At 39.5% G+C, this 57,671-nt stretch carries 38 protein-coding genes; 22 read left to right on the plus strand and 16 right to left on the minus strand.

Annotated elements, in window-relative coordinates:
• The first annotated feature begins 182 nt into the window (after positions 1 to 182).
• The 3 genes from AC2SLN_RS06800 to rlmKL all read left to right on the plus strand — a co-directional run bounded on the left by AC2SLN_RS06800 (position 183) and on the right by rlmKL (position 6,292).
• Positions 183 to 1,742 carry a dihydrolipoyl dehydrogenase gene (locus tag AC2SLN_RS06800; protein ID WP_486549254.1) on the plus strand — a complete coding sequence of 520 codons (1,560 nt, stop codon included), beginning with the start codon at positions 183 to 185 and terminating at the stop codon, positions 1,740 to 1,742.
• A 469-nt stretch (positions 1,743 to 2,211) separates the two neighbouring features.
• Positions 2,212 to 3,387, plus strand: a complete 1,176-nt coding sequence (locus tag AC2SLN_RS06805) for a mechanosensitive ion channel family protein (protein ID WP_486549253.1) — start codon at positions 2,212 to 2,214, stop codon at positions 3,385 to 3,387.
• 442 nt (positions 3,388 to 3,829) lie between these two features.
• Positions 3,830 to 6,292, plus strand: a complete 2,463-nt coding sequence (gene rlmKL, locus AC2SLN_RS06810) for a bifunctional 23S rRNA (guanine(2069)-N(7))-methyltransferase RlmK/23S rRNA (guanine(2445)-N(2))-methyltransferase RlmL (protein ID WP_486549252.1) — start codon at positions 3,830 to 3,832, stop codon at positions 6,290 to 6,292.
• A 190-nt stretch (positions 6,293 to 6,482) separates the two neighbouring features.
• Here rlmKL and ptuB read toward each other — a convergent pair whose 3' ends face one another.
• The 5 genes from ptuB to AC2SLN_RS06835 all read right to left on the minus strand — a co-directional run bounded on the left by ptuB (position 6,483) and on the right by AC2SLN_RS06835 (position 13,027).
• Positions 6,483 to 7,166 carry a retron Ec78 anti-phage system effector HNH endonuclease PtuB gene (gene ptuB / locus AC2SLN_RS06815; RefSeq protein ID WP_486549251.1) on the minus strand — a complete coding sequence of 228 codons (684 nt, stop codon included), beginning with the start codon at positions 7,164 to 7,166 and terminating at the stop codon, positions 6,483 to 6,485.
• A 5-nt stretch (positions 7,167 to 7,171) separates the two neighbouring features.
• On the minus strand, positions 7,172 to 8,812 hold the full coding sequence (gene ptuA, locus AC2SLN_RS06820) for a retron Ec78 anti-phage system effector ATPase PtuA (RefSeq protein ID WP_486549250.1): 1,641 nt from the start codon (positions 8,810 to 8,812) through the stop codon (positions 7,172 to 7,174).
• The gene (locus AC2SLN_RS06825; RefSeq protein WP_486549249.1) at positions 8,805 to 9,737 is read right to left on the minus strand and encodes a retron St85 family RNA-directed DNA polymerase; all 933 of its coding nucleotides are present in this window, start codon (positions 9,735 to 9,737) and stop codon (positions 8,805 to 8,807) included. The genes ptuA and AC2SLN_RS06825 overlap by 8 nt, the downstream gene beginning before the upstream one ends.
• A 456-nt stretch (positions 9,738 to 10,193) precedes the next feature.
• Positions 10,194 to 11,144: a peptide chain release factor N(5)-glutamine methyltransferase gene (gene prmC / locus AC2SLN_RS06830; protein WP_486549248.1), complete on the minus strand. Its 951-nt coding sequence runs from the start codon at positions 11,142 to 11,144 to the stop codon at positions 10,194 to 10,196.
• A 53-nt stretch (positions 11,145 to 11,197) separates the two neighbouring features.
• Positions 11,198 to 13,027, minus strand: coding sequence for an AmpG family muropeptide MFS transporter (locus tag AC2SLN_RS06835; protein ID WP_486549247.1), 1,830 nt, complete (start codon positions 13,025 to 13,027; stop codon positions 11,198 to 11,200).
• A 266-nt stretch (positions 13,028 to 13,293) separates the two neighbouring features.
• Here AC2SLN_RS06835 and AC2SLN_RS06840 point away from each other — a divergent pair, with 266 nt between their 5' ends.
• Positions 13,294 to 14,184 (plus strand): LysR substrate-binding domain-containing protein, encoded by an 891-nt coding sequence (locus AC2SLN_RS06840; protein ID WP_486529908.1) that lies wholly within the window; start codon positions 13,294 to 13,296, stop codon positions 14,182 to 14,184.
• Between the two features lie 379 nt (positions 14,185 to 14,563).
• A complete protein-coding gene (locus AC2SLN_RS06845) occupies positions 14,564 to 15,565 on the plus strand; it encodes an LLM class flavin-dependent oxidoreductase (RefSeq protein ID WP_486549246.1) in 1,002 nt (333 codons plus the stop codon).
• A gap of 61 nt (positions 15,566 to 15,626) precedes the next feature.
• Here AC2SLN_RS06845 and AC2SLN_RS06850 read toward each other — a convergent pair whose 3' ends face one another.
• Together AC2SLN_RS06850 and mnmG are read right to left on the minus strand one after the other, a co-directional pair.
• Positions 15,627 to 16,586 (minus strand): AEC family transporter, encoded by a 960-nt coding sequence (locus AC2SLN_RS06850; protein WP_486549245.1) that lies wholly within the window; start codon positions 16,584 to 16,586, stop codon positions 15,627 to 15,629.
• Positions 16,587 to 16,659: 73 nt separating this feature from the next.
• Positions 16,660 to 18,555, minus strand: a complete 1,896-nt coding sequence (gene mnmG / locus AC2SLN_RS06855) for a tRNA uridine-5-carboxymethylaminomethyl(34) synthesis enzyme MnmG (protein ID WP_486549244.1) — start codon at positions 18,553 to 18,555, stop codon at positions 16,660 to 16,662.
• Positions 18,556 to 19,263: 708 nt separating this feature from the next.
• Here mnmG and AC2SLN_RS06860 point away from each other — a divergent pair.
• The 3 genes from AC2SLN_RS06860 (at position 19,264) to AC2SLN_RS06870 (ending at position 24,325) form a co-directional block, all read left to right on the plus strand.
• Positions 19,264 to 20,478 (plus strand): IS256 family transposase, encoded by a 1,215-nt coding sequence (locus AC2SLN_RS06860; protein ID WP_486549243.1) that lies wholly within the window; start codon positions 19,264 to 19,266, stop codon positions 20,476 to 20,478.
• Positions 20,479 to 21,171: 693 nt separating this feature from the next.
• The gene (locus AC2SLN_RS06865) at positions 21,172 to 22,626 is read left to right on the plus strand and encodes a M16 family metallopeptidase (RefSeq protein WP_486550675.1); all 1,455 of its coding nucleotides are present in this window, start codon (positions 21,172 to 21,174) and stop codon (positions 22,624 to 22,626) included.
• A gap of 163 nt (positions 22,627 to 22,789) precedes the next feature.
• A complete protein-coding gene (locus AC2SLN_RS06870) occupies positions 22,790 to 24,325 on the plus strand; it encodes a M16 family metallopeptidase (protein ID WP_486550674.1) in 1,536 nt (511 codons plus the stop codon).
• Positions 24,326 to 24,437: 112 nt separating this feature from the next.
• Here AC2SLN_RS06870 and cobA read toward each other — a convergent pair whose 3' ends face one another.
• The 5 genes from cobA to AC2SLN_RS06895 form a co-directional block, all read right to left on the minus strand.
• Positions 24,438 to 25,544 carry a uroporphyrinogen-III C-methyltransferase gene (gene cobA / locus AC2SLN_RS06875; RefSeq protein ID WP_486550672.1) on the minus strand — a complete coding sequence of 369 codons (1,107 nt, stop codon included), beginning with the start codon at positions 25,542 to 25,544 and terminating at the stop codon, positions 24,438 to 24,440.
• Positions 25,545 to 25,767: 223 nt separating this feature from the next.
• Positions 25,768 to 29,319, minus strand: coding sequence for a molybdopterin-dependent oxidoreductase (locus AC2SLN_RS06880; protein WP_486550670.1), 3,552 nt, complete (start codon positions 29,317 to 29,319; stop codon positions 25,768 to 25,770).
• Between the two features lie 263 nt (positions 29,320 to 29,582).
• Positions 29,583 to 31,103 carry an NAD(P)/FAD-dependent oxidoreductase gene (locus AC2SLN_RS06885; protein ID WP_486550668.1) on the minus strand — a complete coding sequence of 507 codons (1,521 nt, stop codon included), beginning with the start codon at positions 31,101 to 31,103 and terminating at the stop codon, positions 29,583 to 29,585.
• 93 nt (positions 31,104 to 31,196) lie between these two features.
• The gene (locus AC2SLN_RS06890; RefSeq protein WP_486550679.1) at positions 31,197 to 33,596 is read right to left on the minus strand and encodes a bifunctional protein-serine/threonine kinase/phosphatase; all 2,400 of its coding nucleotides are present in this window, start codon (positions 33,594 to 33,596) and stop codon (positions 31,197 to 31,199) included.
• A 386-nt stretch (positions 33,597 to 33,982) separates the two neighbouring features.
• Complete coding sequence (locus tag AC2SLN_RS06895; RefSeq protein ID WP_486550666.1) at positions 33,983 to 35,488, minus strand: NarK family nitrate/nitrite MFS transporter; 1,506 nt, start codon at positions 35,486 to 35,488, stop codon at positions 33,983 to 33,985.
• A gap of 952 nt (positions 35,489 to 36,440) precedes the next feature.
• On the opposite strand from AC2SLN_RS06895, the gene nirB reads away from it, so the two are divergent.
• The 3 genes from nirB to AC2SLN_RS06910 all read left to right on the plus strand — a co-directional run bounded on the left by nirB (position 36,441) and on the right by AC2SLN_RS06910 (position 41,612).
• A complete protein-coding gene (nirB, locus tag AC2SLN_RS06900) occupies positions 36,441 to 39,083 on the plus strand; it encodes a nitrite reductase large subunit NirB (protein ID WP_486550664.1) in 2,643 nt (880 codons plus the stop codon).
• Positions 39,084 to 39,251: 168 nt separating this feature from the next.
• Complete coding sequence (gene nirD / locus AC2SLN_RS06905; RefSeq protein WP_486550662.1) at positions 39,252 to 39,629, plus strand: nitrite reductase small subunit NirD; 378 nt, start codon at positions 39,252 to 39,254, stop codon at positions 39,627 to 39,629.
• Positions 39,630 to 39,974: 345 nt separating this feature from the next.
• Entirely contained in the window at positions 39,975 to 41,612 is a 1,638-nt protein-coding gene (locus AC2SLN_RS06910; RefSeq protein ID WP_486550660.1) for an alkaline phosphatase D family protein, read from the plus strand.
• Positions 41,613 to 41,817: 205 nt separating this feature from the next.
• On the opposite strand, the gene AC2SLN_RS06915 is transcribed toward AC2SLN_RS06910, so the two are convergent.
• The gene (locus tag AC2SLN_RS06915; RefSeq protein ID WP_486550658.1) at positions 41,818 to 42,438 is read right to left on the minus strand and encodes a hypothetical protein; all 621 of its coding nucleotides are present in this window, start codon (positions 42,436 to 42,438) and stop codon (positions 41,818 to 41,820) included.
• A 607-nt stretch (positions 42,439 to 43,045) separates the two neighbouring features.
• Positions 43,046 to 43,705 (minus strand): ribose-5-phosphate isomerase RpiA, encoded by a 660-nt coding sequence (rpiA, locus tag AC2SLN_RS06920; protein ID WP_486550656.1) that lies wholly within the window; start codon positions 43,703 to 43,705, stop codon positions 43,046 to 43,048.
• 299 nt (positions 43,706 to 44,004) lie between these two features.
• Here rpiA and ilvA point away from each other — a divergent pair, with 299 nt between their 5' ends.
• The 7 genes from ilvA to AC2SLN_RS06955 all read left to right on the plus strand — a co-directional run bounded on the left by ilvA (position 44,005) and on the right by AC2SLN_RS06955 (position 50,694).
• A complete protein-coding gene (gene ilvA / locus AC2SLN_RS06925; protein WP_486550654.1) occupies positions 44,005 to 45,558 on the plus strand; it encodes a threonine ammonia-lyase, biosynthetic in 1,554 nt (517 codons plus the stop codon).
• Positions 45,559 to 45,840: 282 nt separating this feature from the next.
• Positions 45,841 to 46,260: an RNA-binding S4 domain-containing protein gene (locus AC2SLN_RS06930; RefSeq protein WP_486529757.1), complete on the plus strand. Its 420-nt coding sequence runs from the start codon at positions 45,841 to 45,843 to the stop codon at positions 46,258 to 46,260.
• Positions 46,261 to 46,494: 234 nt separating this feature from the next.
• The gene (locus AC2SLN_RS06935) at positions 46,495 to 47,007 is read left to right on the plus strand and encodes a low molecular weight protein-tyrosine-phosphatase (protein WP_486550652.1); all 513 of its coding nucleotides are present in this window, start codon (positions 46,495 to 46,497) and stop codon (positions 47,005 to 47,007) included.
• A 137-nt stretch (positions 47,008 to 47,144) separates the two neighbouring features.
• Positions 47,145 to 48,296, plus strand: a complete 1,152-nt coding sequence (gene murB, locus AC2SLN_RS06940; protein ID WP_486550650.1) for a UDP-N-acetylmuramate dehydrogenase — start codon at positions 47,145 to 47,147, stop codon at positions 48,294 to 48,296.
• A gap of 207 nt (positions 48,297 to 48,503) precedes the next feature.
• Positions 48,504 to 49,271 carry a YdcF family protein gene (locus AC2SLN_RS06945; protein ID WP_486529754.1) on the plus strand — a complete coding sequence of 256 codons (768 nt, stop codon included), beginning with the start codon at positions 48,504 to 48,506 and terminating at the stop codon, positions 49,269 to 49,271.
• Positions 49,272 to 49,434: 163 nt separating this feature from the next.
• Positions 49,435 to 49,692, plus strand: a complete 258-nt coding sequence (gene ccoS, locus AC2SLN_RS06950; RefSeq protein ID WP_486529753.1) for a cbb3-type cytochrome oxidase assembly protein CcoS — start codon at positions 49,435 to 49,437, stop codon at positions 49,690 to 49,692.
• Positions 49,693 to 49,833: 141 nt separating this feature from the next.
• On the plus strand, positions 49,834 to 50,694 hold the full coding sequence (locus tag AC2SLN_RS06955; protein WP_486550648.1) for a sulfite exporter TauE/SafE family protein: 861 nt from the start codon (positions 49,834 to 49,836) through the stop codon (positions 50,692 to 50,694).
• A gap of 6 nt (positions 50,695 to 50,700) precedes the next feature.
• Here AC2SLN_RS06955 and AC2SLN_RS06960 read toward each other — a convergent pair whose 3' ends face one another.
• Together AC2SLN_RS06960 and AC2SLN_RS06965 are read right to left on the minus strand one after the other, a co-directional pair.
• Positions 50,701 to 51,852, minus strand: a complete 1,152-nt coding sequence (locus AC2SLN_RS06960; protein WP_486550646.1) for a DEAD/DEAH box helicase — start codon at positions 51,850 to 51,852, stop codon at positions 50,701 to 50,703.
• A 484-nt stretch (positions 51,853 to 52,336) separates the two neighbouring features.
• On the minus strand, positions 52,337 to 52,552 hold the full coding sequence (locus AC2SLN_RS06965) for a cold-shock protein (RefSeq protein ID WP_486529750.1): 216 nt from the start codon (positions 52,550 to 52,552) through the stop codon (positions 52,337 to 52,339).
• Positions 52,553 to 53,063: 511 nt separating this feature from the next.
• Here AC2SLN_RS06965 and aroQ point away from each other — a divergent pair.
• From aroQ to AC2SLN_RS06985, 4 genes are all read left to right on the plus strand, one after another.
• Positions 53,064 to 53,552, plus strand: a complete 489-nt coding sequence (gene aroQ / locus AC2SLN_RS06970; RefSeq protein WP_486550644.1) for a type II 3-dehydroquinate dehydratase — start codon at positions 53,064 to 53,066, stop codon at positions 53,550 to 53,552.
• A 64-nt stretch (positions 53,553 to 53,616) separates the two neighbouring features.
• Positions 53,617 to 54,915, plus strand: a complete 1,299-nt coding sequence (locus tag AC2SLN_RS06975; RefSeq protein ID WP_486550642.1) for an ABC1 kinase family protein — start codon at positions 53,617 to 53,619, stop codon at positions 54,913 to 54,915.
• Positions 54,916 to 55,443: 528 nt separating this feature from the next.
• Complete coding sequence (locus AC2SLN_RS06980; protein WP_486550640.1) at positions 55,444 to 56,691, plus strand: NnrS family protein; 1,248 nt, start codon at positions 55,444 to 55,446, stop codon at positions 56,689 to 56,691.
• Positions 56,692 to 57,059: 368 nt separating this feature from the next.
• Entirely contained in the window at positions 57,060 to 57,524 is a 465-nt protein-coding gene (locus tag AC2SLN_RS06985) for an Rrf2 family transcriptional regulator (protein WP_486550638.1), read from the plus strand.
• Positions 57,525 to 57,671: the final 147 nt, after the last annotated feature.

Below are 57,671 nucleotides of genomic sequence, written 5' to 3' on the forward strand. Positions count from 1 at the left end.
AGGTTCTGAAGCTAAATAATTTAGACCTAAGCTGTTAGAGTTAAGTAATTGCAATTGGTATAGATTATTCATCTAGCTAAACTAGGCTTTCAAATGCGCTCATCAAACATAATAAGAGTCCGATCTGCTTTTAACCATTCCATACTTAAACTAAAAATAGTCAATTGAGGGATTATCTTGTTATGACCGAAACAGCAAGTGATGCAGGTAAAGCCATTCGCCATGTTGATGCCGTTATTATTGGCGCAGGCACAGCAGGACATAATGCATACCGTCAAATCAGTAAAGTAACCGACAACCTTGTCATTATTAACGAAGGTATTTGGTCAACTACCTGTACCACCATGGGCTGTATGCCAAGTAAATTATTGATTGCAGCCGCCGAGCGTGCCTATCATGCTAACCATTCGGATGAATTTGGTGTGGAAGGTAAAGCGACGATCAACGGCAAGCAAGTCATGCAACGGGTGCAACGTGAGCGCGACCATTTTGCCAGCTTCCCGCTTAAAAATGCTGAAAGCTGGGATGAGAAAAATAAGATTTATGGTCGAGCCCTATTTACTGAATCAGGATTAATAGAAGCCCATACTTCAACGGGAAACGTGGAGTATATTAGGGCTGACCATATCATAGTCGCTACTGGCTCAACACCTTATATCCCTGAAGGCTGGAAAGAAAGCTTAGGCGATACCCTACTAACCTCAGACATTATTTTTGAAATCCCTGATTTACCTAAATCAATGGCTGTCATAGGTACTGGCGCTATTGGTTTAGAGCTGGCACAGGCAATGAGTAGACTCGGTGTTCAGGTGGCTATCTTTAACCGTGCTAAGCGTGTGGGTAGCTTACCTGATAAAAAAGTTAACGAGAAAGCCATTGCATGCTTGTCCAGACACCTTGATTTGCGTTTAAATACAACGATAGAAAAAGTAGATCGAGAAGACAGCGAAAATGGTGCTATAGCTATTATTCACTATACTGATGAAGATGGTAGGCGTCATACATGGCGGGGTCAAAAAGTCTTAGTTGCTACGGGCAGACGCAACACAATTCACACACTTGGTCTTGAGCATTTAGGCGTCAGTCTGGATGATAAGAATCGCCCGATTAATATGGATCCCATTACCGGTAACATTAAAGACAGCATTGATGGTACTGATATCTATATTGTGGGCGATGCCAATGCATTGATGCCAGTATTGCATGTAACCAGTAATGAGGGCTATTTCGCAGGTAGAGAAGTGGCTATGCTCATTACCAATAAAGCCAAAACCGTCAGTATGAGTGAAGCCATTGCGAGTGATCCTGACTGTCCTTCTGATGCTACTATTTTAAATGACGTGACTCCGGATAAAGCCAACAAGCCTACTACCCCAATGTCAGTTATTTTCAGCTCACCGCAAATTGCAAATGTCGGTAAGTCACTATCTGAGTTAGAGGCTGAAGGGTTAGCGCATGTCATTGGAGAGGTTAGCTTTGACAATCAAGGTCGCAGCCGCATTATGGGGGTAAACTGTGGATTACTGCGTATTTACGCCAGCCCCGATAGCGGTCTGGTTTTAGGAGCTTGTATGGTAGGTCCTGACGCCGAATATATTGCTCATATATTAGCAATGGCGATTACTAACGATATAACTATCGATGGCTTATTGGCAAGTCCTTTCTACCACCCAACAATTATGGAAGGATTTCGTACTGCGCTGCGTGATACGAGAAGTAAGATTCAATCCAGTAGCTTATAAATCAGTAGCTGGGCTAAATCTTTCGTTTAAATATTATCTGTTTTATCTCTATTTAAACCACACCCATATTTAAGTAAGACCTCTATTTATCTATTAAAACACCCTGTTATTTGATTAACAGGGTGTTTTTTATGATTATAGTCGCTAAATTTATCAACCACTACGCCGTTAACCTCACTTGCTGTACAACTCTACTTGCATTCAACTGCCTAGTAGCGAGTTTAAAGTTCTTTGATTATTATAATGCAATGCATCCGTTTCTAATTAGCCTATTACTATAACCACATAATGACTAGTACAATCCGTTTTAGTGGATTTAGAAAATAAGCAATGTAGAATACTCAGTATTAGCATAATTTAATGTATATTATGGATTATATAAATCTGCACACTTTCTGTTAAATGCATACTTCTGTTAAATGCATAGGCTGAATGGGTAAATAGGTTGAATTAGCAAATAGGACAGGCAATGGCAAGTAACACTAGCTCAAAACTTAGCGCATTTTTTCAAGAAATTATGCACGATTTATATTCGAGCTTATATCTAGCTATTGGGGGCGATTTAGAAGAAGGAACACATGACTGGGCATCACGTGGGGCAGAGCTTGCCAGCACTGCGATTAAAATTCTCATTCTGCTGGTAGTATTAGGCTGCTTTTACTGGCTGATTATTTATGTCATTAAGCACAATAAAGAGCGTTTTAAGCTTAGTGACAAACGAATGAATATTGTCCGCTCAACGATTCGTTACATTTGGTTTGTCAGTTGCCTTATAGCAGTCATGAGTCAGATAAATATACAACCCTCCACTGTCAAAGCAACTGCTAAGGCCAGTATTTGGGCAGGCATTTATTTTGTGTTATGGACCTCGTCTGAACAAGTTATTAGCCGGGTGCTGAAGCATTACGGACTTAATGCATCAATTGAACAACTACTCAAAAACGTATTTTCAGTGCTCATCGTGGTATTCGGTCTTGCCAGCGTTATGGCTCAGTTTGGTTTTGATATCGTCTCACTGGTAGCTGGTTTAGGTATTGTTGGCTTGGCAGTCGGTTTTGCCGCCCAACAAACCATTGCTAACTTTATTTCTGGAATAACCATCTTGCTTGAGCAGTCCATCCAGGTAGGAGATTGGATTAGCCTCGATGATAAAGAAGGCCGTGTTATTCTTATCTCACTACGTACCACCCATATTTTAACACGCGATAATATAACCGTCATTATCCCAAATTCAACAGTTGCCTCATCCGAAGTCACAAACTTAACTTCCAAAAACTTCATTCGTTTCGATATCAAAGCGCGTATAGCATTGGAGGCAGACATAGATGCCGCACGTCAAGTTATCCTCAAAGTTATTGAGGGTATGGATAGCATATTAGAGCGTCCTGAACCCTCTGCAACTATTAGTGAGATTAGTGACTTCGGGGCTATCTTTATTGTGCGCTTTTGGGTCAAACCTGCTGCTGTCGCACGTATCCCTCGTATTAAAGAAGCACTTCATGAGCAAATTAAAAACAGTCTACAAGCAGCGGAAATTGCCATTCCATACCCGCATATGCGGATTTTAATGCCTAAGGATGTTGACTATCCTATTGCAACAAAACCATTTGAGGTTACTACTCATGCGGGTAATGATGCCGATTAGTTATTAACCGCTCCTGATTCAGCTAAATTATGCCATTTTAGGTGGGTTAATTTTCTATCCTCTTAGGTTAGTATGTTAAAATCATTACCTAAAAATAGCGTGCAAACCTATCAGATTATATAAAAACACTTAGGTATAAAACCCTGAATCTTGAGCTTTTGAACCCTTATAGTCAGCGAACTACTAAACGGTTACAGTGTTAACCTCGTTACGCCTACTCTAGTAGTACTTACACTCGGTTGCCTTGTAACCATTTTAGACTTCTTTGACTATAGACTTATCATTCTTATATTAAGAATCCTTAAAGTTGCACTTCAAAACTGTACTTCTAACTCTGTTAGCTACAATTGTTTTAAAATAAATCCCACAATGGCTGAAATAACAACATACCCTGTCATAGAAAAATTCAATGTCATAATAATACACAATGTAAAGGCCTAATATGTCCACCCCTATATCTGAAAATAACACCAGTGATACTCAGCTAAGCAATCATCAAGACGATATCCGATCACTTAATACTCTGGCACCAAACAAACGCTACGACATTATCATTACCTGTGCCGATGGTTTAGAAGCACCGCTGCAAACTGAGCTGGATAGCATGGATATTACCAGCGAGATGAAGAGCACAGGTCGTCTTGCAGTGTCCGCTACTTTAGAGCAGATCTATCAGATTTGCCTATGGTCTCGTGTGGCTTCTCGGGTATTATTGCCAATAAAGAAACGCAATATCAATAGTGAATATGACGTCGCTGAGCAATTAAACGGTTTAGCAAAATCAGTAGATTGGACCACTTGGTTTGGGCTGAATAATACGTTTGCCATTCGCATAAGTGTTGATAAACGAGTCCAAGTTAGCCAGCAGTTTGCTATGTTACGCATTAAAGATGCCATTGCAGATACCTTTACTGAAAAATTAGACGCTCGCCCTGATGTCGATAGCAATAATCCAGACTTTCCAATTTATGCTACCGTCAATGAGAAACATGCTGAAATATACCTCGATTTATCAGGTACCAGCTTACATCGCCGTGGCTATCGTGTGGCAATGACGGATGCACCGCTTAAAGAAAACTTGGCAGCTGGGCTGTTATATAGCGTAGGCTGGCATAAAAAGAAAAACAGTTATAGCGCCTTAATCGACCCTATGTGTGGCTCAGGCACGTTTATTATTGAAGCATTATTAATGCACTGTGATTATGCAGTTGGCGTTGATAAAGCAGAATCACAATTTGGCTTCTACCATTGGCATGAGCATGACAGTGATCTATGGCAGCAGTGCGTTACTGATGCACAACAGCGTTTCCATGATGGTTTAGAGGAAGCGTCCAATGGTAATAAGCTACCTACCATATTGGGCTTTGATGCGGATGCGGGGGCTATCACTGCAACTCGCAATAATTTAGTTGCTGCTGGACTTATTGATCTTATTGCGCATATCACCCTTGAACAGCGTCCCCTTTCGCAGTTGAAAATTGCATTAGCCAAACCCTTAATAGATCGTAAGCTCAAACGTCCATTGGTCATTACCAACCCCCCTTATGGCGAGCGTTTAGGTGACGTTGACTTCATCAAACCGCTATATCAAGGTCTAGGCTTGACCTTACAAGATATTTTCTCTAAGCAAAAATATCAGCCTATGCTAGGCCTATTAGCGTCCCATGTTGAGCAAGCCGATGTATTACCTATTGCTGACCCTCAAACTCTGCGTTGCCATAACGGTGCGATTACGGTTTATTTTCGTTATGGTCAGATAATACGTAAGGAAGGCGAGAATTTAATCACCCGCTTTGAAAAAATGGAAATCAAAGTAGACGAAGCACAAGACTTTGTTAACCGTTTACAAAAAAATGCTAATCACCTTAAAAAGCTTGCTGCCAAAGAAGACGTCACTAACCTACGTGTCTATGATGCCGACTTACCAGACTATAAAGTTGCCATTGACGTCTATGGCGATTACGTTCATGTTCAAGAGTGGGCACCCCCTAAGACTATTCCTCCCGAGACCGCACGTAAACGTTTTAATTTAGCGTTAATGGGCATACGTGAAGTGTTCGGTATTAATCGAGAAAACGTATTTATTAAAACCCGCTCACGTCAAGTAGGTAATACCCAGTATGGTAACCCTGATTCTGCGAAGACTGAAGCCAATGCAAAATCTAGCAAAGAGACGGAACACAAACCCAATAAAGACAACCGCAATCGCTATAAAGGCAATAAATATCAGCTAGCACGTGAAGAAGCCAAAAAGCAAGAAGCCCAGCGACTCGCTCAAAAGAAACGTAAAATGCATGTGGTGGTTGAAGATGGGGCTTACTTTTATGTCAACTTTACCGATTATTTAGACACAGGGCTGTTTATTGACCACCGCAATATGCGAAGTATGATTCGTGATGCCAGTCGCGGTGCAGACGTGCTTAATCTCTTCGCCTATACCTGCACTGCCAGCGTACATGCCGCTCTTGGCGGTGCAAAGTCTGTTACCAGTGTCGATTTATCACAGAACTATCTAGATTGGGGCAAACAAAACTTTGCGCTTAATGGATTGGATGTGACCAGTAGTAAATATCAGTTTATAGCGTCAGATATTTTTGATTGGATTAAAGATAATTCAGATCAGTTTGATGTTATTTTTATTGACCCACCAACTTTTTCAAACTCGAAAAAGTTTCAGGGCACCTTTGATGTGCAACGTGACCACACGGCATTGATTAACCGTGCGATGAATCGTTTAGCTAATGGTGGCGTCATCTATTTCTCAAACAACTTCACCAAGTTTGAAATGGATGAAGCGTTATATGATCGTTATGATGTGACCGAAATTACCAATCAAACGATTGGATTTGACTTTAACCCTAAAAAGCCTATTCATCATAGCTTTGAGATTCGTCATAAGTTGTAAGTGTTTTAGTGTTTAGGGGAGCGCAGAGTCTGGGTACTTTTAAACCACCAACCCGCTATCTGCTTGTATCTTTGCCCACCACGGCAGTGCGTCTAAGCTAGCATGCGTTCCTGCCTTACGAGACCGCTTGCTAGCAAGCCGCTCTATGCCGTGGCTTAGCAAAGGATACCGCTTCTATCGGGGCTAGTTCCTAAAACTGTTCATTATATTTCCATAAATGTTTTAGTGCTGAAGAATACTCTACACTGGTAATTCTTTGTAATGCTTCATCTAACTCTTCTTGCAGTAGTTCGGCTAAACTACCGTCATCTTCCAGTGACCTTATTTCCACTGACATTTTCAAATATTCATCTGCTAAACTCTTTTCTGCCGAAATAGCCGCCTTACGTGAATTCACTAATTTACTATCATCATTAAGATTAAAAATAGCGATAGTATTAACAGCAAGCTCTTTTTTTTGCATATCTAATTTGGCTCTAGGTCTAACCTTACCAGAACTTAAGAACAAGATTAGTTCACTAAAATCTATTACATCAGGTTTACATACTTTATTTAAATCTATAGCTTTAGCTACTGAACTGCTGTCTTTATAATTCCCACAACTGTTTAAATTATTACATGAACCAAAAATATTGTCCCAGTCAAAGGTTAAACTTGGGTCTTTATTTCTTTGAATAAAATGTTCAATATGACGATTTGAATCTTTGTTATTAAGACTACATTCACAATACGCACAGAACCCATTCTGCATGTCATTGAGCTTTTCCCAAATCTCGCTACCCAAACCTTTTTCTCTTATTACAGACCAGTTATCTTTACCATGTTTAAGTTTAGCTAAGCAAGAAGGAGCATCACCACGAGATAGTTTCTTCATTGAAGTCAATTTCCTTTTAGCTCTTTAATCTTCAATTTGAATTCTTGAGTTCTAATATCGCCTTCAATTTTCTTTACCTCTGGGTGGTCATTACCAAAATGACTAACTATCTTTTTAAACAACTCTCGACCTTCTTCCGATTCCCACCTATTCTCTGCAACCAAAGCCGAATATTTAGAAAGTAAATCTGCTTCGTCTACCTTTGGTATCGCAAATGTTCCCATTATTTGCTCTAGTACATCAGCGCTACAAACACCTCTAGTCTGAAATTCTGGTGTATTTATTATAGCATTCCCTTCGTTATCAAATCGAAGTACACGAATGCAATCTTTATCAACAGTCGATAGAACTTGAGGGCTGTGAGTAGTTACTATGAACTGTAAATTAGGGAAAGTATCTTGAAGATTGATTAGTATTTCTTGTTGCCACTTGGGATGTAAGTGTAATTCAATTTCATCAATAACAACTATTCCATGACCATTTAGAGGATTATCAGATTCAGGATTTAGTTTAACTAATCGCCTTGCTAAGTCCCCAGATAAGGCCACCAACATCTTCTGACCTTGTGATAACTGAGCTATATTAACTCTATTCCCAAAGTTCTGAACCATTATTCTAGCTTTTCCTGAGCTACGATCTACTTCAAGGTTATTTACTTCTGGAACAAGCTTTTCAATTGCTTGATTTACAAGTTCTAGATGTTTTTTGTATTTAGTGGAAGTGTTAGTCTTTATTAAATCTGCTAATTCTTGTTTTTTAGATTGGAGCTTAATATTAAAAGGATCGTTTTCTGGAATCATTTTACCCGAATATACATCGTCAATAGTAGCCTGCAAAGTCTCTATCTGAACCTTTAACTCTTCAACTTCTTTAGTATTTCCACCTTGCGCTCGATTAACTAGTTCAATATAAAGTTTAGAAAAGTTTTCAAGTTTTCCACTCCCATCTAAAGCTGTTTTAAGATCGGAGTATCTATTGCTTATATTATCTCCCGAAGCTTCTTCTGTAATTGTCGAAGACAATGAAAAATCTGAACGTTCGACTGAATAAAACACTAAAAGTGGGATATTTATTGAGGAGTTATGAGAAACACTTTTATACATTTCGGCAACTTGTCTGATACCTACTACATTTGTAGGTGACCTACCGTTATAACCAGAGACAGTACTACCAATACTCACATCAAATGTATTTTTCTCATCAAACTTAAATTTCGTCGCTACTTCACTGTACTCTTTAGAACAAACATGAATATCACTTTCTGTAATAGGTCTACCAACTACGTCTGTTTTTTCTAAATTATTATTCAACCATGATAAGGTCTTAGCTATACCTTCTACAATACTAGTTTTGCCAGAGCCGTTAATTCCTATTAATACAGTAACTTTCTCATTAAATGAAATCTCTAGTTTTCTAAATCTTCTAAAATCAACCATATGCATGGATAATAAAATAAGTTTTTTATAAGTAAGTGCAGATTCTACTTTTTCCAAATATTTATAAGCTAAAACTTCATCCTTTTGTTCTACATTTTTACCTTCGAGATAATTTAGATATAATTGATACGAGGATTGAAAGTTACCTTTGTCTGAGTTTTGAATTAAGTGTTTGATAGCCCTACTTTCATATCTACGCGACTTAGTCATTTGATTCCTCAATAATTTGAGTTATGAGCTCATTAGAATATTTTCTTTTCAAAGATTCAATAAATGTAGGTTCTATATGCTTAGCATAAGCAATAAGACCTCTAAGATGTTGTCTTTCTTCATTATCAAGTTTATTAAGTTGAACATAATGAACTAAATGCTTTATATATCTTTTGCGCTCTCTTCCTAAAGAAAGCGTTCCATCATTGGTAATAGTTATACCTGTAACATGTCTATTATGAGCCTTAGATGAAAATTTGGTTTTCTTTCTGTTAATTCTTATAGCATTACCAAACAGCTGATTAAGTTTTTCTTTTACAAGTTCTGGAATAGAAAAAAGTAAGTCCTTATGCTTGGTAGAAAATGTTAAGTCATCAGCATACCGCGTATATGTAATTTCTTCTTCAACACAAAACTCACTAATAGCACAATCAAATTGGTACATAAAAAAATTGGATACTAACGGGGAGCTTGGTGCACCTATACTAAGAACTAATGTTCCACCCGTTTTTTTACTAGGATTCCAGAAAAGTAATTGTTCTAAAGTATACTTATCTTGACTAGAAGGTAAAGTCAGTAACGACTCCCAAACCGTCCAGAATAATGTATTAGAAATAGAGTTGAAAAAATTCTCAAGATCTAGCTTAAGTAAATATGGGTTATTTTTATGAGCATTTGCATTTTGTTTAATACTCATTCCTTTTCGGTACGCTATCGCTGAATCGTGAATAGGTAGACTCTGAAGCTCCAGATACTTTCGTTGATACTTTTTTAGCTCTTTAGAAGGTTGAGCAATAACTCTATGTCCAGAGGTACGCTTTGGAATAGTATAGACTTTATATCTTTTAGGCGCACTCAACAAAAAACGAAAGACTTCGTCTTCACTCTTTTTTAACTCGAATGCAAGCTGTTTTATCAAAGTCATTTATAGCCCCATAAGAAAAGCCCAAGAGCAGCACTCTTGGGCTCAGCCCTTTACTTAAGGAAGCGATAGATTCGCAACCTGATTGACGAACGGCGTGAGGAAATCAGGTTGCGAACCTATCGCAACCATAAAGCCGTTCAATAAATTAGAGTCTGGCTAAACACCCGACTAGACGAATTCGTCTTAAGCTAAAGGGTATTTTTATTATATATCAGGTTAATGACTTTATACAATTTTATGTTGTTACTCTTTATGGCGCTAGTAGATAGCACCTTACTCTGGCTTGTGACTTGATGTAGAGTGCTTCCCCCGTACCTTATTTATCGTGATATTAGATACGGATGGTTAATCTTATTGACTAGAGCGATAACGGAGGGGCGGTTTAGCCCCGACAGTAGCGGATGGCAGGATTAGCTGCAAATAACAATGTTTTAATCTCAAAGGTAACGCTTTTCTCTATAATTCGTTGGTGGCACCCGTCCACACACCAAGCGTTACCCTCTCATTACCCCCATAATCTGGGACGGTCTCAATTTGAGTATAGCCATTTAAAGTAAAAATATCAGTGACATCCTTACCTTGATCATGCCCATGCTCAATTGCCAATAAGCCACCACTTACCAAATAATTTTTGGCTTGATCACATATTAATTTTATATCCGCTAGTCCGTTATCCTCAGCTACCAATGCAGACAAGGGTTCAGCTTTAAGCTGACTCAAATGTTCATCTCCCCCTTCTATATAAGGGGGGTTGGAAACAATCACTTCAAATTTCTGAGCTTTGTCCTCTAAACCTTTTGCAAATACTGAAAACCAATCACTTTGAAAAAACTCTATATTTTTGACTTCATTTAATAGTGCATTTCGTTTGGCGACTTTTAAAGCTTCTTGAGAATAGTCAATCGCAGTTACCTGCCATTGATTTTGATATTGATTAGTCAGCTCTAAAGCTAAACTAATGGCAATACACCCCGACCCTGTACCTAAGTCTAATAATTTAAAATAAGGATTTGATAGGGTTTCAGCTTGTGGATCAGAACTGCTTAGGCTATTTTTAGTATTGTTTGTTTGATAGTGTTTGGCTATCCAACCTAACACTTGTTCAACCAAAACCTCAGTATCTGGTCTTGGAATTAACGTATGTTCATTGACCTCGAATTCGAGTGACCAAAATTCTTGTTTCCCCGTTAAATAAGCCAATGGCGTGCCAGCCTGCATCTTGGCAATACCTGCGTCAAACTGTGCTAGTTCATCTACGCTTAGGACGTAATCCCTATCTGTAATTAAAAATGAGGCTGGTTTCTGTAGAACATGTAATAGCCAATCAGTTACCCAATGTGCTGGGATATCAGCATAACTATTTAGAAAGCTATTAAATTTGATGCTTTTAATCGTTCTAGCTATCACACTACTCTCGTTTGTTAATAAGTTAAATTTAAGCTAAGTCATCAAGAATTTATTTATAGTTTTGGCGGTTCTACAGGATCATCATTTTCGCCGATAACCACATGCTTATCTACCAAATATATTAGAATCAATACTGGCAACCCGATACAGAATGTAATAGTAAAGAAATTAGCAAAACCAAGGTTTTCTGAAATCCCTCCTGAATACCCCCCCAACACCTTAGGAAACAATGTCATTAAAGATGAGAAAATTGCATATTGAACCGCAGTAAATTTAATAGAGGTTAATGCGGATAAGAAGGCAACAAAGACAGCGGTAGCAAACCCAGCGGCTAAGTTATCTATGATGACAGCAAAATACATATAATTTAAATCACCCGGATGATAAGTGAGCAAAATAAATAATAAGTTTGTGGCACTTGCTGCTATAGCACCAAGCATCATGACATGCATCATTTTCATCTTTTGAGCAATAAGTCCACCTAAAAAACCACCCATGATGGTCATTATCAACCCAAGAAATTTAACAGCGTCTGCGATTTGCACCTTTGTGAAACCCATCTCAGCATAGAATACATTGGATATTACACCAGCAACAATATCAGACACCCGATAAAATCCAATTAATAGCAAGAGTAATATAGCTTGTTTGCCATATCGCCTAAAAAAGTCGGCAATAGGATCTACCCATAATTTTTTTGCTACTGATTTCTTAGCCAGCCCAACCGTAACAAGCCCATAACCTACAATCAGAGCTACCGCTAAGCTGCCCAATAAGCGAACAGCTTCATGCATGAACTTTAAAAACACGCCTTCAGCTTCACCTAATACATGCCCTATAGCAATGAACGACCCAATAAAAGCGAGAACAGAAATAACAAACAATAATACAATTCTCAAATTGTCATTATTCGATTGTACAACTAATGATACTTTATTGATTATTTTAGGCTGATTAAAAATATAATAAAGTAGCAACAAGGGCGCACATGCAATAACAGCAAAAAAGTACATATTTATATTTGGTACTATAGAAGCTGGTACTAAAACTAACTCAGTATCTAAAAACTTTTTAAAGAAGGTACTTATTAATACAAGTAGCCCATAAATCGACCCAGGTATCAGCAAAAAACCTGCATAAATACTAAATATTCTAAGGTTTTTTCTTTGCTTGTCACGCTGTAATGTTTCAGCAGAAGGCTCATATCCTGCAAAGGTGGTTAATAGCGCGATAGACATAATGGCAGCCATTATATAATAAGTGTAACGCCATGCCTCATAGCTATAGTGCTCTTGTGTTGATCCAAAATATGTTGCTAAATATAACGGGCCAGCACCAGCGACAATCATGCCAATGCGATAACCAGATACATAAATCGATGATAGAGTGGGTTGTAATTCAAACGTAGATAGCTCGATTCGATAGGCATCAATAACAATATCTTGAGTGGCCGATGAAAAACCTAATAACACTGCCCCAGCTGCCATAACCCAAAGAATATTTTGATCAATGGGGTTAACGTTCGCCATTATAATAATAGCCAGAATTATTAGGAGTTGTGAGACAATCATCCATGCCCTTCGTCTACCTAACCATTTAGTTAATACTGGTAAAGGCATCGAGTCTATTAAAGGTGCCCAAATAAACTTAAACGAATATCCAAGTCCAGCCCATCCAAACATGGTTATGATACTTTTTTCAATTCCCGCTTCACTTAACCATAGTGATAAGCTTGAAAATATGAGCAATATTGGTATACCAGCTGCAAATCCTAGAAACAGCATAATCATCACTCTTAAATCAAGAAATGATTTAAACGCTTCTGACCATGATTTTTTGGTTGGATTATTTCTTGAAGGGCTGGCTTGTGAGGCAGAGGACATGTTTAACCTATCATTAAATCATAAAGAAGTGGGTAAAAGCGTAATATTACTTTAGTATAGGGTTTTTGACTAGAGATTAAAGCAACTGAAGAAGCCTTATTAGATTTTATTCGTTAGTTATCTCAATCAAATCATTGTATAATCGTAAGTTATCTGTTAAATATTAAAGAGCTTATGAGATCATTCAAACCTTGAGTGATTTAAATCAAAGCGATACGGAAAGTTTTATGGCCATTGATGAAATCCTCAACCAAAGACATCTACAAATTCAGTTAAAACAGCTAGAGACTGTTTGGCATACGGTTATTAATGGTTATAACCTTAGCCAAGCGGCCTCTGTGTTACATACCAGCCAATCAAGCCTATCTAAACACATATCTGCACTTGAGAATCAACTCAAAGCAGATGTATTCGTACGTCAAGGCAAAAGATTGACTGGGCTAACTCAAATTGGTAAAGATTTATTACCGCATATCGAAGCCATTTTTACCGAGATGCGTACTATTGAAAACTTAAGCCTTGATTATAATGACCCTCAAGTAGGCACGTTAACCTTAGCAACCACGCATACACAAGCCCGCTATGTTTTACCAGATATTATTAAAGAATTTAAGCAGCAATATCCAAAAGTTCAGCTAGTATTACAGCAGGCCGATCCAGAAACCATTACCAATATGGTTATTCGAGGTCAAGCAGATATTGGTATTGCGACAGAATCATTATTGCAAAATGCGTACCTTAGATGCCATCGTTATTACGATTGGTCTCATGTCATTATCATTCCTAAAGACCATGAGTTGGCCAAGGCAGAAACAGTTGATTTACCAACTCTAGCCAGTTATCCGTTGATTACCTATCACGGCGGTTTTACTGGACGTAGCACGATTGATAAAGCATTTAAAGAGGCTGGTCTTGAGCCAGATATAGTATTAGCAGCATTAGACGCCGATGTGATTAGCACCTATGTGGGAGCCGGCCTTGGCGTGGGTATTATTGCAGAAATGGCATTTGAGCCCAGTCATTATCAAAATCTTACCGCTATTCCAATAGATCATTTCGGCCGTTTTACCAGCTGGATAGCTGTGCGAGATGATGCACAAATTCGCCATTTTGGACACGCCTTCATTAAATTGTGTCAAAGTCAGTTTAGTAAATAAATACGATGATTTTTGTATTTACAACCTGAAAAGGAGCCTTTATGGCTCCTTTTTTTATTTACTAAAACTGAATCTACTGAACTTATAGCAAAGCACGGATTGACTGGTTTTATGCGTCTGGTTTTATGCAAATTGGCAGTTATTTATTGTGCTCTTTAACTACCATACAGCCAGCGCAAATAAACAATAAGCAGCCGTTGTTAATTATACAACTGCGTAAATTTAGTTACTAAAGCGTTATGTAATTTTATAAACCTTAGATTTTATAAAGTACACGTTAGGTTTTATTAAAAAAATAGCATTGCCCTTGAAAGCAGATACTAAAGTAGTCATATATTTAGATATATAGTATTTAGGATTATAGTATTTAGGATTTACGATGAAAGCTATTCCTCTATCTTTTTTAGATTTAGCCCCTGTTCCTGAAGGCAGTACGACTGCATTAGGAGTTAAACATGCTGTAGACATGGCAAAAAGAGCAGAAGCCATTGGTATGAATCGATACTGGATGGCAGAGCATCATAATATGCCCGGTATCGCCAGCGCCGCTACATCTGTCCTACTTTCTCATATTGGTAGCCAAACAAATAAAATACGTATTGGATCAGGTGGCGTCATGCTACCAAACCATTCTCCCCTAGTGATTGCAGAACAGTTTGGCACGCTGCAAGCGTTGTATGGAGATAGAATTGATTTAGGACTTGGTCGAGCACCAGGTACAGATGGTGCCACCTTCAAGGCATTGCGTCGTCAAATCAATGATGCAAGTCATTTTCCGCAGGATGTGCAGGAACTTCTCTTCTTTTTAGGCAGTGACTCTGCCAATAGCCCAGTTCAAGCTTTCCCAGGAGCAAATAGTAATGTGCCCATTTGGATATTAGGCTCCTCCCTTTTTGGGGCAACATTAGCAGCCCAACTTGGACTGCCGTATGCCTTTGCGTCACACTTTGCTCCCCGAATGATGACCCAAGCCATACGAGTATATCGGGATAGCTTTAATCCCTCAGCTTATCTTGATAGGCCTTACGTGATGCTTGCGGCTAACTTATTACTAGCGGATGATGGTGCAACGGCACGCTATCACTTCACTTCAGCCCAGCAAAGCTTTGTGCGCCTACGCCGCGGTGGACGCGGGCAAGTCCCAAAACCGATTGAGTCAATGGATGGTTTTTGGAGTGATAGCGAGCAAGCTATGGTTGAAGAGGCTTTAGCCGTTTCATTTTTGGGTACGGTGGCCAGTATAAAACCCCTCCTCCACCACTTTATAGAAGAGCATAAGCCCGATGAAATGATAGTCACGACGAATATTTATGATCAACAAGCACGCCTGCGCTCATTAGAATTAGTGCCTAAACTTGGGATTTTTGATTTAAAAACATAACCACCGAGCCTTTTTGGCTGTACGAGTCTTGATATGTAAGAGTCTTAATGAATGGGCAGAATTACATCAGTCCCATTCCTCGTAAAATACCCGCACCGATGGCCATACCGAATAACGAGACAACAGTGGTAAATGCCAAAATATTTGCCGCCAATACCTCATTGCCACCCATTGCTTTGGCCATCACGTAGCTGGCGGCGGCTGTGGGTGATGCCACCATCAAAAATAGCACACCCATGTGCACCCCTGATAAGCCAAACCATAAACCTACGGATACTGCTACGATTGGAGCAATAAAAATGCGCCCAATACTCGCCTGCATAGATAACCCTGAAGGGTGCAGCATTGATTTCAAATTGATGGTTGCCCCCGCACAAATTAAGGCAAGGGGTAGCGCCACTGCCGCTAACAAGTCGCCAGTCTGATGTATGATACCCGTTAGTTTCGGCAACCCAATTGCTTTATAGATAAAAGCGGCGACCAATGCAATGATAAGTGGATTACTGACTAGCTTTTTCAACACTGTAAAAAGACGGTCTTGCCAATGAATACCGCTATCTATAGACACTCGGCTTAAGGTAATGACCGCTAAAACATTAAAGAAGATGGTTAATAATCCCATATAAACCGCAGCAACGCTGAGTCCTACTGATCCATACGCATTAGCCGCTGTGGCCAAACCTATAATTGCCATATTACTGCGAAACACACCTTGTACAAACACGCCTTTGTCTTCAGGCCTTGTTACAAAGTATTTAGCATACAGCTCCGCACCAAAATAGAGAATGAGAGTGGCTACCACACCGGCCAGTATTAAGGTTAACTGCTCAGCATAATTAACCTCGCTGTCTGCAACACTAAAAAATAGTAAACACGGTAAACAATAGTTGAACACCATTTTTGAAGCTTGATCAATAAAAATAGGACTGACTTGCCCTTGACGTTGCATGAAAAAGCCCAACCCCATTAAAAGGAGGTTGGGCAATACAATGGTTAAGGCAAAAACAATAGCATCAGTCATTAAAGTCTCGCTGATAAAGGCTCAACTAAACGCTCATAAATACAGTAAACAGTCATCAAAATGTCGTTATCCATTACTCACTCAACGCTGACTTAGCTTTGCGCTGTTTTTTGAGCGTCATACCCAGCAGCTGGATTGCAGCTGGTGTTACCCCACTGATGCGCCCAGCTTGAGCAAGCGTGGCAGGGCGAACGGTTTGCAACTTTTGCACAATCTCAGTCGATAGCCCTGAAATAACTGAATAATCAAACTCCGCAGGCAGCTGTGTATTCTCAAGGCGTTTCATCTGGTCAATATCTTCTTGCTGACGGTTAATATAGCCTGCATATTTAACGGAGATTTCAATTTGTTCGCCAACATCGTGAGCCACTGTGCCGCCTGTTACTGCCGCGATATCATCAAAGCCCACGTTAGGGCGTTTCAATAAATCGTAAGCAGTTGCTTCTTTTGACAGCTGCTCGCCCGTATTCTCACTAAAAGTCTTCCCCATCTCATTGGTTGGGGTAATCCACAGGTTTTTTAGACGTGCCGATTCAGCGGCAATTGATTCCATTTTATTTTGGTACGCTGCCCAGCGAGTATCATCAATCAATCCAAGCTTGCGGCCGACTTCGGTCAGACGTTGATCGGCATTGTCTTCACGCAATAACAGGCGATATTCTGCACGACTGGTAAACATACGATACGGCTCTTTAGTACCATGGGTTATTAGGTCATCGACCAATACCCCTAAATACGCTTGGTCACGTCTTGGCGTCCAAGAATCCATCACTGGGTTGTCTTGGGTAGAGAGCGCCGCGTTGATACCGGCAAGTAAACCTTGAGCACCCGCTTCTTCATACCCCGTTGTCCCATTAATTTGACCAGCAAAATATAGGCCATCAATGGATTTAGTTTCTAAGGTTGGCTTTAAGTTTTGCGGATTAAAGTAATCATATTCAATAGCATAACCTGGACGGGTAATATGAGCATTTTCAAAACCCACCATCGTACGGATAAACTCAATTTGAACATCAAATGGCAGACTGGTAGATATACCATTTGGATAAAGCTCATGAGTGGTTAAACCCTCAGGTTCAACAAAGATTTGATGGCTATCTTTATCGGCAAAGCGATGGATTTTATCCTCAATCGATGGGCAATAACGAGGCCCGACCCCCTCGATTTTACCTGAAAATAATGGCGATCGATCTAAATGCTGACGAATTATATCGTGTGTCTTACGGTTGGTATGCGTAATATAACAATTGACTTGCTTAGGGTGCATGTCCACATCGCCCATGAAGCTCATTACGGGCAATGGCGTATCACCTGGCTGCACTTTCATGGCACTAAAATCAACGGTTTTGGCATCAATTCGGGCTGGCGTTCCCGTTTTTAAACGACCAACAGGTAATTTTAATTCACGTAACCGTTCAGCAAGCTTTATAGAAGGTGGATCTCCTGCACGCCCGCCTTTGGAATTTTCAAGGCCAATATGAATGACACCGCCTAAGAATGTACCTGAAGTTAGCACGACCGACTGGGTACGAAAAATAATACCTGTGGAAGTAACCACTGCACAAGCTTTACCGTTTTCGACCAAAATATCGTCTGCGCCTTGTTGGAACAAGTCTAAGTTGGGCTGATTTTCAAGCGTATGACGAATGGCCGCTTTGTACAAAATACGATCTGCCTGAGCACGAGTGGCACGAACTGCTGCCCCTTTTCGGCTATTTAGGACACGAAATTGAATACCAGCTTTATCAGTAGCCAAAGCCATCGCACCGCCCAGCGCATCGATTTCACGCACCAGATGCGATTTACCGATACCCCCTATAGCAGGATTGCAACTCATTTGCCCTAAGGTCTCAATATTATGAGTAAGCAACAGTGTTTGCACCCCCATACGAGCAGAGGCAAGTGCCGCTTCAGTACCGGCATGACCACCGCCAATAACAATGACATCGTAAACTTTAGGATATTGCATAAATGCCCACACCTTCCAGCCCTAAGGATGGTTATTGATAGTTATAACGACTCAGTTTAGACACACCAAGCGTTGAATAATAAGAAAACTTAAACGTCGGTTAATACTTGAAATTATTTAAAAAATTTAAAACTCAATGTCAGATGTTAAAAATAAATGACCTATCTACTACAAACTAATCTACTACAAACTAACTTATAAGAATGATTTTACGTTGCGTTAAATTATATCATTAATCCCGAACCATTATTAGCTTCAAGCTCATTAAGACATTTGCTAAAATGTAAAAGTATCATCATATTCTGTGAAATCCACCTAATTTATACTTCTATTAATAAGGGTATGTTATGAGATATCTTATTGTAGTTACACCTTCATAGATACTCATCCAAGTTTTAATGTACTTTTTAGTGAGCGATGATGATCTGACTAAAGACACCTCTCTCTAAGATTAGATAGCGAAACAATTAAAAGTAGCGAAACAATTAAAAGATGATAGTAAACTATCTGCTAAAGATTGTATAAAGTTAGGTAAAAACAGTGATTATAGGGCTATCTATTTAACACGTGCGGTAACACATATAAAGGTGCAGTTGAAATGGATGGCAACGTGTTTAAGGCAGACTATGAAACAACTGATGGCTATCAAACCGAGAGTTTCCCAAAAACTGTGTAACTGCTTATAATCCACTAACCGGAGAATAAGCAATGACTACTCAATCTGACATTAAAAAACTAGCCGAGCAAATGGCTGGTAGCATGAAAAGCTTCGATGACATTAAAGACTTTCAAAGGCAGCTCATGCAATCCTTTATTGATACTGCCTTAGAGGCTGAAATGGAAGACCATCTCGGCTACCCCAAACATCAAAAAGCGGATAAACCTAATAAGCGTAATGGGCACACTAAAAAGACCGTCCGCAGTGACACAGGCGATCTTGAGATATCCACCCCAAGAGACCGTGACGGCGCTTTTGAACCTACACTCGTGCGCAAGCATCAAACCCGTATTAGTGGCCTTGATGACAAGATTATATTCCTTTACGCCAAGGGTCAAACCACCACCGAGATTGTAGAGAGCATTAAAGAGCTCTACGACGTTGATATATCAAGCTCTCTTGTCTCAAGAGTCACGGACAACATCTTAGAGGACATCACCGCTTGGCAGAACCGGCCACTGAGTAGTGTTTATCCTATCGTCTATTTGGACTGTATTGTCGTTAAAGTACGCCAAGATAAGCAGATTATCAACAAGGCAATCTATCTGGCCTTAGGCGTGGGACTTGATGGTAAAAAAGAGCTGCTTGGCATGTGGTTATCAGAGAATGAGGGCGCTAAGTTCTGGCTGGGTGTTCTCACTGAACTACAAAACCGTGGGGTACAAGATATCCTCATTGCCTGTGTCGATGGTCTAAAGAGCTTCCCTGATGCCATCAATACCGTTTATCCCAAAGCCAAGGTTCAGCTGTGTATCGTGCATATGGTGCGCTATTCGATGAAGTTCGTACCTTGGACGGACAAAAAGGCAGTAGCGGCTGATTTAAAGACCATCTACGGCGCTGATACGCTTGAGATAGCAGAGGCCAACCTTGAGCACTTTGATGAAGTATGGGGCAAAGAGTACCCGCATGTCATCAAGTCTTGGCGCAATAACTGGGAGGGCTTAACGGTGTTCTTTGAGTATCCAAAAGACATCAGAAAAGTGATTTATACTACTAATGCGATAGAATCATTGAACAGCGTGATTCGGACAGCCGTGAATAAGCGTAAGGTGTTCCCATCTGATCAGGCAGCATTCAAGGTAGTATATCTGGCAACCCAGCAGGCCTCTAAAAAGTGGTCGATGCCCATCCGTAACTGGACGTCTGCTCTGAATCGCTTTATGATTATGTTTGATGACCGTATCAGTAAGCATTTAATCTAAATGGCAGTTACACAGAATCTGGGATGGTCTCATCAAACCAGCTCAGATCCTAATCCCGTAGAATGCCTGTAGAATGTGAGCTATTTAACGATATTGCAGCACATTATCTTGAGTCTGACATTAAAGACTATGGCAAACTTAACAACATCTCATAGTATTTAACCAACTATTTACTTTTCTAAAGAAACATTAAGTAATTTGGTCTATTAAATTAATATGTCCAAAAGCCAATATCTGTCTAAAAATCAAATGTTGGCTTGTTACTATTGGCAGAATAGGGTATTACCGCATAACCAAACCGTTTTAACCGTTTTAACCGTTTTATAGTTATTTATTATATTATACCTTTAAAAACAACCTAAAATAGTTACCAGCCAACTGCGCGCTTATAGTACAGTTGTATACCAAAGTGGATTTACACAGTAACCCTTTAGAATTAATTCACTATATATTAGTATTAATGACTTGTTTAGCATACCTAGATTACGCCTAGATAACCCTTAGTTAGATACAAACCAGCATCAAGATTCGTTAAAACATTGACTGGTAACCTCTAATAAAACCTTACTTATAATTAATAGCGCCTATCTTGAGGATAGTATGTACTCCATAAAAACTTCAAATTTTAGCAAAGCAAATTCCTCCCGCCCTTCATTTTATAAATTTAAAAATTATAGGTTCCAAAAAAATCGCATGTTTAAACCTTTAAGAAACACCTTGTTTTTATCAGTTGTATTACCTTGTTTATTTGCCTGTAGCAATATATCAACCTCTTCCATTCACACGCCAAGTACGACAGCATCAACCATTAATTCTAGTCAAAAACCCTACACCCAGATTAGTTCAGACAATTCACGCCATGAATATCAGCTTGATAATGGACTCAAAGTCATTATCAAAGAAGACCATAGAGCGCCTGTTGTAATGACGCAAATATGGTACAACGTAGGATCAACCGATGAACCTGATAATAAAGGCGGTATATCACACCTGCTTGAGCATATGATGTTCAAAGGTACTAAGAAAGTATCTGGTGCAGATTTTGATCGGTTGGTTGCAAAGTTTGGCGGCGATCATAATGCGTTTACCAGCTATGATTACACAGGATATTATGAGATGTTTCCTAGCAACCGCTTAGAATTAGCGCTTGAGCTAGAAGCAGACCGAATGACTAATTTAAAGTTTGATAGTCAAGAATTTATGGATGAATTTACCAAAGAACGTGATGTCGTTATGGAGGAGCGCCGCCAGCGTACAGATGACAACCCACTGGCACGCTCTTATGAGAAGTTCCGTGTCCTGGCATTACCTGATAGTCCAAAAGGTCGGTCCGTGATTGGGCCTATGAATGAAATTGCAAATATTAATATAGATGAGTTAGAAGCATGGTACAAAAAATGGTATGTCCCGAATAACGCTACTTTGGTCATCGTTGGCGATATCACACCAGATGTTGCAATGAAAAAGGTTCAGCACTACTTTGGGGGATTACAGCGTAAACCGCTTCCAAATCGTCCTTCTGTTAGTCAAAAAAACATGCGCGGCTACCAACAAAAAACCATAACCGAGACGATCAACGTCCCTACCTTGATCATGGCTTTTAACGTACCCACATTACCGAGCACAAGAATATCAGATGAGTCAGAAGAAGCTGATATTTACAAACTTCTTATGCTTCAATTTGCCTTAGACGGTGGACATGCCGCAAGATTTGAAAAAAATCTTGTGCGTGACCAAGGGAAACTGGCCTCAGTCATGTCATATTACAATATCTACGAGCGTGGGGATGGTTTATTCTTGGTGCAAGCTACACCCCGTGAAGGTGTTAGCTTACAAGAGGCACAAAATGCTATTATGGCTGAAATTGATAAGTTTAAACAACAAACTATTGCACAAGATGAGATTGAGCGTTCACGTAATAACGCATTAAAAGGTTTTGTTTTCTCGCAAGACAGCATGGCCGGTCAAGCCCAGATCATTGGTAGCCTACAATCTCGTGGAGTTGACGATCGCCATATGAATAAGCTGCCTGAAAAGCTTGCGAAGATTAGCAGTCAAGATCTTAATGACATAGCCCGTAAATATCTTGTTAAAGATAACTTGACCGTCATGCATATTGAGCCACAAAAAAAAGCTAATATAAAGTAAAGCCAAAATAGCAATTTTGATGACTCATATTGACCTTTTATACTCAATGTCAAAAATATTGTCATATGGTCCAGACAAATAAAAGTCTTCTCATCTAGTATTTAAATGAGCAAAAATCAAACCCTCTATTGGCAATGCAAAACGATAGCAACGGATTAAAAAAATGAACTCAGTTAAACCTGTTTTAACCCAAAAAAAAGAAATTAGCCAATTAAATCGAGCTATTTTGACGGCTACTTTAGCGTTTACTTGTATCGTCTCTAGCACAGCGGCTATGGCGACCACCCCTGATATGCTCAGTGATGAACACTCAACCTCAAATGTTGATACGTCGCAGCCCATTATTTCTATCAAAAACCTTGATAGTCTTAAGAATGCAGATTCTTTAGACATGCAGATGCCAGAGTTTCAACGTTTCACAACCAGCAATGGCATTCCAGTTATATTCTTTCAGACAAATCAGTTGCCTATCGTGGATATTGAAATTCGCTTTAATGCTGGTAGTGCAAGAGATAGCAGTATCCGAGATAATAGTTTTGGATTGGCTAATATGGTGGCTAATATGCTGACCAAAGGCACTGTAAAACTAGACGAAACTCAGTATGCTGAAGCAAGTGAGCAATTGGGTATTGAGTTGGATGCCGCTGCCTACAAAGACCAGCTTATTGTTAGCTTACGCAGTATGTCAAACAGCGAGAATCTTTACCCTGCCCTCGACCTACTGAGCCAAGTAATGACAGCACCTAGGTTTGATGCAAACGTTTTGCAACGTACTAAAGCCCAACAAGTGCTAGGGCTTAAGCAAATGAATCAAAACCCCTCTTTTATCGCCAGTACCACATTTAGCGAAGTGTTATATGGTAATCACCCTTACGCTCATTCCTCTTACGGTACGGTCAGTAGCGTACCTACTTTAACCACAAAAGATTTGCAACAGTTCCATAAAAAATATATTGTTGCAAAAAATGCCACGTTGAGCATTACTGGAGATTTAAGCTTATCAGACGCAAAAAAAATAGCAGAGATTGCTAGTAAGAACCTACCTTCTGGAAGCCCCGCACCTAAGCTACCAAAGCCAAAAGCTATGGACAAATCAAAATGGGTGCATATAGATTACGATAGCGATCAGACAAGTATTGTGATGGGTCAAATTGGTTACGCCCTTAAGAGTGATGACATTGCCTTAAAACGTCAATCTGCCTTTACTATCGGTAACGATATACTCGCAGGCAGTGGGTTCAACTCACGCTTGATGGGTAAGGTACGAAAAGAGCTCGGTTACACTTATGGCATTTACGGCAACATGAGTGCTATGCAAGTCGAGGGGCCTTATTCTATTAGTTTCTCAACGCGTAATGAAAAAGCGGATGAAGCGATTGCCGCTACCCTAGACACCATTCATAAGACGCTTGAAGAAGGAGTAACCAAAGAGGAGTTTAATCTAACCCAAGAAAGTCTGATTAATAGTTTTCCTATGGGTTTTGCCAGTAATGCAGGTATAAACCGTATGCTAGGTTTTTTGAACTTTAACCATTTACCAAATAGCTATGTAAGCGAGTATGTTGATCGGATTGAAAAAACCACTATCGACTCGGTTAATCAAACGCTTAGTGAGACTATTGACCCAGATAAATTTATCATTGTGACCGTAGGCAAGCCGCAAATAGATAAGTCATCCCCCCTGCACACACTCAAATAATAAATGATAATACTAGCAAGTGTAGCCAAATTATAAGACGGTATGAGTCTGAGTTAAGATGTTAGCCAATTGCCATTAGAATCTAGTCATAGGGTAGCCTACTTGTGAACAGCTAACCTACCTGCTCAAGCAATTCAACGACGCTTTGCAATCGTTGTTTATCTTCTGTACCGTCTTTATTATTAAGGGTATTAGCAATATTATCAATCTTATTGCTATCGATCATATGATTTTTAATATTGCTATTGCGGGGATCACTAAGATTATAAGGAGATAATTGTGCATGTAATTTAACCACATCGCCCATTACCAATAATGCTGGCGTAGGCAATTTCGCAACAGCTTGCTGCGCGACAATACTTTCAAGTGTCCCAATTAAGGTTTTCTGAGTTGGCAAGCTGGCATGGCTAATAATTGCGAAAGGTGTACTTGGCGCACGTCCAGCTTCAATCAAGCCGTCTGTTAAGCTGGGCAGGCGGTGTAAGCCCATATAAAGTACAACCGTTTGCGTAGGGTCTAACATCTCTTTAAAATCCTCATTTGGGCTATGGGATCTTTTATACGCAGTGATAAATTTAACCGACTGAGCACAATCTCGATGGGTCAAAGGAATAGCAGTACTGCTAGAGGCAGCACTAGCAGCGGTAATACCCGGAATAGACTCAAAATAAATTCCATGCTGTACCACTGTCTGCAACTCCTCCCCACCCCGACCAAATATGAAAGGGTCGCCCCCTTTTAAACGTACCACACACCTACCAGCCTTGGCATGCTTAACCAATAACTGATTAATATCTTGTTGTGGCATCGCATGATTGTCTCGACGCTTACCGACAAATATTTTTCTAGCCCCTGCCGCACACATATCTAATATGTCTTCTGATACCAAGCTATCATATAGCACCACTTCTGCTTGCTGCATCACTCGATACGCTTTTAAGGTCAGTAGCTCAGGATCACCTGAACCTGCTCCAACCAAATAAACGGCCCCTTTTTCAGTCTGTTTGGGGAGCATATCACTGTACAGAGAGGGAAATAAGTCAGTTTTAACATTATTTGTAGTATAAGGTTTAGAGACCAAAAGAGCAGTAACCCCCGTATTCATAGAATACTGCTTATGCTCATTAACATCGTTATCGTTAGGGTTAACATCATTGTTCGATATCATTGCCATACTTTTTGTACGTATTGTAAAAGGTAGTGAAGAGAATGGGGTCATGCTTGGGCGCTCCTACGAATATTCAGAGTAAACGGATCTGAGTTTATGATGAATCGTACATGATTGGCTGTAACTGATCAGATCCTACGCAAAACTTATTTGTAATACCTATAGATTTTGGGACGCTAATTAGTTATTTGGCAGGGCTCGTTCAATTAGAAGTCAATTGATATGTCATAGTTGTTAAAAGTTATCAAAAAGCTATGATTTTAGAATGCCAGTGCTAAGCATACTGTTCAACAAGCGCATTGATTTGACCAACACAAGAACCACAGTTGGTTCCTGCTGCACATAACTTTCCGACACTTACAGCATCTGTACATTTATCTTTTTTAATAGCATTAACGATTATATTTTTACCAACGCCCATACAGGCGCATACGATAGGACCGGGGTCGACATAACCGCTAGCGGGGCGTCCAGCAAGTAGCCATTTAACCGACGGTACTTCACTCATATCAACAAAACAATTATTTAACCAATGGGTACTAGGCAACTGTCTATATTCAGGTGCAATATAAACCGCAAACAATAACCGAGAGATGGGGGTAGTCTGTACGTTATTTATAGCTTTAGTTGCATCGCTAACTAACTGGCTATTAATAGATGACTCTAGATTAGGAAAAGCATGGCTATTACAAGATTGGCTATTAGAAGACTGGCTACTGCTTATATCACTATCAAGATTGCCCTGCCGGCATACCACCAAACGTAACTCTCTAGCAACGCTATCAACCATAATACTGGTATCTAATAAATTTGGTTTAATCATGGCTTTACATACATCGGCTTGAGCGGAACTGGATATTATTTTATTGATAAAGCCTTGCCAAAATTCAGATTTTAACCAAGCAGTGCTCATGCTTTGTTGCGGCGTAGCAATATTAATTAGAATACTGTCTTGCTGCCGGCTAAGACTCCAGACTATATTAGGGTATTTAAAATGAGGCGTTGCATTGAATGGTTTTTTATCCTGAACTTCTTTTGAATTATTAGACATACCTTTTGCAGCAAAAAAACGCAATTGTACTAAAACAACGTCTAACCACTCAGGGTGCACTAAAATACGGCCGACTGTGTGCATTGCGATCGCTTCAACAGTCACGGCTGAGTTTTTAAGTTCAGGTTGCGATGAAATAGGGTCTATTTTATTAGGAATAACCACACCTACTCTGGAAAGATTGGCAAATGCTTCGCTCCAATGCATTGGCATAAAGGCATCGCCTTTTCGCACATTATCGCTAATGTCAACTTGAGCGATAACCTTATTAACATCAGTTAACTTTTTGTCTTTGGAATACGACTCAAAATGTACTTGCGGCACTATAGAGACAAAGTGTTCATTTGTTAACCCTAACTCCTGAGCATCCTCAGGATGCAGGGTGATCATAGGCATCGTTTTTTGTTGATTCAATTTTGGTGCTAGACCCGTTCGAGTCATGGTATGCCATTGATCACGCAGTCGACCAGTAATTAAACGCAAGTTTATTGAGCGACTATTAATAGTATTAAAATGTGGCCATTTAATATCAGTTAACCCATCATGAGCCATAGCATCGCGCGAAGGTTGACGTTTAAGCTTTGTTAATTGTTGATAATCTTCATAATCTTTGGGTAGAACCTGACGCTTATTCATTCTATTAGAGTAACGATGTATTGCTCCAGCGCCTTGTGGAGGCTCTATGCCAATAAATTTAGGCGCTGAATGCCTAAAACTCTTAGCAATAACGTTAATATGTTTACCACCCCATTGAAACGGCGACATCAGCTCATAGCTATTAGGCGTCAATTTAGCCATTGCAGCTATTGTAGTGGAAGCTAAAGTAGTCGAGGTTGGTGTAATGGAGGGTGTAATGAAAGATTTAATAGAGGAAGCTGTTTTTGCAGATGATTTGGGAGACTCAACGGGATCAGATCGATCGGACGAGTTACTCTCTACTAAGCGGCCTATCTCACTGGCTAAATCAAGATGTCTTGGATATTTGCTATTCTTATAACTGGTAAGTGCCACATGTTCATTAAAGATTTCACTTGGGTGCTCATAATCAAAACCTTTGAAACCCATTCGCTTTGCAACCTGCGATAAAATCCACCAATCAGGCTTGGCCTCGCCTACGGCAGGTAGAAAACTGCGTTGCCGAGAAATACAACGCTCAGAATTGGTAACGGTTCCCGACTTTTCTCCCCACCCTTGTGCCGGCAAAACGATATCCGCACACCGTATGGTGTCACTGTCTTTTGAACATTCTGAGACAATGACCAAATCACATTTAGCAAGGGCATGTCGAAATTTTTCAGCTTCTGGCAAGCTGACGACAGGATTGGTGGCTATAATCCAAATAGCTTTAATACGTCCGTCTAGTATGGCATCTGCGGCCTCACATGCGGTTACCCCTACATTGGAAGCTATCTTTTGCGGGGTTTGCCAGAACTGAGCAACTGCTTCACGATGCTCACTATTCGCTAAATCCAAATGCCCTGCAAGTAGGTTGGCGAGCGCCCCTACTTCACGCCCTCCCATAGCATTTGGCTGACCCGTCAGTGAAAAAGGAGATGCACCCTCAATGCCAATCCGTCCCGTGAATAGATGCGTATTAATAATGGCATTGACTTTGTCCGTACCACTGCTAGATTGATTAACACCCATACTAAAGGCTGTCACCGTTTTAGTAGTGTCAGCTACCATTTGATAAAACTGCTTAATCGTATCGGCGTCTACTTGGGTTGCTTTGACGACTGCTTCAATATCCCATGAGTCAGCCGCTCTTAATGCCGCTTCTATATTTTCGCACTTTGCGACGTAGTCATCATCTCGGCAACCACTTTCTTTAAGGTATTTAAGAAGCCCATTGTATAAATGCGTGTCAGTGCCTGGGGCGAGTGGCAGATGCAAGTCCGCAAATTCACAAGAATCGGTACGGCGTGGGTCGATGACGATGAGTTTTTTATTGGGGTTTTGCTGCTTGGCTTTTAAAAAGCGTCCAAATAAAACGGGATGACACCATGCCATATTTGAGCCGACAAGCACCAATAAATCGCAGCTTTCAAAATCAGTATAACTGCCAGGTACTAAATCTGCTCCGAAGGCACGTTTGTGTCCAGCCACAGCGGAAGACATGCAAAGACGCGAGTTTGAATCAATATTGTTACTCCCAATAAAGCCCTTAACAAACTTATTGGCCACATAATAATCTTCCGTTAATAACTGACCTGACACATACAACATCACACTGTCAGCACCATGTTCGGCAATGGTATCCGTTAATCGAACCGCAATATCTTCAAGGACAGTATCCCATTGTGACTGTTGACTAAAAACACCTTGTTTCTTTGATTTTGCTTGACGCATGGTATCCGCTTTAATGGCATCGAACGAGGATGGCATAGATAGGTGTTTATTTTGATAATAAGGGGTTGTTAAGCGGCGATCAGTGCCCAAAGTCTCTGCTAAATTGCTGCCCTTAGAGCACAATTTACCAAAATTGGCAGGATGCTCTGGATCGCCTTGTACATCAATATTACCCGTAACCGTGTTTACTGTCACTAATACACCGCAACCAACCCCACAATACGGACAAGTTGTCCGTACTTTATTTATGACGCTATCGTTTGAATTACCTGCAACTCTATCCTCACTAATCGTTAGTACAGGAATGACATCCATACGACTAAGCGTAGAATGCTTACCAGAAGCCTCGTTTAGAGAAATGGCTGTATTCAAGCTGTTTAAGCTATTTTGAGTTACATTAGTACTGTCATTGGTCATTGTGTACATATGTTTGTCATGCTTATTAGTGTGGATTGTTTTTTCGCTAATGTTGATAGTATTCTCACTCTTGCTGCAGTATGTATTTTCAATCTGTATATTATTAAAAAATAATGCCGATGCCTTTAGCACCTTCTATCTTTTTTACCTTCTATCTTCTTACCTTCTTTATTTAGACCTCTTTTAACAAGGATTAAAGAAGGTTCCCTCTTAATGTCATGTCCTAAGTTCTAAGGTGCTGTTAAAACCTAGTCCCTTACGCCATTAGTTTATTAGTTGCTCAGTGTGCTATTGCTTAGACTGTTATGATTTGAAGAATCACTACGTAATAAAGGGCTGATGGAATCCATTGAGCCATCCTCTATTATGTCCGTCTCAATGGTAACCGCAGCAGCCCCATTATCTATTTCATGTATAGAGTGAGAGCTTGCATCTAGCACTGATCCACAATAAGCGGCACCATAAATCAACGAGTCTTTAATATCAGATATGTCAATTTCATCATTTATCAGCTGACTATAAAAGTTTCCATCACTTGTTTCGCCGTACAATACCACCCCGATTAAGAAATTATTGCGTATATACAAACATTGATAATGATTGCTATTAAACTGACGATAGATAATTTTTTCGATGCCCTCCCTTTCAGTATCTTTAAACTGAATTTGTCCTGCAGAAAATACGGCTACTCCAGAGACTTTTAATTTTAAAGATAATGGCGCACTAACAAACGGTTGCCATTGCGACGGGCTCGCATGATGAATCATTACACTTTTTAAGGTTTCCACATGTTGATTAACTGAAGATACCATGCCAAAAAGCTCTTCATTAATTTCAACACACTCGCCAATGGCGTATACGTTGTCACAGCTAGTTCGCATATAGTTATCGACAACGATACCTCGATTCACTTCAATACCACTATCTTTTGCCAACTTGGTATTGGGTATAATACCGACTGCCATCACAATAAAATCGGCCTTAAGAGTGCGGCCATCTTTTAAGGTTAGCCCTGTGACCTCTCGTGTTTTGTTGATTTCGATGGCACTAGACATGGCTGATAGTTCCAGTCTTACCTGACGCTTAGTCAGCTCTTGTTGTAACATTACCGCCGCAGTTAAATCTAACTGACGATTTAAAACATAGCGATCTACATGTATCACACTCATCTTTGCGCCTTGTGACGCCAGAGCACAGGCTGCTTCTACCCCCAATACACCACCGCCAATAACAAGACCTTTCTTACCTTGTTTCGCATAGTCCCTGAGTACAGACATATCAGACACTTCACGAAATACGTGGACATTTTTAGCATCATGATTGGGTAACGGTATCACTCGAGCCTTAGATCCAGTTGCTAATATCAATTTGGCATAACTCAAGACTTGTCCATCGTTAAGTTTTAGCAGTTGCGAGTTGGTATCAATGTGATCAACACTAACACCTGACATTACCTTAATACCCAGACGTTCATATTCGCCTTTATCATATAAATAAGTATCATCAAACGCAGTCTCTCCTGCCAATACGGGCGACAACATAATACGGTTATAACCCACTTCTGGCTCTTTACTGATTAAGGTAATACGTACAGGTGTCTGTCTAGATTGGATAGATTGCCATGCAGTAGCAAGTTGTACAGCCAAACGGCTGCCTGCCATTCCCGCACCAACAATGACAACCTCCTCAAATGAGGATTGAAGTTGGTATAGAGAGGGTGATAAAGTTGATTTGCCATTTAATAAATGGGTGCGACATAATGACTGTGAATGAGCAATTATAGGATCTGACATAAAAGACCTTAGCCACTGATGCGGCGACTGAAATAGGCATTATCAATCAGTTTATAAACAACGCTGCTACCTTCAACAATATCTATGACAAAACTAGCTTGTGGGTAAATACTTGATTAATAAAAGTATAATAATGATACTTTGTATCAAGCAAATGCCATGCCATACCAATAATGGGTTTCGTTTAATCAGAGGTTGCGGATCAGATAATGACGCACTATTATCCGGATTAAAGTCTTGTAAAAACTCGCCAATTGCTTGATGACGTGCATTGGTATTACGATGAAGTGCCCTCAGTAACGCTTGCTGACTGGTCGCTGGCACCCGTTTTTTTTGTAGCAAGTCTGTAGGAACTATTAAGGCATCATGAGCACTCATTAACCTTTGAGAAGCAAAGGGACGCTCTCCAGTTAATAACTCAAAACCAATAACTGCAATTGAAAATAAATCAGAACTTACCCCTTTTGGTGCATCAGTGTAATATTCTGGTGCAGCATAGTGTAAATCTCCAACAGGGGGTCTGGTGTTGTCTCTTATTATAGAAGATGCGACAGATCCAAAATCAATGAGCTTTACCGCACCCGACTTTGTAAGTAATATGTTTTCTGGTTTGATATCTTGATGCAAGAGATAATTGCGATGCATAACCCGAACTGCCATGCCAATCTTAGTGAGTAAATCATACGTTTGCCATACATCACATGGGCCATTGCGCTCCATAAAAGCCCGTAAACTCTCCCCCTCGATATACTCGGTTAAATGATATAAATAAGTCGAACTTGCTGGTACTGGATAGTAGCGCAGCAATCCTGATTCGCTCAGCCCCGATCCTAATGGTACTTGGGTATTATTTTCGCTACTTTTTGGACTTTGATTTGGGTTGGCTTGATTGTAAGCGACTTCGCCTGCACGGCGGTGTTTTGAGAGACTAAGACCAATTTTTCGTTCTTTTAAAAAATCACGAAGATAATGGCCATCGTCAACTGTCATAAGACTAGGCGATTTTAAAGCATATTGATTCCCTACATTATCATGCACCAGATAGACTTCACTACGGGCTGTTCTTGCAATAATACTATCCACTATGAGACCATCGACTTGATCTCCTACCTCAAGCCCAGTAGGCAGTTGATAGCGAGTTGGCGCAATAGTAGAGTCAGAAAATAAACGCGCTTCCCTATCATTTAACGACCTATCATTTGATAAGGTAGTACTTCTATCCAGTTGAACACTGCTATACTTATCATCACTAAGACCATCATTATCATGCTCATTACGCGTATCATTATGCTTATCTGCGTCCATTTGCCTACTCTGGGTTAACATTAAGCCATCTATGTCATCGCTTATGTTTGATTTATCTTTATCTTTATCTTTAAGCACAGTTAAATCACTTTTATTAGTAAATACCGTTAAGTTATTTGGCTTATTGGAAGTCACTGTTTTTTCACTGTTTATTTTGAGTTGAGCTTTAGACTCGGTGTTTGGAGAAGGTGGCGCCCCAATACCTAGTATAATCATACTTAAGTTATCATTGCTTCCCTCAGTCAAGGCAATATGGCATAAATGGCGACTCAGCTGCCAGTGAGTTAATTGATTCCAATCTGGCGTGTTCTCTAAATGTGAGACTGCAGCGCTAAATTCAAACTGCATTTCAACGGGATCTATAAATTCATAGACACCATCAGTCATGAGTGCCAAGTATTCATTCTGATGTAGCGTAAATACCATTTGCTGTAAATCTAAACGGCTATCAGCCCCAATAGCAGCCGATAATGCCCCTTTGTCTTGCCCATGATGAATGCGATGATCCTCGGTAAGCACAGTCAAATTATCAGCGCCAACACGATAAATTCTTGAATCGCCAGTGTGAAACAGATGCACACGGTCGCCAATACAAAGCACGCCAGATATAGTGGCGAGCAAAGGCGGCACCCGCTGATAAGCTTGAGAGAAATACATGGAGTCGTTGGTTTTAATCAGGGCAGACTTAATAATCCCTGCAACACTATCATCATCTAAGATGACTTTATAAGCATCTTTTCCGAAATGACTGGATTCGATGACACTCTGTTGTTGTAATTTTTGTAGCCCTTCAATGATAGCTTCTACCGTTATTTCAACTGCTATTTGACTGGCCTGCTTAGGGAACTGGCAGGCACTTACTCCATCAGACAATACTGCCAATACAGGTAACTTACTGGAATCAATAGCTTTTTGAATATTATCAGCAGGGCTTTTATCAGTTAAAGAGTGGTAACATTGTTTAATATTGGTTTCATGATTAAGGTTACCCCTCTTACGAGGATAATTGTCAGTAATTCTGGAGTCAACATTATATTGATTAGAAGATTTGATTAACGGCGCAATTAGAGAGCTATTGCCCCGTACGTTATCTCTAATTTCAGTCTTATTACTAGCTTTTGGCAAATATCCTGTCAAACAAGTAGTAATAATCAGACTGTCCTGATTCTCAGACTTACGTCCTGCCATCGAATAAAAATCAAGCCACCAACTTGCATGTGAGACAAATTGGTGGCTTGATTTAATTTGAGACTGATTCTCACTCTGTTCAGCAAGGCCATTAATAATACTCAACTGTTTCTCCTGATAACACATTCATCCTAACGTTTAAGAATAGGTCTGCTCAGTGTTAAACCACTTAACAAAACCTGTTTTATTAAGGTAGAACCTGTATTCACAGCCTATAATTGGCTATTTTTAGCTAAAATACACCACTACTTGGTTAAAATTAGGATTAAATAGAATGACCATTCAATCCGAGCTTTTAACTTAATCGTGCCTCGTATTGACTCATTTTATTCTAAAAATCTCCTAAATTTAGCTTATGAATACAGGTTCTTAGTATTGTTAATAAATCAATGGCCCACTCTAATTTCAGCGAATGACCCATCTGGCATTTCTTCTAAGATAACTCCTGAGGGCTCTTTTAAGAGGAATAAAGCTAAGAAGCCGACAACTGCTGTCGCTGCAATGACCATAAAGAATACTTGATAACTTACTAAGCTCAGTACAGTGAGATAAACGACAGAACCCACATTACCATAAGCACCTGCCATACCCGCAAACTGGCCTGTCATGCTTCGCTTAATTAACGGTATGACTGCGAATACCGCACCTTCACCGGCCTGCACAAAGAATGAGCAGAACATCGTAATGATTAACGCTAAAAATATAGGCCATGAAGAATCCACTAATCCCATCAAGAAATAACCAATCGCTAATCCAGCCGTTAAAATAAGAAGCGTACTTTTACGACCAAATCTATCACTTAACCAACCGCCACCTGGGCGAGACATTAAGTTCATAAAGGCATAAGATGACGCTAATAAACCTGCAGCGACGACCGATACCTCAAAAGTTTCAAGGTAAAATAAAGGTAGCATAGAGACAACCGCTAACTCTGAACCAAAGGTAGCAAAATAAAGTATGTTTAGGACACCCACTTGTTTAAAATCGTAACGCTGTGCTTCAGGTATAGGGGTGGTAAATACGTCCTTATTAAAGCGATAGCTACTAATAAACTCATAGACATATAATAATGCTAAAGCGACATAGATAATATTGACCCAAAATTGGCTTAATAAGTTTACCCCTATTGGCGATAATTTCCATGCCAGCAGCGCTAGAGCAAAATACATGGGAATCTTAAACACCATCATTAACCAGAAGTCACCTGTTGAGGTCACTGTCATCGCACCATGTTTCTTAGGTTTAAAGTAAGTATGCCCCTTAGGTGTATCACGAACCTTCGCATAGAAAAGAATACTGTATAATGCCATTACTGCGCCAGAAGTCGCACAAGCATAACGCCAGCCTTCATCACCACCGAACCATGCCGCAAACCCAATTGCCATCGTCGGTAGTAACATTGCTGCGGCGGCCGAACCAAAGTTGCCCCAACCGCCATAAATACCTTCAGCAGTACCGAGTTCATTAGCAGGAAACCAATCACTCATTAAGCGAATACCGACTACGAAGCCGGCGCCAACAAAACCTAATATGAAACGTGATAAAGCTAAGGTCGTATAATCTTGCGCAAATGCGAAAGTAAAACACGGTATAGCGCCTAGCGCTAAGATACAGGTGTAGACAATTCGAGGGCCGAACCTATCGGTCAACATGCCGATAATGACCCGTGCTGGAATCGTTAAAGCAACATTTAGAATTAATAAGGTTTTAACTTGTTGTTTTGATAAGTTTAATGTGTCACCAATGGCTGACAAGAAAGGAGCATGGTTAAACCAGACAAAGAAGGTTAAGAAAAATGCCATCCAGCCTAAGTGGAGGATTTTATTTTTTCCGGCGAAAGATAAGATGTTCAACTTACCTTTACTTGGAGGGACGGTATTAGCTGATGACATACAGGCTTCCTTAAATCGAATGAGAAGTTATGATATGCAGCTTTGAATTTAGCTACACAATAGTTACCTTTTGTTAGTTAATCTAAATAAAAAATAACCTAAACAAACTTTATGAACAAATCAGTAACCTTGTTTTAAAGTTTGCAATCCCTATGCCACCCGCTTTTTTAATTGATGAATCACAATATCTAAACCCCTTCGTATGCTATATATAGTGCCTTCTCATAGTCCTTATTTATATTGCCTCCTGCCTCTATTTCTGGTTAATTAGTATGAAAAAAATTTTCGTAATCATCCTATCTAGAACCTATTCGCGAATGCATTCCTACTTATTGCATATAGTCTAAGCAGCTAATCTGAGTGCATGATTAAACTTTAATATTTCTCCTATACAGTATCTAGGTTTCGACAAGATTTATGCTCTTTATCAACCTGCTGATAACACCTATTTATATTAATCAGTAATACATTTATTACTAATCGTTATTGATAACGTCTATAGTTTGATATCAACTCAATAAAATGCACTTTAAAAGCGCAAAAGCACAGCTAAATACGAATTAAGCATCAATATAGTGCAATTAAACTATTGCCGATTCTTTTTTCCCTTTCTAACGTAAATTAATATAATTCCCTACCTTCTGACTGTACTATCATTTTTCCTCATGCTTTAAAACCCTTTATAAATAGGCCTAATACCTATTGACCAACTCCCTAATCTTATAATTTATCAGTGTTATGACAAACTGACTTTCATGACGGCCATTTCGCCTTTTATAACCACTGGCACGAATATTGAATGCAGTTAAGATAGGCACTAGGTAGCAAGCCTCCCTTTACCACTAGCCATTCATACAACAGGTCATTCCTTATCACAACCTAACCCTGACAACAAACTCCCCCTTAAGAGTTATTGAGCCTGCCACCTAACCTCTACCTAAAGGATATAAACATGAGTAAGGCAACTATGAGTAACACAGCAAATAATGAAGAGTCACAAGGCAAATTAATTATTGTCGGTAATGGAATGGTCGGCCATCATTTTATTGAAAAAGCAATTGAACTTGGCTTAAACAAACAATACGACATTCATGTATTTGCAGAAGAAGATCGTCCTGCCTATGATCGTGTTTATCTCTCAAGCTATTTTGAACACAAAGATGCCAGTAAACTAAACCTAGTCGACTTAGCAGATTATGAATCAGCAAACATTACGCTCCATCTGCAACAGCGCATTGTCGATATTGATAGTGACCGCAAAACCATTACTACCGCACAAGGTGATAAAGTAGATTATGCCAAGCTGGTATTAGCCACAGGCTCCTACCCCTTTGTTCCACCTATCGAAGGCAGAGACCATTCACATTGTCAGGTATATCGAACCATTGCTGACTTAAATAACATTTTAGAAGTAGCTGAGCAGCCAAATGTCAAGAAAGGCGTGGTGGTGGGGGGTGGTTTACTCGGTCTTGAAGCGGCTAAAGCATTGGTTACCCTTGGCCTTGAAACCTACGTAGTAGAATTTGCTCCACAGCTGATGGGGGTTCAGCTTGACCCTGCGGGCGGCGAAATACTTAAAAAGAAAATTGAGGCTTTAGGGGTTACCGTTTTAACAGGTAAAAACACCAAAGAGATTATTCATAATCGCCGTGTGTCACTTAACTACGATATTCACCAAAAAGACAAACAAGACGAAGTAAACCTAGTTAAAGAAACCTGTCTTACTATGCAATTTACCGACGGTACTGAGCTCGATACCGATATGATTGTATTTAGTGCCGGTATACGGCCACAAGATGCCATCATGAAAAATAATCCTGAGTGCGGCGTGCAGATAGGCGAACGTGGCGGCATATTAATTGACAACCATTGTCAGACTAACAATGGTGACATTTATGCCATTGGCGAATGTGCAGTTTGGGAAAATAAAATATTTGGTTTAGTTGCGCCTGGTTACACAATGGCAAGCATTTGTGCTGCTCAAATTGCCGGAGAGACTGACAAAACCTTCACTGGTGCTGACATGAGTACCAAGCTTAAATTGATGGGTGTTGACGTAGGCAGTATCGGTGATGCTCAAGGCAAAACTGAGGGTTGCCTAAGCTATGTTTATCAAAATCCCAATGAAGGCATTTATAAGAAATTGGTTACTAGTAGCGATAATAAAAAGCTACTGGGTGCGGTAATGGTTGGCGACACAGAAGATTATAACAACCTATTACAACTATTCTTAAATGATATAGACTTGCCCTTACATCCTGAAAGTTTAATTTTACCTAATGTCGAAAAACCGGCAATGGGTGTTGATAACCTACCCGATACCGCAACCATTTGTTCATGCTTCAATGTCAGCAAAGGCGCTATATGCAACGCCGTAGATAATGGCTCGTATTCTTTAATAGATGTGAAAAGTGAGACTAAAGCGGGCACAGGGTGTGGTGGCTGCGCGCCAATGGTAAAAGATATTCTAGCGTATCAGCTTACCGAACTTGGATTTGAAGTGAATAATAACTTATGTGAGCATTTTGATTACTCTCGTCAAGATTTATATAACTTGGTACGTGTGCATGGCTATAAGACCTTTGATGAGCTGCTGACAGGTCATGGTCATGGCCGCGGCTGTGAAATATGCAAGCCTGCTGTTGCCTCTATATTATCTTCTTGTTGGAACGACTATATATTAAAAACAGAACTAGCCCCTCTACAAGAGACTAATGATTACTACCTTGGTAATATTCAAAAAGATGGTACCTACTCTGTTGTACCCCGTGTGGCTGGCGGGGAAATAACGGCTGACAAGCTAATAGTATTAGGCCAAGTCGCCAAAGACTTTAACCTGTATACCAAAATTACAGGCGGTCAGCGTGTGGACTTATTTGGTGCTCGTCTTGAACAACTGCCAGATATCTGGGAACGCTTAGTCAATGCTGGCTTTGAAACAGGGCACGCCTATGGCAAATCGTTACGCACCGTTAAATCCTGCGTGGGTAATAACTGGTGCCGTTATGGAGTGGCTGACAGTGTTGGCCTAGCCCTAACGCTGGAAGACCGATATAAAGGCGTACGCTCACCGCATAAAATTAAAATGGGGGTATCAGGATGTACTCGTGAATGTGCCGAAGCCCAATCAAAAGACTTTGGGGTAATTGCTACCGAAAATGGCTGGAATCTTTATGTTGCCGGAAATGGCGGCATGGTGCCCCGTCATGGCGAGCTATTTGCTACTGACCTTGATACGGATACTCTAATTAAATATATCGACCGCATTACCATGTTTTACATCAAAACTGCCGATAAATTGCAACGCACCTCAAAATGGCGTGAAAGCTTGGATGGCGGTCTCGATTATTTACAACAGGTCATCATCGACGACAGCCTCGGCATCGCCCAAGAGCTTGAAGATCAAATGCAGCTCCTCGTTGACAACTATGTTTGCGAATGGAAGGCGACCATTACCGACAAAGAGAAACTCAAACGCTTTCGTCATTTTGTAAACAGTGAACTCGGTGATGACAACGTCGTATTTGTGACTGAGCGTAAGCAAATTCGCCCAGCTACTGAAACCGAAAGGAAAACACTGGAAGCAACGGTTTAATACGTCGTCACTAAGTTAAGTCACGTTATCTTATCACATTGCCTAACTATCCCACTGTTTAGGGCACTTATCCTCACATAACTTATTTTCATGCAACTTATTGTCATATATTAGATCCGGTGATAAGTTGCGCCTCCTATTGAACAACACACTATAAAGGACAGTCTTATGACCAATCAACTTATTTGTAAGCTTAATGACATTATCCCAGATGGCGGTGTTTGCGCCCTATTTGAAGGTAAACAAGTGGCTATATTTCGCACTAAAAATGACGAACTGTTTGCCATTGATAATTTTGATCCTTTTAGCAAAGCCAATGTGCTATCTCGAGGTCTAATTGGCAGCACTATGAATAAAATACAGCGTGAAGACGGAAGCATCGATAAGGGTGAGACCCTTTATGTCGCCTCTCCCATCTACAAACAACGCTTTGACTTGGCCACGGGTCAATGCTTAGATGATGACAGCGTTAAGCTAAGCATCTTCCCTGTTGCCCTTGAAGGAGATAGCGTGTTAATCAGTTTAAAAAATGAGGTGCCCGCTTAATAGTTTAAATAATGAATATTGAATCAAAGTAAGGTTTCAGTTTTAAAGTCTTGCTTATTTGAAAGCCCTAATATTTGAAGGTCACATTATTTCAAAGCTGGAGTGTTTAAAAGTACGATAATTTACTTATAGACCTTGATTTAGCTTAAGGTTAGCTTAGTATAATTACTATTTCATTAAATTAATCAAAAATGTCGAAAGATAGGGGTTTTGGGATAAAATTTAACTTTTTACCTACCTTCTACTACCTACCTTTAATTAGCATTTTTGATTTCATCTAACTGATATATTTAAGTATTATGATACGCTTATAATATTATATCTTTTAAAATTAAGGCGTTAATAATGAAAAGACGTGATTTTTTGAAGCTAAGTGGCCAAGTTACTCTAGCAAGTGCTGTCCTTACCCAACTGACTGCCTGCTTACCTGACATAGATGATTTAGGCTATGAGGGTGCTATGCCTTTTCTGCATAGTGTTGCTAGCGGCGACCCCTTATATGACAGAGTGATATTATGGACACGAATTACCAATGATGGCAGTATTGATGCCCCTGTTATTCCAGTAGGTTATGTGGTTGCAACCGATCCAGAATTTAAAAATGTCGTCGCAAAAGGTAAAACCACCGCCAGCCTTGAAACTGATTTTACGGTTAAGGTTGACCCTCTTCTGCCTGAAGCGAACACCACCTATTACTACGCCTTCGAAGCACTAGGATATATTTCTCCTGTAGGTCGAACTCGCACAATCCCTCATCCCGATACACCCGCTAATGAGGTTGAACGCATACGTTTGGCCGTCGTCTCATGCTCTAACTATGGCTTTGGCTACTTCAATGGCTATGCCGATATTGCCAGCCAACCTGATATAACCGCTGTCCTACATTTAGGTGATTATATCTACGAACATCAGCAAGGGTTTTACTGTGACCCTTTCCTCATTAGTAAACGACCCTTAGACCCTAAGCACGAGATTATTAGCTTAGAGGATTATCGTCGTCGATACGCCTGTTATCGCACCGATATTGATTTGCAAGAATGCCACCGTCAGCACCCCTTCATTGTTGTTTGGGATGATCATGAAATTGCAAATGACGCTTGGAAAGACGGTGCGCAAAATCACCAAGCAACAGAAGGCGATTATATAGAACGTAAAATGGCAGCGGTTCGCGCCTATCATGAATGGATGCCTATTCGCAGTGATACCAGCAATGAACTCGACCCCCAGCTCCGTATCTATAGGCGCTTTGAATTTGGCAAGCTCTTTGATTTAAACATGCTTGATACTCGTATTTTTGGCCGTCAAAAGCCTGATGCGGCAGCCAGTAACGAGCCAGAACGACAACTGTTAGGGCTTGAGCAAGAAAACTGGCTTTATCTAAATCTTTTAAAGAGTAAACATCGAGGGTCAACTTGGCAGGTCTTGGGTCAGCAAATTATTCTTGCGCCCTTCAAAGGCAGTTCTGCCACCTTTTCTAGTGATTTATGGAATGGTTATGCCAGCGCTCGTAAGCGACTGCTAGATTTTATTGACATTAATAAAATTAACAACACCGTAGTTATAACCGGTGATTATCACGCTTCATTCGCGTTTGATATATGCCAAGATCCCTTTAATAAACAAACGTATAACTCAGATACAGGTAAAGGCTCAATTGCGGTAGAGTTTGTCTGCCCCGCCCTCACTTCAGGCACCTTTCCTGAAATTGCCGGCCCCCTACTCAACCCGCATCAAAAGTTTAATAACCAATTTGACCATGGCTATATGCTTCTTGATATTACCGAACAAAAATTCCAATGTGAATGGTATTTCGTGAGGACCCTAATTCGCCGCAATGCCAATTGCTATTATGCCAAAGGGTTGTACACGCAGGTTGATACCAATCATCTGATCGAAGGTCAACAAACAGCGCCGATGTTTAACCCACCTTCGCTATCGCCGAGCAAAAGAGCAGTCGGTATTAAAAAGTCTCAGCTGTCTTAGAGTGATGAGCCGTTTAAGACTGCATCTTTAGCATTAATTTAACTATAGCAGTTATGGTGCTGCTTTTAAGGCATTTAATACAAGGACAAAAAAGATGAGCCCTAAAAAGGACTCATCTTCAGGCCATGGTTTACAACATCAAAGCAGGATAAAGTTAAAGAAGGATAAAGTTGATAAACTAAATTACCCGCCTCTATCGTCTACGCTAGTTTAGCTCTACCACAATATCATATGTTAGCGGACCGTTGCGATATTCGCTGCCTTCATAACTTACTCGCACCACATATTTGTCATTTTGTTCAACTTCAAAGCTACTGTTTGAGAAGTGATGTGTAACGGGTGATATTAAGACAGCTTCAAAGTCGTCTGGCTGAACGTCAACAGTAATACGATCGCCTTTACTAGCGAAAATAAAATAATCGCAATAGTTCTTTTTTAAGACTTCCTTGGTTCTAACAATTCTGTCTAAATCTACTTCCGTGGTAATTAGCTTAGGACATTTATCGTGGCGACGGGCAGCAAAGCGGGCTTGGCTTATCTCCAAAGACTCTAAAAATGCTTCTTTTGTTTCGTCTGCTTTAGAGGGTATCTGCACTGACTGTACCACCTCAGGCATCCTAACATCATAGTCATTTTTATCTGCGATAATTGGGCTGATGGGAGCATTTGATTGAGTCAAGTACCCCTCAGAAATTTCAGGCAAACCCACTATAGACACATCCTTCCAATCCCCTTCTTCGGACTTCAAAGGTTTGCAGGCGCTTATAATGAGCGTAAGTAAGAAGAAACTCAATACAAGAGGTTCTGATGGTAATTTAGATTTCAAACAGTGCCCCTTTTTTTAACACCAATCTTTAATACTAAAATTTATATAGTTAATTTGTTAAAATAATTGCTTATTATACCATTTATCGTGTCTTAATAAGTTATTTTGTACAGTTTAGTTACATTTTATAGGTTGACTTAGATTATAAATAAATCTAGCAGTTGAGCAGCTTTATGAGATGTATAAATATAAAATCATCATAATAAAACCATAAAATAGGCGTCATGATGTGAGTTAAGCTTGTCTGACATCTTAGCAATATTTCATTGTTTCATTGTTTTGCTAGCGATAATCGATATCATGAGAGCTATAAGAGTTGTGGGAGCTATAAGATAAGCGGTATAAGAATGTATTGATGAAAAAAAGGGGTTGCACAAGATAACTCAAGCACCTTTATACTTGCCCTTATTGAAGACAAATTGCAGTCGTTAAACCTGCTTATAACTCATCTCTTGCAATCTATTGAGAGATAGAGATGAGTTATAGTCAGAAGGTAGAATGTATTGGCATCCTCTGCCCTGTTATTTTATCAGCGTATATGTTGAATTTTATTAATACTCACTCTGCAACATTCGCTAAATTCGCTAAAGTTAGTAATACCCTAATGTTATCTGGTCACTGCTTCTACACCGCTAGACTTTGCTATTAATAGTGTGTCTGCTTGATTGGCGGCAAAAATACCATTACACACGACACCAACGATATTATTGAGTGTTTTTTCCATATTGCTGGCATTTTGAATATCAAGGTAATAAGTATCTAAAATAACGTTGCCATAATCAGTGACAAAGCCTTCACGGTAAACAGGCTCTCCCCCTAGTTTAACAAGCTCTCGTGCCACATAAGATCGGGCCTGTGGCAATACCTCAATAGGTACTGGAAACTCACGCCCAAGTTGAGTAACCCACTTACTGTCATCAACAAGACATAAAAAAATCTTTGAAGCTGCCGCCACTATTTTTTCACGAGTGAGCGCCCCACCTCCGCCTTTGATAAGCTGTAGGTTTGGATTTACTTCATCAGCACCATCAATATACAAGTCAAGCTCGCCTGTAATATTTAAATCCATTACCTCAATACCTAGGGCTTCAAGTTTATTTTGAGTAACTTTTGAACTAGCAACCGCACCTTTTAGCCTAACTTGTGGTAATAAGTCAATCAGACAGTTGACCGTACTCCCTGTTCCCACACCTAAAACCATACCATCATCAATGTACTTAAGTGCCGCTTTAGCGACTTCTTGCTTCAGTTTCAATTGTTCACTCATATTTGCCCCATTAAATGTTAATTATAAGGTTCTGCATGTTGTAGTTGGGTTTGCTGGTAAATACCTTACTTCATTATACAGCTATATTTTAGTGATTTAACCTTCATTATTTTTAAAGCATATGAATACCTGTCTAATAGATAATAAATCTAGTGGGGGTAAGCAATTAATCTTTAATTATAAGGGTAATAACCAATTGGCATAGGTTAATTGAAGCCTAAACCTTGCACGATTGCTAAAAACAGCATAGGCTTATCAGTTATTAAAATTTCTTTAAATCGAGTCTCGCAGGATTATCTATGTTATCAAATTGGGTTCGCAACATTCTTCAAGCAACTGTATATGAAGCCGCTATACAAACCCCTTTGGACATCGCCCCAAAACTATCCTCTCGTTTTAACAACGATATCCGCTTAAAGCGTGAAGATTTGCAGCCTGTATTTTCATTTAAACTACGCGGTGCCTACAATCGTATTAGCCAGTTATCTGATGTAGAAAAAACCAGCGGCGTTATCTGTGCTTCAGCCGGCAACCATGCGCAAGGGGTTGCGTTCTCGGCCAGTAAACTTGGCCTTAACAGTATTATTGTGATGCCTACCACGACGCCTGAGATAAAAATAGAAGCTGTGAAAGCATTAGGCGGCAATGTAGATCTATATGGTGATAGTTTCGATATTACTAACCGATATGCTATTGAGCGTTCAAAAAAAGAAGGGCTGACCTATATTCCACCTTATGATGATGAGCTGGTCATCGCAGGTCAAGGTACTATTGGCCTTGAAATCAATCAGCAATGGCGAGATATGGACTATGTGTTTGTGCCTGTAGGTGGGGGTGGTCTCATTGCTGGTATTGCTGCTTTTCTAGGAGATGTGGCACCTCACGTTAAAGTCATCGCTGTGGAGCCAGAGGGTGCAGCGAGTCTAAAGGCTGCACTTGACGCCAACGAACGGGTTATCTTACCCCAAGTTAGTTTATTTGTTGATGGTACCGCAGTTGCTCAAATTGGCGACCTACCCTTTCAGGTGGTCAATATGCAAAAAAACGATGGCTCAGGTAAATTAATTGAGTCTGAGGTGGTTACTTGTAGCAATGACGAAGTTTGTGCTGCCGTTAAAGATGTATTTGAAGAGAACCGCACCATCGTTGAGCCGTCTGGAGCTCTGGCACTTGCTGGCATGAAAAAGTTCCTAATGAAGCACCATATAACCAATAAAAACTGTGTTGCCATTATCTCTGGCGCTAATATGAACTTTGACAGATTACGCTATATTGCTGAACGTACAGAAATTGGCGAGAAAAAAGAAGCTATTTTTGCTGTCACGCTTCCAGAACGCACAGGCGCTTTCTTGGAGTTTTGTCGTAGTTTAAAAGGTCGTAATATTACTGAATTCAATTATCGCACTCGTAGTAATAAAGCACCTGACTCTCTACAGCCTGCCACAATATTTGTCGGCATTGCGCTAAAAGAAGGCGAAAAAGAACGTCAAATCATTGCCACTACTTTAGAGGAATCTGGCTATGACGCTCAAGACTTAACCGATGATGACATTGCTAAATCTCATATACGCTACTTAATCGGTGGCCATGCTGGCGTAGAGGATGAGCAAATCTTTAAGGTTAGTTTTCCTGAACGTCCAGGAGCATTGTTAAACTTTTTAGAAAAGCTGGGTCAAGATTTTAATATCACCTTGTTCCATTACCGAAACCACGGGGCAGCCGATGGTCGGGTATTGGTGGGGCTACAAGCCTCTGATACCAACTCGCGCGCGCTACAAGATACGCTTCAAGATATTGGATATGAATGTACTCCTGTGACTGATAACGTGGGTTATCAAATGTTTTTAAAATAAGTTAGCATCTAGACTAACTCGTTTAAACAAGTACGATAATACGTTAAAATGTTTATTCTATAATAGGACTGATATTTTAGAATAAACATTTTAACCAACTTGCTTAGTTAGGCTATAACTAAAGCCCTTAAAAATCGATGCAAGACAACCGAGTAATAGTACGATAATGGTAGGCTAAAGGTTAACACCGTAGAGTTTTACAATTTGACCGACTATACTTTAAAAAAGTTCAGATTTATATTTATAAGGTAACTCATACAAGGTAAACATTAAAAGCATACTATGTCGAAACAACAAAATACGCCTGCATCTACCGCTAAAGTGCGCTTAGATAAGTGGCTATGGGCAGCACGTTTTTATCGTACTCGGAATCTTGCTAAACAAGCAATTGAAGGTGGTAAGGTACACTTTGCAGGAAGCCGAGTGAAAACCAGTAAAGAAATCAGCGTTGGCGATGAGCTAACCATTCGTCAAGGCTCAGCCACAAGTATGAGTGAAAAAAGCATCATCGTAAAAGCATTATCTACCCAGCGGGGTAATGCTACGATTGCCCAAACACTCTATGAAGAAACTGAAGAAAGTATCAAACGGCGTGAGTTCTACGCTGAGCAGCGCAAGTTGGCTAATTTGGCTCGACCTGATACAAAGCCAAACAAAAAACAGCGCCGCGACTTAAAACGCTTTAGATATCAAAACGATTAAATCTTATATTATAGTGGGTACTTTTAAATAATCTGCTCGCAAAATTTAGCTGATATTAATGACTTGCTCACATAACTTACTTACCATTACTCACTTACCATTACTCACTTAAATAGCTAACTTAAATAACTAAGCCCTACTGTTGGCATGAAAAGCTTGTTAAAATAGTGGATTATTTAAGTGACAATAATACACCAACCTTTTTTTGCACCTCCCTTTAAACATGAGTAGCTAATGCCTATTTCTAAATCAGTTTCTAATTCAGCACCCAAATCTGTTTTAATGGTTTGTCTTGGTAATATATGTCGCTCCCCCACTGCTGAAGAAATTCTGCGTCAGCGAGCTGCCATTGCAGGTCTCTCAATGAAAGTTGATTCAGCAGGCACAGGCGACTGGCATATTGGCTGTAACCCTGACCCACGTGCGCAAAAGCATGCTAAAGAACACGGCTACAATATTTGCAAGCTAGTGGCTCGTCAAGTAAGCCCTAAAGACTTCTACGACTTTGATTTAGTGCTAGCCATGGATGCTCAAAACTTAGCTGATCTTGAAGTTATCAAGGACAGTGCTGCCAAATTGTATCCTCAGGAGTCTCTCGCGACACTCACTTTATTAAGCGAAGTTGACCAAAGCTACTATAAACAAAATGTGCCTGACCCATATTTAGGAGGCCCTGAAGGATTTGACGATGTCATTACTCGTATTGAATCCTCTGTTGATGCCTGGATTGATAGCTGGAGAGTTTGACTAATGTTAGCTCAACAACATGACTATTGATATCGTTAAAATGGCAAGAAAACAAGGTTAACATCGCAGCATTTAAAGTAAAGTGCCTATACTTTATTTAAATTATAGATATATCCCTCTTATGGTATAAATATTTTATGACCAAACACATCTCAGTCTCTGCTCCTACCAATGTAAACAATGCGTGCTCTAAACAGTTACATAATGCAGATTTGTTAACTTTGAATACCATGCGTCTTGCCTGCATAGCTGAGCAGTTCATAACGTTGAGTGAGGAAACCGATGTCGATTTGGTTATTGGTCAACTCATAAATCTTGGCAAGCCAATGTTTATTTTATCTGGTGGTAGTAATGTTCTGTTGCCGCCAAAACTTGATGTCACTGTTATAAAACCAACCATGAAGGGCATTAACGTTTTGTTGGAAACGCCAGAGTATGTTGACATTGAGGTAATGGCAGGTGAAATTTGGCATGAGCTTGTGGTCTCTACCGTGAACAGAGGCTGGTTTGGCCTTGAGAATCTTGCTTTAATTCCTGGCCTAACGGGAGCTGCTCCAGTACAAAATATTGGTGCATACGGCGTGCAGTTGGAGGATTGCTTAACTCATGTACGTGCTTATCATTTGCCTACTCAAAGTTGGCATGAGTTTGATACTAATGCGTGTGAGTTTGGTTACCGTGATAGTAAATTTAAGCGTGAGGCTGGTCAGTGGTTCATAACTCGGGTTGGTTTTCGCCTTCATAAAGATAGTCACAAAGTAAAAGTGGATTATGGCGATGTAGCCACACTGGCATCAAGCTACGCTAATGACAGAAGTACAAGTCCATCTAAAGACAGTTCAGTAGGCAACATGACACCAGCTGATGTTATGCAGGCCATTATTCATATCCGTCAATCCAAACTTCCTGACCCCAGTCAACTGCCTAACTGTGGCAGCTTTTTTAAAAACCCTGTCATACCTACTCAACAGTTTTTAGCGCTCAAAGAAGTTTATACTAGTATTGTGGGCCACACAGTTGACGATACACACACTAAAGTAGCAGCTGGCTGGTTAATAGATAATGCAGGCTTAAAAGGACAGGGTATAAACCCCATCTTAACTCATGATAAACAAGCCTTAGTTTTGGTTAACCATGCAAAGGCTAGCGTAAATAAACCCGCTACCCAACATGACGTTTTCGTAACTCAACAGGTCATCCAACAAGTGATTAAAGATAAATATAATATAAGCTTGGAGCGTGAACCTGTATGGGTAGATAGAGTTGCCAGTTATGAGACAGTACCTTAGACCCTTGCATACAAACATTTATTGCAAAGTTCATTTCAAATCCTGACTTTCCTGTTGAATGATGACTTTTCTTTTAAATCACTTAATTTAATAAGGCATTAAGGCTTGCTCGCCATGTGGACTGCCCTCAAACAATATACTTTATGTCTAATAAGGCGACTGTTTTGTTGTCTCTTTATCGCAGCAATGATATCTGTCATATTATACTTGAGTTTATTTACCCCCATTTTTTCCTCAGCAGGGCTATCTTTACTCAATAAGTTACCCATTCCAGATGCACACAAACATCAAAAGAATTTTACTATTAAGACAAATTTCATAGAAAACCCTGCGCCTCATAATAATAGTCAATTAATATTGGAGGATATTCCCTCTGCCTATGTTGTTTTAGGTGGAGGTTTAACCGAGTTAAAACCTAATAATGATGAATATATGAAGCCCCAATCTTCGAAGTTAGAGGCTGATAAAGCTCAATCACAAAGCGCCATCGTGTTAAATCAGTATAGCTTAAGCCGAGTCCACACGGCATATATTAACTATAAGCACTTACCACTGCCTATTGTATTAACAGGCGTAGAATCCCCCTGGATGAGTGACTGGCTATTAGAAAATAATATTCATAACATTATCACTGAAAATGCGAGCATGAATACTTGTGAAAACGCCCGCTTTACTGCCAAACGATTGAACCTATCGAATGTCTATCTCATTACTGATGCCTATCATATGACTCGAGCACGTCGCCAGTTTGCATTGAATGGTATTCGCTCAACCCCTCTCGTCGCGCCATTACCTGCAAAAAAAGGATGGGCAAACCCTAAGCAGAATCTAATACATTCCCGACGTACTATATATGAGTTAGCTGCATACGTTCGTGACATTTTCATCCCTCAAAAAAACTGCCGTACTGCTGAAGAGGTTAGCCTCAATACATTGATGAAAAGTCGTAAGCCTAATTCAAATGAAGCATTGTAATAAGCATATGTGTTAGATTAATTTGTTTTATTTAAGAATTACTCTAAACAATCAATTTAGTTTGAATGCAATAGATGCTAAAATACCCTATTGCCTTAATGGTCTTATTTTTTAAAAAATCCGTTGTACCATCTACTTTGCTATAAGCAATGTTGGAGAGTTTATGGAAAGTATGTATTTATTAATACCGCTCAGCCTGATGTTATTTGTCGTGGGCATATGGGCAGTACGCTTTGCTGTTAGATCTAATCAATTCGAAGATTTAGATAACGCTTCCCAGCGGGTTATTTTGGACGATAGGCAAGAGCGTCGCCAAGCATTAAACGCCAAGGCCGAAATTAAAATACCAACAGAAGATCAAGATAAAACCAAGCAATCAAATAATAAAGATCAGAACCTGAATAACAACCTTGATAACTGATGATCAATTTTTGTTGTACAGATCTAATTTTTGATTGCTTTGAGTTAAAACATTAAATTAATCACTGTATAAAACACTCGGCCTACCTCTCATAAAGTTCGTATCTTATTTTACTGAACTTCATTAATTAGGATTCATTGTATGTCAGCCCCATTACTTGCCGCCGCTTTCGCTATGGGTTTTTTTGGTTCGCCGCACTGTCTAGGTATGTGTGGTGGTATTGTTACTGCGTTTGGTTTATCGATGAACGAAGTCAGCCCGTTAAAAAAACGTGGCCTCATTGCAACTTATCACTTTGGCCGCTTAATTAGCTATTCAATATTAGGGGTAATCGCAGGTTTAATAGGTACTAAAGTTCTGGAACCCCTGATGATGGGTAACGCCACGCCAAGAATATTGCTGGGTGTTGTGCTGGTAATTATTGGACTATCGATGCTTGGACTACGATTTTTGAATAGTCTGGAAAAAGTTGGTGCAAGACTTTGGAAAAAGCTAGCGCCAGTTCGTCAAAAGGTTTTTCCATTAACCACCTTCCCAAGAGCCTTAACTGCTGGTTTATTATGGGGGTTTTTACCCTGTGGTCTGGTTTATGGTGCATTATTGATGGCTGTGGTTGGCGGAAGCGTCTCAACTGCTGCTTTAATCATGTTCGCTTTTGGGCTAGGCACAGTGCCCATGTTAGTTGCTACGCAAGAAACAGTCGGCTGGTTACACAAGCAAATAGGGAAGTTTAGATTGCGTCAAATTAATGGCGTCATTATGATTCTATCTGGTTTGGCGGTTATTGCCTTGCCTATGTTAATGAAAAACATGCATCATGGTCATATGCAACATTCTCATCAAGCTATGGTAAGTGATAACACAACGATGAATCACTCAACTATGAACCATGAAGGTATGGATCATTCCAATATGGAAAGCCATGCACCAATGAGTCACGACGCTGAGCCTCATACCATGACTAACGATAGTCATCATGATATGTCACATAGCACAAACTAAGAAAGTCTAATTAAATTGTTCTAACTTTAATTTTGTGTCAAGATGCGTTTCTAACGCTGGCAGGTTAAACGCATCATCTTCACTAACAAAACTGATACTAATACCTGTTTGGCCTGCTCGTCCCGTACGACCAATTCGATGAACGTAATCATCTGGTTGATCGGGTAAGGTATAATTAACCACATGACTGACATCATCTACATGAATGCCTCGCCCCGCCACGTCAGTAGCTACTAATACTTTAGCCTCACCATTCTTAAATCTATCTAAATAACGCTCTCTTTTGTTCTGTTCAACATCTCCAGAAAGCATAACCACATTATAATCTTTATTTAATCGATTATAGAGTTGTTTAACTTGATCTTTTCGATTAGCAAAAACGATCACTTTTTCTGAACTTTCATCGTCCAATATTTGAGACAGTGCCTTATATTTATCAGACTCGGTAAGCAAATAAAACTTTTGCTCTACCAAATCACTGGTTTTATGTTCTGGCTCAATCTCAATAAATATTGGGTTTAGTAACCATTGATAAGCTAAATTCATTACATCTTGATTAAATGTGGCTGAAAATAAAAGACTTTGTCTATCTGTATTGGCAGGCATATACCCAATAATACGCTTAATATCAGGTATAAAACCCATATCTAACATTCGGTCTGCTTCATCCAGCACAAAGACCTCAATACGATCTAAAAAGACAAAACCTTTATGAATCAAATCAATCAGACGACCGGGTGTTGCTATTAAAATATCCGTAAACGCCTTTTCAAGCTGGTGATTTTGCTGCTCATAATCAATGCCACCCATCACACAGACACTATGCAGCTGCGTGTGACGAGTCAATATAAGGGCATCTTCAAAAATCTGATTGGCAAGTTCACGGGTTGGGGCTAATATCAAAGCACGCGGTTCGCCGATATAACGAGGTTCATCCTTATCAAAAGGCTTTGCTAATAAAGCCTCGATGATAGTGATCAAAAATGTAGCCGTTTTGCCAGTGCCTGTCTGCGCTTGACCAATGGCATCTTGTCCAGCTAAGGTATAGGGTAGGATTTGCGATTGTATTGGCGTCAGCTCCGTGAAACCAAGGTCACTCGTGGACTTCAAGATACTATTACTTAATGCCAAATCACTAAATTTAATAAACTTATCCACTGAACTTCCTTATGCTTAAATACCCGTTAATACAACTTCGAATTCATTATATTCATTAACCACCCTAAGTATATCAAACCTTAATAATAAAAAAGTATAATAACGAATGGTAATAATTATTGATAACAACTATCGATAATAACTATCGCAAATAAAAAAGCCGACACACTAGACCAGTTGCATATTATATGCAAATTGATCAAATGTATCGGCCATATAGCGGTCTAACAAAACCAGCAAACATTATTTTTGCTAGACAGCATTTGCTTAAAACATTACTAGTATGTAGAGTATCGCTAATTATTAAAAACGTTATTAATCAAGAAACTTGAGTTTTAGCAAAAGTAAGTCTAAAACAAAGATATGAAAAAATCTAATTTAACTCAATATATAACGTTTCTAAAACTATCTTGTTCATTGCAACTTATTTTTTAAAAGTTACAATAAGCAATCTACATCAAATAAATAATCAACAGGGCTAATTTTAGTCTTCAACTTTAGTAACTTCTTCAGCTTGTAAGCCTTTGTCGCCTTCAGTAACAATAAACTCAACCTTTTGACCATCGGCAAGCGAACGATAACCATCGCCTTGAATAGCACGGAAATGAACAAAGATATCTTCCCCACTATCGCGTTGAATAAAACCGAAACCTTTTGAATCATTAAACCACTTAACAGTACCTTGCTCACGAGCTGACATAATTTACTTCCTAAACTTAATAAATAAACTTCAATTTAGCCCCAATTGCTAATTATATAAATTAAATTTATAGCTAAAACTGGGTGTAAGTTGTGATGGATATGATATCCACTGATAGACAATATTAATTATGTATCATGTTTCTTAAGATAATATGATTTAATAGTACCAATGAAACATTTTGACATAGTTATTATCTATAACTAATCATATCATGACAATATGACAACACAAAGAGTTTTAACATAAAATTCACATTCATTGTATTACTTTAAGATAGTAGTTTAGTAATAATATGAATATATGACCTCTATTGGTTTAGGTTTAGCGCTTACTTAGAAAGGTTTTTAACCAGCGAAGTAGATAATTATTTAACCAAATATTTAAACCTTTATTTAAACAATTAAATACACACAACCCGTTAGGCATCCTAACTTTAAAAGCAGTATACTCTTAAAATAGAATTGTCTTAATTAAACCTCTTTATTCATTTTGATCAGCTGAGATTACAATGCCCCATGTCAAAAATCATTTAAATTTTAACCGGCGACTATTGCTTATAAATGGCCCTAATCTTAATTTATTAGGTAAAAGAGAGCCCGATATTTACGGGACAACCACCCTAAAAGAGGTTGAAACTCGCTTAATCAATATGCTCCAAGCACACAAAATAGAGTTAATTTGCCTGCAATCTAACTCAGAGAGCGCGTTAATTGATGCCATACAGCATCATGGCCTACTCACTGATAGCAATGAGCAAGTCGACGGTATCATCATTAACCCCGCTGCATTTACCCACTCATCTGTAGCGCTGCGTGATGCCCTACTCGCCACCAACAAACCTTTTATTGAAGTTCACTTGTCAAATATTCACAACCGTGAAGCCTTCAGAAGTCAGTCATATTTTAGTGACTGCGCTTTAGGAGTAATTTGTGGTTTAGGTCATCTTGGCTATGACATGGCCGTAAGTTATTTTATCGCTCAATATACAGACATCTAATGAATAAGCTGATATAACTAGCAGCCTATCAACAATTAGGTTAGACGGACAAGGCATTGCAACCATGGCAACATCAGGCAAACGATTCATTAAACTTGCAGGTATGACCGCAAGTATTGCGGGTAAAGCGGCAAAAAATTCTTTTAAACATTTGTCCAGCGATGAGGCTAAACGTAATCAAGCGCGTTCTGAAATGCTGCAAGATGTTGGTATACAGATTGCCGACACGTTAGGCGAGATGAAGGGTGCAGTGATGAAAGTGGGACAAATCGCTTCCCAATACAAAGATGTGTTTCCCCCTGAGGTGGCTAAGGCTTTAGAAAGACTGCAAAAAGATGCACCACCCATGCCTTATCATCAAATAAAAAAACAAGTTGAAAATGAGTTAGGCAAACCAATTGAACAAGCGTTCAAAAGCTTTGAACAACAGCCTTTTGCTGCGGCTTCTATCGGACAAGTTCATAAAGCGGTATTACCGAACAACGACCGTGTGGTAGTAAAAGTACAATATCCTGATGTAGACAAGAACTGTGACAGTGACCTTAAACAGGTACGTATGGCTTTGAAAATGGCCGGTGTACTTAATATGAGTCGCGAGTTACAGGATCAGATATTTCATGAAATCAGAAATAGCCTGAAAGATGAGCTTAATTACGTAAAAGAAGCGCATAACTTGGCCATATTTGCCGCTTTTCATGCTGATGATACCGGACTCATCATTCCTAAAGTCATTCCAAGTCATTCAACGAGACGTATTTTAACTTTAACCGAAGAACTTGGGGAATCATTGAGCGTTGCTGCCACTTGGGAAAACAGTGTAAAACAAAAAATAGCAGAGCGACTGTTTCACTTCAGTGCAGGACAGCTATTTAAGCTGTACCGTATGCATTGTGATCCGCATCCAGGTAATTTTGCTTTTCGCCCAGATGGTAGTGTCATAGCCTATGACTTTGGAGGTATTCGCTCCTATAGCGATGCTGAAATGCAGTTATTTATACGTTTTGCCAAACATGCGCTTAAAGGTGACGTTACCGCTTTAGAGCAAGATCTTATCGCCATGGAAATCCGTTGTGAAGATGATGTACTAGTACCTGGTCAATACTATCAGCAGTGGTTGGAAATAGGGCTACAACCGCTTTCTATTGCCCCCTACCATACCGGGCCATTCGATTTTAGCAACAGTCAAGTACATTATGAGGCCGTCGCTCAGGCTAAGCAAAGTTTGAAATATTACAAGCAATTTCAACCCTCATCAACCACCCTAATGCTAAACCGTACCGTAACAGGTCAGTACTGGAATTTGGTCAATTTAGGGGTTGAAATTGATCTTAGTCCCTTAGTCAGGCAGTATATCGATTTCTAATACCCATATGTTATGTTCTAATATCAACATGCAGAGTTGTGTGTTATTAGCTCACTCTATAAGTTAAATATTCGGTTATCACATGGCGTTTCGATCTGACTCTTTAAGTTTAAATCCTTGACTGGCTCTTATACATTTTTATGATGCAAAAATTATTATATAGACCATTCAATCAAAAAGTGAATAGACCTTGATGAGTAAGATAATGTTTGATTTTAAAGTTAATGATAATCATTTACTTTTTGAAAGTATGTGTTTATAATACTGATTAGTTAAAGGGTTAATGGAGATCACTAATTTCAATAGTTAATTCCGATAACTAATAATAATAATAAAAACCAATAATAGTATTTGTCTCCATAGCCTGCTGAGGTTACTCAGCAGGCTTTTTTTGTTTTAAACTTTGCTTCTATATTTACAACTAATCAATATTGCGTGTTTTTTATTTTAATAATCTATCCAATCAGATGTATTTAAACTATAATAAAATTAAAAATTCATTTTAAATATATATTTAAGAAGAAAGTCATGATGAATAAAAAGGTGCTAAACATTCAGCCACCATCACACCAACCTATATCGCCACATCCCATATTTAATTTTGGTTTTCGAATATTTTTTAGCGCAGGTAGCCTCTTTGCAATTATCACTATGCTAATTTGGATGTTTATATATACCGGTAAAACCAGTATAGATGTGACTAAAATAAACCCTTTTTATTGGCATGGCCATGAAATGTTGTATGGCTATGCCATGGCCATTGTTGCAGGGTTTTTACTCACTGCTGTTAAAACATGGACTGGCGTAATGATGCCATACAGTTATCGCCTTATGGGTATATTCATATTTTGGGCTATAGCCCGCATTAGCTGGGCATTTATAGGGATCAATATAGGCAGCAGCTCTGCATGGCTATTGTTAGCAATGCTAAGCGACTTAATTTTTATGCTGCTTATGATAACGGCAATTGCTAATGCAGTTTTAAAGGTAAAGCAATATAAACAGATAGGCATTGTCTCCAAGCTGTTATTACTTATTATTGGCAATGCGCTTAGTTATTATGGCTTTTATAAGGGAGATATTAACTATACAAGAATAGGCATCTACGTTGGACTCTATTTAATTATAGGCGTAGTGCTTACCATAGGACGCCGTGTGGTTCCTTTCTTTATCGAACGTGGATTAAGTTTTGATAGTAAGGATGAAGTGAAGGTAAAAAATAGCAAACTGCTCGATATCCTAAGTTTAATTTCTTTCTTTGTATTCATGCTTGCAGATATCTTTTTCCCTATGCCTTATCTCATAAGCATAAGCGCATTTACTGTATTTATCGTCAATTTTGTCAGGCTTATGGGTTGGTATAACCCTCGGCTTTGGCAAAAGCCATTGTTGTGGTCACTCTATTTGGCATTTTTAGGAATGTGTATCGGCTTTCTTCTCTTTGCCCTACAACCTTGGTTTAACTTTAGTCACAGTTTAGCCGTTCATGCAATAGCAATTTCTGGAATCGGTATGATGACTATTGCAATGATGGCTAGAGTGTCACTGGGACACACTGGGTTAAATATCCATAATCCCCCTAAAACTGTGATTTTAATGTTTTGGTTAATGATAATAGTGTTTTTATTTAGAGTCATTATGCCTATTATTTCATTAGACCAATATCTAGCTTGGATAATGATTTCACAAACAGCTTGGATAGCTTGTTTTGCATTATTTTGTAGCAGCTACCTTCCCATTTTGTCTAGACCAAGAAAAGATGGCCTGTTCGGTTAGTCTTATTAAGATTAAATTGAATGTTCTAAGTTGAGACTAAAATGCACGGTATAAAAAACAATAACGTATCGACACTATAACCAAACCATTTTAAACTTATGGCAAGAAACCCGAGAGCATCCTATACAGTAGGTAGTACGTACGGCTAGTGAATGGTCAAGGTAACACCGTAATAATTTAACCTTGGGTAGGACAATACAGTAAGTAACTGTAACCATATATTCATAGTGCTTGTTCCACAGTTCGCAAGCCATAGCACCTAATGTATAGTGCCTATTACCTCTACCTCTCGTTAGGGTAAGTGATACCTCATAAATATCTACTGACATACACTGAATGCACTAAAATTAATTTATAGGAAATGGCTTATGCGTCTTACTAATTATAGTGATTATGCACTACGAACCTTGATGTATTTAGCTTCAATGCCTGACTCAAATAAACTGGCCACTATATCTGACATTGCAGAAAGTTATAACATATCAAAGAGTCATCTCACTAAAATTATCCACCAGCTTGCAAAACTTGGCTATATAACTAGTTTGCGGGGTAAAAATGGTGGTATAAGCCTTGCTAAATCAAGCAAAGATATCAATTTAGGAGAAGTTCTGCGTCATACTGAACCCGATTTTGCTACTGTCCCCTGTTTAAACAATTATAAAGAAAAAGAATCTATAAGCTGCTCCATCAAGCCTGTTTGCCAATTACAGCATGTATTTTATAAAGCGACTAACGCTTTTCTGAGAGTAATGGACAATTATACGTTGGCTGATATAACAGAAAACGATGCTCAATTATGGCAGCAATTAAGATTAACTGCTGCTCCAAAATAGCTTAATCAAAAAAAGCTAGAGGATAAAACCCAAACTCATTAGCCAAAAGAATGACAACGTCAGCTGACGCAATCTTAGTAGATTACCTATCATTTACCGCTCATCACAGCCCTATCATGGGACTAAGTGGTTAGCACTCCTGCACTC

The sequence above is a fragment of the Psychrobacter sp. CX90 genome, assembly GCF_057396305.2.

Excerpts from the sequence above, each read along its gene's own strand:
- AC2SLN_RS06975 (WP_486550642.1), top strand. The coding sequence starts at position 53,617 with ATGGCAACATCAGGCAAACGATTCATTAAACTTGCAGGTATGACCGCA.
- AC2SLN_RS06880 (WP_486550670.1), bottom strand. The coding sequence starts at position 29,319 with ATGTACACAATGACCAATGACAGTACTAATGTAACTCAAAATAGCTTA.
- AC2SLN_RS06885 (WP_486550668.1), bottom strand. The coding sequence starts at position 31,103 with ATGTCAGATCCTATAATTGCTCATTCACAGTCATTATGTCGCACCCAT.
- AC2SLN_RS06865 (WP_486550675.1), top strand. The coding sequence starts at position 21,172 with ATGTTTAAACCTTTAAGAAACACCTTGTTTTTATCAGTTGTATTACCT.
- aroQ (WP_486550644.1), top strand. The coding sequence starts at position 53,064 with ATGCCCCATGTCAAAAATCATTTAAATTTTAACCGGCGACTATTGCTT.
- AC2SLN_RS06825 (WP_486549249.1), bottom strand. The coding sequence starts at position 9,737 with ATGACTTTGATAAAACAGCTTGCATTCGAGTTAAAAAAGAGTGAAGAC.
- rpiA (WP_486550656.1), bottom strand. The coding sequence starts at position 43,705 with ATGAGTGAACAATTGAAACTGAAGCAAGAAGTCGCTAAAGCGGCACTT.
- murB (WP_486550650.1), top strand. The coding sequence starts at position 47,145 with ATGACCAAACACATCTCAGTCTCTGCTCCTACCAATGTAAACAATGCG.
- AC2SLN_RS06895 (WP_486550666.1), bottom strand. The coding sequence starts at position 35,488 with ATGTCATCAGCTAATACCGTCCCTCCAAGTAAAGGTAAGTTGAACATC.
- AC2SLN_RS06850 (WP_486549245.1), bottom strand. The coding sequence starts at position 16,586 with ATGACTGATGCTATTGTTTTTGCCTTAACCATTGTATTGCCCAACCTC.
- AC2SLN_RS06835 (WP_486549247.1), bottom strand. The coding sequence starts at position 13,027 with ATGTCCTCTGCCTCACAAGCCAGCCCTTCAAGAAATAATCCAACCAAA.
- AC2SLN_RS06930 (WP_486529757.1), top strand. The coding sequence starts at position 45,841 with ATGTCGAAACAACAAAATACGCCTGCATCTACCGCTAAAGTGCGCTTA.
- ptuB (WP_486549251.1), bottom strand. The coding sequence starts at position 7,166 with ATGAAGAAACTATCTCGTGGTGATGCTCCTTCTTGCTTAGCTAAACTT.
- AC2SLN_RS06955 (WP_486550648.1), top strand. The coding sequence starts at position 49,834 with ATGTCAGCCCCATTACTTGCCGCCGCTTTCGCTATGGGTTTTTTTGGT.
- ptuA (WP_486549250.1), bottom strand. The coding sequence starts at position 8,812 with ATGACTAAGTCGCGTAGATATGAAAGTAGGGCTATCAAACACTTAATT.
- nirB (WP_486550664.1), top strand. The coding sequence starts at position 36,441 with ATGAGTAAGGCAACTATGAGTAACACAGCAAATAATGAAGAGTCACAA.
- AC2SLN_RS06860 (WP_486549243.1), top strand. The coding sequence starts at position 19,264 with ATGACTACTCAATCTGACATTAAAAAACTAGCCGAGCAAATGGCTGGT.
- AC2SLN_RS06870 (WP_486550674.1), top strand. The coding sequence starts at position 22,790 with ATGAACTCAGTTAAACCTGTTTTAACCCAAAAAAAAGAAATTAGCCAA.
- AC2SLN_RS06845 (WP_486549246.1), top strand. The coding sequence starts at position 14,564 with ATGAAAGCTATTCCTCTATCTTTTTTAGATTTAGCCCCTGTTCCTGAA.
- AC2SLN_RS06980 (WP_486550640.1), top strand. The coding sequence starts at position 55,444 with ATGATGAATAAAAAGGTGCTAAACATTCAGCCACCATCACACCAACCT.
- AC2SLN_RS06805 (WP_486549253.1), top strand. The coding sequence starts at position 2,212 with ATGGCAAGTAACACTAGCTCAAAACTTAGCGCATTTTTTCAAGAAATT.
- ccoS (WP_486529753.1), top strand. The coding sequence starts at position 49,435 with ATGGAAAGTATGTATTTATTAATACCGCTCAGCCTGATGTTATTTGTC.
- nirD (WP_486550662.1), top strand. The coding sequence starts at position 39,252 with ATGACCAATCAACTTATTTGTAAGCTTAATGACATTATCCCAGATGGC.
- rlmKL (WP_486549252.1), top strand. The coding sequence starts at position 3,830 with ATGTCCACCCCTATATCTGAAAATAACACCAGTGATACTCAGCTAAGC.
- AC2SLN_RS06985 (WP_486550638.1), top strand. The coding sequence starts at position 57,060 with ATGCGTCTTACTAATTATAGTGATTATGCACTACGAACCTTGATGTAT.
- ilvA (WP_486550654.1), top strand. The coding sequence starts at position 44,005 with ATGTTATCAAATTGGGTTCGCAACATTCTTCAAGCAACTGTATATGAA.
- cobA (WP_486550672.1), bottom strand. The coding sequence starts at position 25,544 with ATGACCCCATTCTCTTCACTACCTTTTACAATACGTACAAAAAGTATG.
- AC2SLN_RS06935 (WP_486550652.1), top strand. The coding sequence starts at position 46,495 with ATGCCTATTTCTAAATCAGTTTCTAATTCAGCACCCAAATCTGTTTTA.
- AC2SLN_RS06890 (WP_486550679.1), bottom strand. The coding sequence starts at position 33,596 with ATGGCAGGACGTAAGTCTGAGAATCAGGACAGTCTGATTATTACTACT.
- mnmG (WP_486549244.1), bottom strand. The coding sequence starts at position 18,555 with ATGCAATATCCTAAAGTTTACGATGTCATTGTTATTGGCGGTGGTCAT.
- AC2SLN_RS06965 (WP_486529750.1), bottom strand. The coding sequence starts at position 52,552 with ATGTCAGCTCGTGAGCAAGGTACTGTTAAGTGGTTTAATGATTCAAAA.
- AC2SLN_RS06910 (WP_486550660.1), top strand. The coding sequence starts at position 39,975 with ATGAAAAGACGTGATTTTTTGAAGCTAAGTGGCCAAGTTACTCTAGCA.
- AC2SLN_RS06800 (WP_486549254.1), top strand. The coding sequence starts at position 183 with ATGACCGAAACAGCAAGTGATGCAGGTAAAGCCATTCGCCATGTTGAT.